Origin of the sequence: Micromonospora sp. NPDC047187 (assembly GCF_040643355.1) — a bacterium.
Lineage (GTDB): Bacteria > Actinomycetota > Actinomycetes > Mycobacteriales > Micromonosporaceae > Micromonospora > Micromonospora salmantinae.
On sequence record NZ_JBEYUF010000014.1, the window covers coordinates 1 to 56,119 of the forward strand.

Genomic DNA, 56,119 nt, shown 5'->3' on the forward strand with positions numbered 1-56,119 from the left:
CACCACCGGCGAACGCGAGACCAGCAACAGACAGCATGCTCTTACGGAAGATCGTGTTCATGGGGGTAGCTCCTTCGGGGGTAGAACACCCACACACACCGATCGGGGGAACGGCGGTGATGGGTGTGAGCACCTCGTCCGGCGCTGCACTAACAAGAGGAAAAGTCTTGGGGGGTGACACCCGGTCGGGCGTCTAGGTCGGCGACCTGGCGAGCGGGGCTCGTGGCGCCGGGTCCATCTGTAACGACCGGGTGGAGGCTGGCATTCCGGCCTGCGCGACCAGCCCTCAGGGGTCCGGCGGCGGGTCGGTGGTACTGCGATCGTCAGGTTGTGTAACGACCCCGGCCCGACCATGATTCCGGCCCACGAGTGCGCCCGGTCACACCCCACAACCACCCAGCAAAGGGCAAACCACCCCAGACGACACCCGGCATTCAGGACGCCCGGACCGGCCGACTTCACGAAACCCGAGTCGATCACGAATGAAGCGACCGACGCACAACACCCAGTGCCGGCAAAGTTCACACACAGGTCGGGCGACCGCCGGGGAGAAAGGCCGCACGCTAGGGGTGGTTATTGGCCGGTCAGGCGGGAGCGCACCTTTGCGGCGCAGGCGTCCAGAGCCGTCTGCGCGTCCAGCCCGAGGCTTTCGATGGCCACCAACGCGGTGAAGGCGACATCGGCCAACTCCGCCGCGACGTCCTCGCGGGTGTGGGTGACACCCTTGCGCGGGTTCTGCCCGAGCAGACCGATCCAGGCAGCCGAAGCCTCCCCCGCTTCCTCGGTGAGCTTGAGGATGCGGCAGGTCAGTTCGGTCTGCCCGGTGCCGTTCGCCGCGTCCAGCCAGCCGCGTGACGCTCGGGCCGCCTCCCAGATCGACTCGTCCACGACGACAAGTCAACCCGATCGGCCCACCGGCCCGAACGACCGGGTACGGCTGGACCGCCGCGTTGACCGGCTGATCAGCGAACCCATTGACACTGGTCGACGTCGGTTCTAGGTTCAGGATGCTACCGGCCGGTAGGCAACCGTCCCGCTGGTCGCCCCCGGGCGACAACCGTCCGATGGGGAGCATTGATGCTGTCCACACCCGTTCGTACCCTCCGCCGCCTGCTCGCCGCCGCTGCGACGCTGACCCTCGCGGTCGGGCTGGCCGGTGCCGCGCCGGCCAGCGCCACCGGTCGCGACGCGAGGGGTGGCGAGCCGCTGCCCGGCTACACCATCGAGAATCCGCCGTTGGCGCCGTTGGTCGTGGGCGGCAAGCCGACGACGGTACGCCAGAGCATACACCGCCACGCCGGGTACATCATCGAGGTCCCCGCCCGGTGGAACGGCGACCTGGTGTTGTGGGCGCACGGCTACCGCGGCCAGGGCACTGTGCTCTCGCCGGAACCGCCGGCGTTCGGGCTGCGCCAGCGCCTGCTGGAGCAGGGGTACGCCTGGGCGTCGTCCTCGTACGACCGGAACGGCTTCGACATCCGCTCCGGGGTGCTGGGGACGAAGGATCTCGCCGACCACTTCGGGCGGACGGTCCGCCGGCCCCAGCACACCTACGTCGCCGGGGTGTCGATGGGTGGGTACGTCATCGGTCGTTCGCTGGAGCAGTACCCCGGCTTCTACGACGGCGCGTTGCCGATGTGCGGTGTGCTCGGTGATCAGACGCTGCTCGACTTCTACCTCGACTACAACCTGGTCGCGCAGACGCTCGCCGGGGTGCCGGCCCATCCCACGCCGGCTGACTACCTGACCAACGCGGTGCCCCGCATCCAGGTGGCGCTCGGCCTGGCCGGGCTGACCCCCACCGGGCCGGACACCACGACGGACCGGGGCAAGCAGTTGCGGGCGATCACGGTGAACCGTTCCGGTGGGCCACGTCCGGGCGCCGACGCCGCGTTCGCGGTCTGGAAGGACTTCCTCTTCTCGATCAGCGTGCCCACCGGGAGCGGCAACTCCCCCGCGCAGCGGCCCGGCCAGCTCTCCACCAACCTGCTCACCCGCTACGCCCCGAACAGCCCGGTGAACGTCAACGCCACGGTGCAGCGGGTCGCCCCGGAGAACCTGCGGCAGCGGCTCCTGCCGACGCTGACCGAGGTGCCGCGCATCGTCGGCCGCCCGACCGCGCCGGTGCTCAGCCTGCACGGTCTCGGCGACCTGTTCGTACCGTTCAGCATGGAGCAGGCGTACGCCACCGACGTGGCGCGCAACGGTCGCAGCAGGCTGGTGGTTCAGCGGGCCATCCGGGCCACGCAGCACTGCGAGTTCACTCCGGCGGAGGCCGGCGCCGCCTGGGACGACCTGGTGTCCTGGGTACGCACCGGCAAGCGCCCGGCCGGCGACACAGTGACCGACCCGGCGGTGGTGGCCCGACCCGACTACGGCTGCCGGTTCAGCGACCGGGACGCGTACGCGGTCGGGGTCGGTACCCGTCGCCTCTACCCGGCCTGCTGAGGTACCCAGACACGAAGAACCGGCCGGCTCCCGTGGAAGGGAGCCGGCCGGTCTCGTGTGCGGGTGTCACCAGAGCTGCTGGACGATGTCCGCCGCCTGCTCCTCCCACTGCGCGTACGCGTACGGGAAGGCGGAGACCTGCACGGTCTGCGCGGCGGTGGTCAGCGGCAGGTCCTGCCAGCCGCCGACGTTCTTGAGTGCGGTGAAGAACGCCGTGGCGGCGTACTCCGGGTCGGTGATCTGGTCGGGCGTGCCCCAACCGGACGACGGACGCTGCTGGAACAGGCCCTGCGAATCGTGGTCGTTGTACGCGCCGAGGTGGCCGAGGTTGTACAGCTTCGACTCCTGCAGCGAGGTGGCGACGCCGATCACCGCGCCCCGGTCACCGACGCCGGTCTTCTTGGCGGCGTCGACGATGGCCCGGGCGTTGGCCAGCTGCGCGTCGTCGAGCGGTACGCGCGACTGCGCGCCCTCGATGCCGTGCGGGATCAGCTGGGCTCGGCTCGGCTTGCCGGCCGGCGGCTTGCCGGTGGCGGAGCCGGTGGTCAGGCCCGACTCGACGGGCTGGTCGTCCTGGCGGGCCGTGGTGGCGGCCTTTCCGGTAGCGCGGTCGATGGCGGCGACAGCGCCCTGGTGCGGTCCGGAGGTGACCGGTGCGGCGACCGCGGTCGGCGCGAGGGCCAGACCACCGAGAGCAGCCACACCCGCCACGCTCAGCGCGGTCTTGCGGTACGAGTCCTTAGCGATGGCGGGGAGCCATCGAGTGAAGTCGACCTTCACGATGGTTGCCCTTTCGATCGTGCGAAGCGCTCCGGGGTGAACGCTCCTCGGGAGATGACCGCGGAAGAGGGTTTGGGCTCCGGCGGTACGGGGGACACAACCGGGTTCACCTGTCGGGCATTCCGGAAATGGCGGAAGGCTGGCCCGGTGCGGTCCCGGTCACGGCGCAGACCCGGACACGGAGGCTCCGCCGACATCAGGCCAGACAGCCGTGACGGACGGTGTTTTCGGAACCCGGGGGCGCTGTCCGAACGCCAGCCTTTGCTCTGCTTACCTATACGCACCGGTCACATTCCGTGACCAGGGTGCGAGACCTCCGTGGCTGGCGGAAAGGGCATATCCGCAGCTCGCCGAACGTGGCGCTTATAGGTAAGCAGAGCAAAGGGGCCGCGCACGGTGATGGGAGGCAGGCAGCTAGCGGTTTGTCGCTACCGTGAGTGGGCGTCCAAGCCAGCACGGCGGTTGAGGTAGCAGTTGCCGGACCTAGTTGTCGCCGGCACCTTCGGACTCCGCATCCCGCGTCCCGACACCCTCGTCCGGCGGGAGCAGTTCCTGGAAGATGGTGATCTGGAGCCCGGCGGGGGCGTCGAGGCGCGAGTTGAGCGACTGCCACGGCGTACGCGTCGGCGGCGCGACCTCGCTCGCACCGGCGGCCACCAGTCGGGCGGTCGTCGCCTCGGCATCGTCCACCTCGAAGGCCACCCGGATCCGCGGCGCGACCTGCCGACCCACCTCGATCTCGTCGATCAGGCGTTTCTGGGCGGGGTTGGCGATCTCCAGGGTGGCGCGGCCGGCGTCCAGGATCACCACCCGGGCACCCCCCTCGCCGCTGAACGCCGCCTCCTCCGGCAGGCCCAGCGCGTCCCGGAAGAACGCCACGGCGGCCTCGTGGTCGGCAGCCTCCACCACGAGGCGCAACTGACGGACGGCGGGAGCAGGCAAGTCGGCGGGAGCGCGCGAGTCGGCGGCCATGAGCGGGATCCTAGTGTCGCGCCGGTGGCCGACGGACGCTGAGCCCGTCGACCAACGCGCCAATACCAAGTCGTCAGCCAAACGGCAGGGCGTCAGTGGCCGCGGTCCAGCCACTCCTGCAGGTGCGGCGCCTCCGCGCCGATCGTCGTGTCGTCGCCGTGGCCGGTGTGCACAACCGTGTCCGCGGGAAGGGTCAGCAGGCGGGTGCGGATCGACCGGACGATGGTGTCGAAGTCGCTGTACGAGCGGCCCGTCGCGCCGGGCCCACCAGCGAAGAGCGTGTCGCCCGTGAACACCGCGCCCAGCTCCGGCGCGTGGAAGCTGCACGCCCCGGGGCTGTGCCCGGGGGTGTGCAGAACCCGCAGCGACGTGCCGCCCACCTCGATGCTCTGCCCGTCGTGCAGCTCACCGTTGGGTGGCAGGTGCGGGTGGACCATGTCCCAGAGGACCCGGTCGGCGGCGTGCAGCAGCACCGGCGCACCGGTGGCCTCGGCCACCTCGGGCGCCACCCGGACGTGATCGTCGTGGGCGTGGGTGGCCAGGATCGCCCGGACCTGCCGGTCGCCCACCAGGGCGAGGATCGCCGCCACGTCGTGCGGCGCGTCCAGCACGACGCACTCGCGGTCGTCACCGATCACCCAGACGTTGTTGTCCACGTCGAAGGTCTGCCCGTCCAGGGAGAACGTGCCCGAGGTGACCGCATGGTCGACGCGGGCGGTCACGGGAACACCACCACCGAGCGGAGCACGTCGCCGTGGTGCATCCGATCGAAGGCGTTCTCGACCTGGTCGAGCGCGATCTCCTCGGTGACGAACGCGTCGAGGTCGAGCCGGCCCTGCAGGTACAGCTCGGTGAGCATCGGGAAGTCCCGGCTGGGCAGGCAGTCGCCGTACCAACTGGACTTGAGGGCGCCGCCGCGCCCGAAGACGTCCAGCAGCGGCAACTCGATCTGCATCTGCGGGGTCGGTACGCCGACCAGCACCACGGTGCCGGCCAGGTCGCGAGCGTAGAACGCCTGCTTCCACGTCTCCGGCCGGCCCACCGCGTCGATCACCACGTCGGCGCCGAAGCCGCCGGTGGCCGCACGGATCGCCTCGACCGGGTCGGTCTCGGACGCGTTCACTGTGTGCGTGGCGCCGAACGTGCGGGCCCAGTCGAGCTTGCGGCTGTCGGTGTCCACCGCGACGATCGTGGTGGCGCCGGCGAGGACCGCACCGGCGACCGCCGCGTCCCCGACGCCGCCGCAGCCGATCACCGCGACCGAGTCGCCCCGGGTGACGTTTCCGGTGTTCATCGCCGCACCCAACCCGGCCATCACCCCGCAGCCCAGCAGACCCACGGCGGCGGGCCGGGCCGCCGGGTCGACCTTGGTGCACTGCCCGGCGTGCACCAGGGTCTTCTCGGCGAACGCCCCGATGCCCAGCGCCGGGGCGAGTTCGGTGCCGTCGGTGAGGGTCATCCGCTGGGTGGCGTTGTGGGTGTTGAAGCAGTACCAGGGCCGCCCCCGACGGCAGGCGCGGCACACTCCGCAGACCGCCCGCCAGTTGAGCACCACGAAGTCGCCCGGGGCGACGTCGGTGACGCCGTCGCCGACCTGTTCCACGATGCCCGCCGCCTCGTGACCGAGCAGGAACGGGTAGTCGTCGTTGATGCCACCCTCGCGGTAGTGCAGGTCGGTGTGGCAGACCCCGCACGACTGAATCCGGACGATCGCCTCACCGGGCCCGGGATCGGGCACCACGATGGTGGTGACCTCGACCGGCGCGCCCTTGCTGCGGGAGATGACTCCCCGGACTTCCTGGCTCACTTCGCCTCCTGCTGGTGGTCTGCGGCGGGGCCGGGTGCCGGGGTGGGCGGGTGTGCCACGGGCTCGGCGGTGGGCCCCCGGCGAACCTACCGCGACCACCACTGCCAGCCCAGTCGGCCGGCGGGTTATCGCGGGCGGTGCGGGGTACGCGGGCCGCATTCGACCACGGCCAACGGGAGTGACAATGAAATTCGCGCACCTGCCGCTACGGGTCACCATCGGCGCGTACTTCCTCAACTCGGGTCTGGGCAAGCGCACTCTGGAGGGGACCGCCGCGGAGGGCCTGCACGGAATGGCCGTCGCCGCCATGCCCCAGCTCGGTCAGCTGGAGCCGGCGCGCTTCGCCAAGCTGCTGTCGTACTCGGAGATCGCCCTGGGGGCCGCGTTGATCGCGCCGTTCGTCCCGGCGCCCCTGGTCGGGCTCGGCCTGACCGCGTTCGGCGCGGGCCTCGTGCAGCTGTACCTGAAGACGCCGGGGATGCGCGAACCCGGCAGCATCCGCCCGACCCAGCAGGGCGCGGGGCTGGCCAAGGACGTCTGGCTAATCGGCGCGGGGCTGACCCTGGTGCTGGAGGGGCTGACCCACGGCCGTCGGCGCGGCTGACCCGGCGGGTGGCCTGAGGAGCTGCGGTGACCCAACCTCGGTCCGTGCGGCCGTTCTATCGGCCGATGCGGCCACGCCGTCGCGACGAGCCGCACCGTACGGCCACGCCGCTGGAGCTCTTCTTCGACCTGTGTTTCGTGGTGGCGGTGTCGCAGGCCGCCGCCAACCTGCACCACGCCGTCTCCGAGGATCAGCTCGGCCACGCGCTGACCAGGTACCTGATGGTCTTCTTCGCGATCTGGTGGTCGTGGATGAACTTCACCTGGTTCGCCTCGGCCTACGACACGGACGACGACCTCTACCGGATCGCGACGCTGGTACAGATCGCCGGGGCGTTGATCATCGCCGCCGGCGTGCCTCGGGCGTTCAACGACGGCGATTTCAGCGTCATCACCTACGGCTACGTGGTGATGCGGATCGCGCTCGTCGTGCAGTGGTGCCGGGCCGCCGCCGGTGACCCGGCGCACCGCCCGGCGGCCCGCCGGTACGCGATCGGCGTCACCGTCGTCCAGCTCGGCTGGCTGCTCCGACTGGCCCTGCCGCACAGTTGGGGGACCGCGGCGTTGCTGCTGCTGGTCGTGGCCGACCTGCTGGTGCCGGCGGTGGCCGAACGCCCGGGCATGACCCCCTGGCATCCGCGACACATCACCGAACGGTACGGGCTGTTCACCCTGATCGTGCTCGGTGACGTGGTGCTGGCCACGTCGGTGGCCATCCAGACCGGAGTGGACGCCGGCGACCGCCGCCTCTGGTCGCTGGCGGCGGCGGCCACCGTGATCGTGTTCGCCCTGTGGTGGCTCTACTTCGACCGGCCCATCGATGCGCCCGACCGGATGCCGTACACGCTGGTCTGGGGCTATGGCCACTACCTGATCTTCGCGGCGGTCGCCGCGGTCGGCGCGGGTCTGAGCGTTGCGGTGGACCACGAACGGCACCTCGCGCACATCTCGGGAAGGATCGCCGGGTACGCGGTGGCCGTCCCGATCGCCGTCTTCCTGCTCACGGTCTGGGTGCTGCACGTACGCCGGCAGCAGCACGGCGCGGTGGTCGTCGCCTTCCCGGTCGTCGCGCTGCTGGCACTGCTCGCACCGCTCGGTCCGGCCCCGGTGTACGTACTCGCGGCCCTGTTGGTCGCTCTGGTGGCGCTGACCGTGGTGTTGCGCCGCAGCGACGTCGGCCCGCACCGCCGACTCGAACGCCCCGTCGGCCCAGATCGTTGACGTGGATCCCGGTCAGGTGCAACCGGAAGACGAAGGTCAACCACACCCCCATCACAAGGAACAGTCCTCCGATGCTCGGGTGAAGATCATGATCCAGTTGGTCTCCCAGGTCTGCTCGCCGTCGACCGAGAACGCCTGCTCCCAGCGGGCGGTGGTCGCGCTGATGCCGGACCAGATGAACCGGCACCGGACCGGGCGCCCCTCGTGCTGGTCGTCGGCGTAGAAGTGGCCGACCCCGTCGACGAAGCGGCCCACCATCGGCGGCAGCCCCAGCACCCCGGTGTCGCTGCTCATCCAGTAGATCGACCACTCCTGCCGGGCCGGATCGAAGATCCGGATCGTGGCGCCGGCGGAGCCCTTGGTCGGGAACGTGATCTCGTCGAAGTGACCGCCGCCGGCGAAGAAGCCGTGCGCCACCGACACCCCGGGGAACTCCTCCCACTCGTCGGAGCCGACCAGCCGCTTGCGCAGCCGCCGGTTGACGACGTTCCAGGTGCCCACAAAGAAGTCGAAGTCGCCCATCAGCGGCCCACCGGCCCTTCCGCTCGCGTGTCACGCAGATAATCGGTCAGACTCGGACTCTCCGGCAGCAGCATGTGCCGGACCCAGGCGGCCCGCTCGTGTTCCAGAACCGCCAACTCCCAGACGCAGCCCACCGCCGGGCGTCGCAGGTGGACGAAGTGTGCCGGGTCGTCGTCGGGACAGTCCAGCGCCGGCTGCCCGGCCGCGGCGACACGGACCTCCACCGCGTTGTCCCACACCCACGTGTACGCCAGCAGGTAGGCGCCGGTGTCCGCGCCCCGGTGCAGCACCACCCACCCGGCGGCCGGGGTGCCGTCGTCGACGACGTCGGCCAGCAGGTCGGGCAGCAGGTCGTACGCGGCCTTCTCCACCTCGGGTTCGACAGGTCGCTCCGGCTGGTCTATGTGGTAGCGCTTGAGTTGCCGGCCGCCGATCAGCACTGGTCCGGGCGTTCGTAGATCCTTGTCGCGAAATGCCATGCCGGGACGGTAGGACGGGTCCCCTGACAACTAGTGTCAGTGAAGTGCGGGCTTCTCGACTTCTCTCCGTCCTGCTGCTGCTCCAGTCGCACGGGCGGTTGACCGCCGCGCAGCTCGCCGAGCGGTTGGCCGTCTCCCCCCGCACCATCTACCGGGACGTCGAGTCGCTGCACGCCGCCGGCATACCGCTCTACGGCGAGGCCGGGCACGCCGGCGGCTACCAACTGGTCGACGGCTGGCGGACCCGACTGACCGGGCTGACCGCCGAGGAGGCCGACCGGCTGTTCCTGGCCGGGCTGCCCGGCCCCGCCGACGAGTTGGGCTACGGCGACGTGGTGGCGGCGCTGCAACTCAAACTGCACGCCGCGCTCCCCGCGCCGCTGCGCGACCGGGCAACCCGACTGCAACAACGCTTCCACCTGGACACTCCCGGTTGGTACGCGGACGGCGACGCCTCCCCCGAGCTGGCCCGCACGGCCGAGGCGGTCTGGCGGCAGCACCGCGTCGAGGTGCGCTACCGCAGCTGGAACGGCGAGGTGACCCGGGTCCTGGAGCCGTACGGCCTGGTGCTCAAGGGCGGCCGTTGGTATGTGGTGGCCGACCAGCCCGGCCGGGGCGCGCCGGCGACCTACCGGGTCAACCAGATCCTCGCGTTGACCCCACTGGCGCAGGAGTTCGACCGACCCGCCGACTTCGACCTGCCGTCCTGGTGGCGGGCGCACGTGGTGCAGTTCCGGGCCCGGCTGCACCGCGACGAGGCCCACGTCCGGCTCTCCCCCGCCGGGCGGGAGCGGTTGCGCGAGGTCGGCAGCGATCCGGTGGTGACAGCGATGGACAGCAGCGCCGGGCCACCGGACGCGCGGGGTTGGGTGACAGCGGTGCTGCCGATCGAGTCGCTCACCCACGCCCACGGTGAGCTGCTGCGCCTCGGTGCCGACATCGAGGTGCTGGCCCCGGTGGCGCTGCGCGAACGGCTGGCCGCCACGGCGGCCGGGCTCGCCGCGCTCTACTCCCCCGCCTGAACAGCCCCGACCTTCTCCACAGTGGAAGGGTCGGACGCGTCGATTGTCGTCACGGTGTGCCACCCTGGGACGGTCATCAATGGTCACCGGAGGTGAGGGCCACGTTACGGCTACGCGCACTGGTCGCCGTCCCCGGCACCGGGCCGGTGACCCTCGACGTTCCCGCCGGCACGCTCGCCGCCCTGGTGGCGCCGCCCCGGTTCGGCACGGCGGTCGCCCGGGTGCTGGCCGGGCTGGCCCCGCCGGTGACCGGTCGCGTCCTCGTCGGCGACCGGGACGTCACCAGCCTGCCGCCGCCCCGCCGGCAGATCGGCTACGTGCCCGCCGGTGGCGCGCTGCTGCCGCAGCTCACGGTGCGGCGCAACATCGAGTACGGCCAGCGCAAACGCGAACGGGTGCACGAGGTGGCCAACGACTGGACGGCCACCGTTGTCGACCGGCTCGAGTTGGCGCTCTCCCTCGCCCTGCTGCCGCACCAGATCTCCGACGCCCAGCGGTTCCGGGTGGCGCTCGCCCGAGCGGCGGCCTGCCTGCCCGAGGTGCTGGTGGTCGACCTGCCGGCCGGTTCGGCCGGCGACAGCCGCCTCGGTGACCTGATGCCTCGCCTCTCGCCGCCGGACGCCCCCGGGGTGGCGGTGCTGGTCTGCACCTCCGACCCGGCCACCCTGGCCGAGATACCGGTGCGACACGAGTTGGTCACCGAGCCGAGCGAGGCGGCCCGATGACGCCGGCCGCCCGGGTGAGTCGCCGTACGCTGCTGCGCGCCGCCGCCACGGGCGCCACCGCCCTGGCCGCCGGCTGCTCCGGCGGAACCCGGTCGGTGCAGGTAGCTGTGGTCTGGAGCACCAGCGAGCTGGACCGGTTCCGCGAGGTCGTCGCCGGCTACCCCGCCCCGGTGCAGGTGATCAGCGCCGGCAACGACATCGACGCGTTCCTGCGCGCCCGACACCTGGCCGGCACCAGCCCGGACGTGGCGATCCTGCCGCGCCCCGGCCTGGTCACCGAGTACGCCCAGCGCGGCTGGCTGAGCCCGGTGCGCGCGTCCACCGAGTACGCCGTACCCGCCGGGTTGGGCGAGCTGCTGACGGCCCAGGGTCAGCGCTACGGCGTCTGGGTCAAGGCGGCGCACAAGTCGCTGGTCTGGCATCTGCCCTCGATGCTGCCCGTGCAGCCGGCCAACTGGGACGCGCTGGTCCGGCGGACCCGGGAGCTCGGCGCGCTCGCCCGGCGCGACGGCGGGCCGGCGCCCCTGGCCATCGGCGCCGCGGACGGCTGGGTGCTCACCGACTGGTTCGAGAACGTGCTGGCCGACGTGGCACCCGAGAGTTACAACGCCCTGGCCCGGCCGGACGCCGACTGGCAGGGCAGACCGGTGCGCGAGGCACTGGACCGGCTCGCCGGGCTGTGGAGCATCAACGGGGCGTTCGTCGGCGGCGGTCGCCGTGCCCTGCTCACCCAGTACGAGGAGTCGGTGATCCAGGTGGTGCACACGAAGCGGGCGGTGATGCTCGTCGGAGCCGACTTCACCGCCGACGTCGCCGACCCGTTCCAGCGCGGCCCGGAGGCACCTGTCACGTTCCGGTTCCCGGGCGCCCAGCCGGGCGGCGGCCCGCTGATCGTCGGCGGGGACGCGGCCGTGGCGTTCGCCGACGCCCGGGGTGGAGTCGAGCTGGTCGAGTGGCTCACCAGGGCCGACTCGTTCCAGCCGTGGCTGCGCGACGGCGGCTACCTCTCGCCCAACACCAACGTCGCGATCGGCAGCTACCGGGACCGCGTCGGCCAGGGTCTCGCCGAGGAGATGCGCACGCCCGGCACCCTGCGTTTCGACCTCTCCGACCAGTTGCCCGGCGCGTTCACCGGCTCCGACGGGGTCGGCATCTGGCGGATCATGCAGGGCTTCTTCGCCGACGTCACCGACGGGGTCCGCGCCAGCGAGGCGATCCGCCGGGCCGCCGGCCTGCTCGCCGCGGCGGCCCGCAACGCGGGGGGCGGCCGATGAGCCAGGTACGGGTCCTCGGCGAACTGGCGGTCCTCGACGACGTCGGTCCAGCCCGGCGGGGTCGGGCCTATCCGGCGGCGGGGGCCACGTCGGCCCTGCTGCTGCCGGCCGCGGTGCTGCTCGGCGGGATGGTGCTGTGGCCGGTGCTGCGGACCATGCACGCCAGCGTCACCACCGACGGTCGCTGGGTCGGCCCGGCGCACTTCCAGACCGCGCTGGCCGCCCCGGGCACCGGCGCGGTGGTCGGCCGGACGGTCCTCTGGGCCCTGCTGGTGCCGGCGGTGGTGACGGCACTGGGCTACCTGCTCGCCGCCGCGTCCCGCCGTTCCCAGGAGGGCGGCCTGGTCCGGTTGATCCTCCTGGTGCCGGTGGCGTTGCCGCTGGTCGTCACCGGGGTCACCTTCCGGCTGATGTACGACCCGGACCCGAGCCGGGGGCTGGCCACACTGGTCGCGACCCGACTGGCCGGCCGCTCGGTCGAGGACGCGCCGCAGTTGCTCGGGCCGGGAATGGTGACCGTCGCGTTGATGTCGGCGTTCGTCTGGGCCTGGGTCGGGTTGGCGGTGCTGGTCTTCCGCTCGGCGCTGGACGCGGTGCCGCCGAGCCTCGCCGACGCGGTGCGCGCCTACGGCGGTACGCGTCGCCACGTGCTGTGGGACGCGCAGTGGCGGCCACTGCTGCTGCGCACGACCGCTGTGGTCTTCGCGTTGGTGGCGGTCGGCACCAGCCGCACGTTCGACCTGATCCTGGTGATGACCCCCGGCTCGGTCCGCGACGAGGCCTCGGTGCTGGCGCTGCGGATCTGGCAGACGTCCGGGGGCACCACCACCGGCGAGGGCGCCGCGCTCGGCGTGGTGTGGCTGGTGGCGGTGATCGGCGGGATCATGGTGGCCGCGCTCTTCGTCCGGCAGGCCTGGCCCCCGCCGCGCGTCGAGGCGGCACCGGAGCCCGCCCCGGTCGCCCCGCCCCGACGGGTGTTCCGGCTGCTCGCGGCGGGTGCCGCGATCGCCTGGCTGGTGCCGCTGGCGGTGCTGGTCGCCACGTCGGCGCACGGCCGGGTGGACGCCGCGGCGCGCGGCTGGTGGTCGGCGCCGCCGAACGGCGAGTCCTACCGCGACCTGGTCACCGGCACCGAGCTGTGGCGCACGCTGGGCTTCACCCTGCTGCTGGCCACTGCGGTGACCGCCACTGTGCTGGTGGTCGCGCTGCTGGCCGCGTACCCGTTGGCGTGGTTGACCGGGCCGGCCGCGCAGGCCACCGGGCTGCTGCTGCTGGCGGCCAGCGTCGTGCCGATCCAGGTCATCGCCGGGCCGGTCAACGAGGTGCTGGGCCTGGTGCTCTCCTCCGGCACGGCCCAGGGCCTGGCCCTGGTGCACATCGCGCTGGGCGTGCCGTTCGCGGTGCTGGTGCTGCGCAACGCGTTCGCCGACCTGCCGGTGGAGCAGGTCCGCGACGCCCGGTTGGGCGGGCGTCGGTGGTGGCACACCCTGCGCCGGTTGGCGCGGCACAACCTGTCCGCGGTGGTGGCGGTCTCCGTGCTGGAGTTCGTCCAGGTCTGGAACGACCTGGTGGTGGGGCGACTGTTCGGTGGGCCGGGGTCGTCGCCGCTCGGGCCGTTCCTGGCCGAGCAGACCCGCAGCTTCGTGAGCAACAGTGGGGCGCTGGCCGCCAGCTCGGTGCTCGCCTCGGTGCTGCCCGTGGTGCTGGTGGTCCTCTCGCGGCGGCACCTGGTCGCCGGGCTCGTCTCCGGGGGTGTGCGGTGACCGGGCCGGGTGGTTCGCGTGGCGGCTCGCGGTGGCCGGCGCTGATCGCGATCGGCGGCGTGGTCGGCAGCGTCCTCGCCAACGTGGCCAGCAACCTGGCCGGCAATGTCCTCTCCGAGCTGGCGGCCAGCGTGCTCGGGCCGGTGACCATCGTGCTGGCCTCCGGCGGCGTCGTCGGTTACGTGGTGTACGAGGTGCGCCGCCGCCGGGCTGGCCGGGAGGTCGACCCCGAGCCGACGGAGGTGCTCACCACCCCCGCCGCCGGGGCGCCCAATCTGCCCTACACGGCCGAGTTCACAGGTCGTGAGGAGCACGTCGACGCGCTGCTCGGTCTGCTCACCCGGGAGCACGCGGTGGCGGTTCTGGGCCGACGCGCGGTGGGCACCTCCGCGTGCGCGGTGCAGGCCGCGAACGAGTGCCGGGAGGATTTCCCCGACGGTCAGTACTACCTGGACCTGCGGCGGCGCGGTCGACCCCGCTCGGCCCGGCAGGTGCTCACCGCGCTGGCCCGGATCCTGGGCACCGCCCCGCCGACCTCCGGCCGGCCGGACGCGCTCGCCGCCGCCGCCGACGCGCTGCGCGGTCAGCTCGACGGTCGCAAGATCGTGCTGGTGCTGGACAACGTCGACCGTCCCGACCAGGTCCGGGCACTGTTGCCGCCCACCGCGCGCACCTGCCGCCTGTTGCTCGCCGGTGGTCCGGCGCTGGTCGGTCTGGAGGGTGTGGTCGCGCACTGGATCGCCGAACCGGGCACGTCCGAGGCGGTGGAGCTGTTCGCGACCGCGGGCGGGGCCGCGCCCGCCGCCCGGGTCCGTCGCGCCGACCCGCGCACCGACCCGGCGGTACGCGAGATCGTCGACCTGTGCGGGCGGCAACCGCGTACCGTCCGCGCGCTCGGTTACCGCACCGCTCAGCACGGCTGGCGGCACTCCGACGTGCTGGACGCGCTGCGCCGCGCGGTGCAAACGCCACCGCACCAGCGGCTCGCCGTCTCACCGGCGGCCCGCCTGGTCACCGAACGGGACATCGCCTACCGGGTGTTGCCCCGCCAGGCCCGACGGTTGTACCGGCTGATGTCGCTGGTCCCCGCCCCGGTGGACCGGCCCACCATCGCCGCGTTGGCCGGGCGGCACCCCGAGCTGGTGACCGCACTGCTCGACCGGTTGGCCGCTGCGGCGTTCGTGGTCGGCGCGCCCGGCGACCGGTACGAGATCCGCCCCCTGCTGGCCGGCAGCGCCCGACTGCACCTGCGGGACGCGGATCCGGTCCGGGCCCGGGTCGCCGCGCAGGCCCGGCTGACCCGGCACCTGGCCCGCCGGGCCGAACGGCACGCGGCCAACCTGGCGGTGCTCGGCTCCCCCGGTGACCGGGAGTGGTCGCTGCCGCTGGACGACGACCCGTACGGCTGGTTCGACCTGCACCAGGAGTTGCTGCTGGCGGTGGTGCGGGTGCCGGCCGGCGCGAAGGAGACACTGCCCCGCCGGGTCCGTCGGTGGTGGTTCCGGTTGGCCGTGGCGCTGTGTGGGTGGCTGGCGTACGCCGAGCGGCTCGACGAGTGGGAGCAGGTCTGCCGTACCGTGCTGGCCACCCCGACCGCCGACGACCGTCCGGAGATCGCCGGATGGGCGCACAACGAGCTGGGGGTGCTGCGTCGACGCCGGCACGACCCGCAGGGGGCGGCGGCCGCGCTCACCCTCGCGGTCAACGAGCGGGGGCGACGCGGCAACGCCCAGGCGCGGATGAACCTCGGGCTGGCCCTGCTCGACCTGGGGCAGCTCGACGACGCGGTGGAGCACCTGGAGATGTCCCGCCGACACCGCTCCGGCGCCGACCGGGCCGGGCACGCCCTCACCGAGCTGGGCCTGGGCGCGGCCCAACTGGCCCGGGGCGAACCGGACACCGCGCACCACCACCTGGTGCGGGCGGCCAACACGTTCCGGTCGATTGGCGACGCGCGCGGGTACGCGGCGGCGCTGACGAACCTGGTGCTGGTGCACGCGGCGCTCGGCGAGCACCTGGACGCCGCCCAGGCGTGGCGGGCCGCACTGCGCGAGTACGAGTCGGTAAACGACCCGACCAGCCGGGCGACGGCTCTGCTCAACGCCGGGGCGACGCTGCTGAGCAGCACCCCGGGGCAGGCGCGGACGGCGTACGAGCTGCTGACCGAGAGCCGCCGGCTGCGCGAGGAGACCCGACCGACCGCCGGGCTGGCGCGTACCCTGCTCTACCTGGGTGACGCCTGCGCCGCGCTGGGCGACCGGACCGACGCGCGGCGGCACTGGGCGGACGCGGCGGCGGTGGCCGAGGAGGTCGCCGACGCCCAGGGGTTGGCCGCCGCCGACGCCCGACTGGAGGACGACGCCGACACCCGGGTGACGTAGGTCGCTCGGGTTGGTCGGTGGCATGGCTCTGGGAGACTCTGTGATCGTGGACGCGCTCTCGGTACGGGGACTCAGTCGCAACTTCGGCAACCTGGTCGTGCTCGACGAGGTGAGCTTCACGCTTCCGGCGGGCCGGATCGCGGTGGTGCTGGGCCCGAACGGCAGCGGCAAGACGACCCTGCTGCGCTGTGTCGTCGGCGCTGACCGGCCGGACGCGGGTGAGGTGCTGGTGCAGGGCCGCCGGGCCGACGAGACCGATCCTCAGGTGCGGGCGCTGGTGGCGGCCGCCCTGGACGACATCGACTTCTTCCCCGACCTGTCGGTGGTCGAGCACCTGGAGTTGGTCGCGTACGCCCACGGGGGTGACGCCGAGCCGGTCGAGGAGGTCCTCGCCGAGTTGGGTCTGGAGCCGGCCCGCGACCAGTTGCCGGTGACGCTGTCCAGCGGGCAGCGCCGCCGGCTGGCGTTGGCGTCCTGTTTCGTCCGGCCCCGCCGGGTGCTGATCCTGGACGAGCCCGAGCAGCGGCTGGACGTCCGCGGGCGACAGTGGCTCGCCGACCGACTCCTGCGGGAACGGGCGGCGGGCACGGCCGTGCTGTTGGCCTCGCACGACCCGGAGCTGATCGACGCGGTGGTCGACGAGCGCATCGAGATCGGCACGTGACCGCCGCGCCGGCCACGATCGCCGACACGCCGGTCGGGGTGCCGAGCGCCCGACAGGTGCGGACGCACCTGCGCAAGGCCCGCAGCCGGCACCACGACCATTCCCTCGGTGACGTGCTCGGCGACGCGTACGTCATGGTCCTGTTCGTCGGCATGTACGGCTGGTTCGCGATCAGCGCCAGCCGCGACCTGCTGGACTCCCCCACTGTGGGGCAGGCCGAGCCGGGCGTGCGGTGGTGGCTGGCGGTCGCCGCGCTGCTGGCCGGCGCGGGGCTGGCCTGGCGTGGTCTGCGCGCGCTCGGCCCGCTGCTGGTGACCCCGGCGACGCAGAGCTGGGCGACCAGCGCGCCCATCGACCGGCGGGCCTGGCTGGCGCCGCGTCTCGTCCTGTTGCTGCTGGGTGCGGCGGCCGGCACCGCGGCGCTCGGAGTGGCGGTGGCGGCGCTCGGTGGGGTCAGCGAACCGTCCGCCCTGGGCTGGGCGGCGGCGGCCGGCGCCGGGTGGGGCGCGGCGGCGCTGGCGCTCAGCGTCGTCGCCCAGAGCAGCCGGTCGGGGCGACGCTGGCCGACAGTGGTCGGGGCGGTGCCGATGGTGGCGGCGGCCGTGATCACCGCCCTGGTGGTGCTCGTCGGTCGCCTCGGCGACGGGCTGTCCCGGCCGGCGACGACGCCGATCGTCGCGTTGTTCGCCGCCGCGGTGCCCCTCGCGGGCGTGGGCATGATCCTCGCGGTACGCGCGCTGCCCCGGGTCGACCGGGCCACCCTGACCACCGGCGCGCAGTTCGCCAACGCCGCCGCCACGGCCACGATCCTGCTGGATCCGAGCCTGCTCGCCGGCCTGGTGGAGAGCCGCCGCTGGCGCCGGATCGGCCGGGTTCGCAGCCGCCGGTTCCGGCCCGGCCCCGGCTGGTGGGCGCTGCTCCAGGCCGACGTACGCCGGTTGCGCCGCCACCCGAGCGCCGTGCTGATCTGGGCGGCGCTGATCGGGGTGCAGTACGCTGCCGCGCTCGCCCTGCCCGGGTTGGCCGGGGCCGCGCAGGTGGTGTTCGCGTACCTCGCCGCCAACCGGCTGACCGGCGGTCTGCGGTCGGTCAGCCGCTCACCCGGGCTGCGCCGGGCGCTCGGTGGCAGCGACAACCTGCTGCGCGGGATCCACGTGGTGGTGCCGGCTGTCGGCGCGGGCCTGTGGTGGTTGCTGACCCTGCCGACCGTCGACCCGGGGCCGGCCTGGCTGGCGCCGACGCTGGCGCTGGGGGTGGTGGCCGCCGCGTTCCGGGCCGGCACCCGCCCGCCGATCGACTACGGCGGCGCGACGGTCAACACACCGTTCGGGATGATCCCGGTCGACCTGATGCGTCAAGGGTCACGGGGGCCGGCGCTGCTCGCCGTGCTGGTCCTCGTCCAGCTGTTCCTGGGCTGACCGGTCCGTCCGGCCAGCCCGGGGGCACTCAGCCGTCCAGCCGGCGGACCATGTTCATGATGGTCTCGAGCTGCGCGCCGCCCTTGATCGGGAAGTTGGTCGCTCCGAGGTAGCCCCACCAGTCCCAGCAGCGCCACCCGGGCGTGCGCCCGGGCGACCTTGACGACGGCCGTCTTACGCCTGTTCGAGTCCTTCTGCTTGCGCGAGAGGTCCTGCTGCAACCGCTTGAGCTTGCGGGCTGCGCGGCGCAGGAACTTCGGCGCGGCCACCTTCGTGCCGTCCGACAGCACCGCGAAATGCGTCAGGCCCAGGTCGATGCCGACCTCGGCATCGACCGGCGGCAACGTCTCGTGCGCGTCGACCGTGACGACGAACGAGGCGAAGTACCGCCCGGCCGCGTCCCGGATGATCGCCACGGACGAAGGGTCCGACGGCAGTGTCCGGGACCAGCGGACCGCGAGGTCGCCGACCTTCGGCAGTCGCAGCCGGCCGTTGTCGAGGACCTTGAACCGGCTGTTCTTGGTGAACCGGATGCTCTGCCGGTTGTCCTTGCGGGACCGGAACCTGGGCGGGGCGACCTTGCGGCCCTTGCGCTTGCCCGTGACCGAGGCGAAGAAGTTGCGGTACGCGGTATTCAGGTCCGCCAGGGCTTGTTGAAGAACGACCGCCGACACCTCGCCCAGCCAGGCGCGGGCCACGGTCTTCTTCGCCTCCGTGATGACCCGTTTGGACAACTCGCCGTCGGAGACGTACGGCAGTCCGGCCTCGCGGGCTTCCTGCCGTGCGCGCAGCCCGTCGTTGAACACCACCCGCGCACACCCGAACGTCCGAACCAGCTCCATCTGCTGGCCCGGCGTTGGATAGACGCGGAACTGGTAACGGAGCTGCACGGGAAGCACCGTACCATATTGGTTTATGGCAGAACTTGAAGGCATCCGCACTGGTAGACACTGTATTTTTGCGATGCATGTTCATTTGGTCTTCGTGACGAAGTTCCGGCACAAGGTGTTCGGCGACCGGCACCTGTCCCGGATGGAACAGATCATGCGAGACGTGTGCCGCGACTTCGAGGCCGAGCTGGTCGAGTTCAACGGCGAGAACAACCACGTGCATCTGCTGGTCAACTACCCGCCCAAAGTGGCCGTGGCCCGGCTGGTCAACAGCCTCAAGGGCGTGTCGTCGCGCCGCCTGCGGCAGGAGTTCCCCGACCTCGTACGCCACTACTACCGGGCCAACAAACTCTGGTCGGGCTCGTACTTCGCGGGCTCCGTGGGAGGGGCCCCGCTGAATGTCGTGAAGCAGTACATCGAGCAGCAGAACCGTCCGGCTTAAGGCACTGCTCGGGCCTGACGGCCCTCCCAGCGCGGGCCTCCACCCCCGCCCTGAAGGGCGGAGCACTGGCCCGCATACCGGTAGCGGACCAGGTCGTCGGTGACGGACTTCTTGACCGTGGTGTCGTTGCCGCCGTGGAACACGTACACCGGGTCGCCGGAGAGGTTGCCGACCGGGTCGACCCAGCCGTACGACGCCCAGGTCCGGGTGTACACCTGCAGGGCGGACACGCTGGTCGGGTACCGGTTGTCGCCGCAGCCGTAGAGCGCCTGGGCGACGGTGTCCTGGGAGCAGTAGTACGGCCCGGCGGCGAAGACTGCCGCTCCCCGGATCCGGGACGAGTAGGCGACGTGCAGTTGGGTGGCCATGTAGCCACCGGAGGAGACCCCGGCGACGTAGACGCCGGAGACGTTGTAGGTGCCCAGCAATCCGGAGACCGGGGGCTTGGTGGCTGGGTTGGCGGCCTGGGCGGGTGCCGCAACGGTCAGGATCAACAGGAGCACGGCCGCGAGGGTGGTGGCGGCTTTCAACGGTGTGGGCATGAGCGCTCTCCTCGGCAGCGCCAACGGGGGCGTCGGCGTGCGCCGAAGCTACCGTGACATAGACCACACCAGATATGACGGCGACCGACACGTCCGCCACCGCTGACATGTCCCCTGCACCCACCCCCCTGCTCAGGGCCGTTGGACGTGGCGGAGGGCGGCGGCGACCGCGGCGACGCCGTCGGAGATCTCGGTGGGCGTACGGGCCGCGTAGCCGAGCACGAGGCCGGGTCGGTACGGCCGTTGGCAGTGCCAGGACAGCGGTTGCACCTTCACCCCGCGCGCCAGCGTCGCCGCCGCCAGCTCGGTGTCGACCACTGTGTCGTCCAGGGTGATCATCAGGTGCAGGCCGGCGGCGGCGCCGTGCACCGTCGCCGACGGCAACGCCCGGGCCAGCGCGGTGATCATCGCGTCCCGCCGGCGGATGTGTCGCCGGCGCAGCAGCCGCAGATGCCGCTCGAAGGCGCCGGAGGTCATCAACTCCGCCAGCACCAGTTGCGGTAGCACGGCGTTGCCCAGGTCGGCGTTGCGCTTGGCGGCCACCACCGCCTCGCGCAGTCGCGGCGGCACGAGCAGCCAGCCGACCCGCAGGGCGGGGGCGAGCAGTTTGGAGACGCTGCCGGCGTAGCAGACCTGCTCGGGCAGCAGACCACGCAGGGCCGGCACCGGAGGACGGTCATAGCGGTGCTCGGCGTCGTAATCGTCCTCGATGATCAGACCGCCGGCCCGCGCCCAGGCGACGAGTTGGCGGCGGCGGTCACCGTCGAGCACCACGCCGGTCGGGAACTGGTGCGCGGGGGTGAGCATCACGGCCGGCACGCCGCTGGCGGTCAACTCGTCGACCCGCAGCCCGGCGTCGTCGACGCTGATCGGCGGGGTGTCCATCCGCCAGTTGTTCAGGTGCTGGCGCACCCCGAGCGAGCCCGGGTCCTCGACGGCGATCCGGTCGACGCCGGCGGCGGTGAGTGCCTGGGCGAGCAGCCCGAGCGCCTGGGAGACGCCGGCCACGATGATCACCTCGGTGGGGTCGACGCTGATGCCGCGGTTGCGGGCCAGCCAGGCGGCGACGGCCTGTCGCAGCGCGGGCGTGCCACAGGGGTCGCCGTAGCCGAGGTCGGCCGCGGCGAGGTGGCGCAGCACGCTCCGTTCGGCGCGCAGCCAGTCCGCGCGGGGAAAGGCAGCCAGATCGGGTACGCCGGGCGTCAGGTCGATTGTCGCGTGCGCCGCGCGTACCGCGTCGAAGATGTCGGTGCCCGGTGCCGGCGGGAAGGTCGTGACCGGTGCCGGCGCGACGGTCGGGGTGGGTGTGGGCGCGGCCGGCGCGGCGACGACGACTGTGCCGGCCCGGCCCCGACCGGCGATGTGCCCCTCCTCGGTCAGGCGCTGGTACGCCTCGGTGACCACGCCCCGGGAGACACCGAGGTCGGCGGCGAGCACCCGGGTCGGGGGCAGCCGGTCACCGACCGGCACCCGGCCCTCGGCGATGGCCTGCCGCAGCCGGTCGGTCAGCCAGTCGGCGCGCCCGCCCGGCGTCGCGTCGGTGATGGTCAGGTGCAGGAAGTCGGATCCGGCCGATATGGACCTCTCGGACGCCGTCGCTTTGGCTCTGCCCATCGGACCATTGTGGCAGCAGAGTGAACAGAAGCCACACCTGCCAACTCCGCCGGAGGACGATCGTGACCATCCCATTCCTGATCACCACGCTGATCGTGGTGGTCACCCCCGGCACCGGGGTGATCTTCACGCTCTCCGCCGGCCTGTCGAGGGGTGCGCGGGCCGGGGTGCTGGCCGCGTTCGCCTGCACGCTGGGGACGTTGCCGCATCTGCTCGCCGCGATGACGGGGCTGGCCGCGCTGATGCAGACCAGCGCCGTGGCGTTCGAGACCGTCCGCTACCTCGGCGTCGGCTACCTGCTCTACCTGGCCTGGTCGATGGCACGGGACCGCGACGCCTTCGCGGTGACCACCGACGCCCCGCCCCGCTCGGCGATCCGGGTGATCGTCTCCGGGGTGCTGGTCAACCTGCTCAACCCGAAGCCGACGATGTTCTTCGTCGCGTTCCTGCCGCAGTTCGTGGACACCACGGCGCCGGGCTCGACCCGGGCGATGCTCGGCTGCGGCGCGGTGTTCATGCTGCTCACCTTCGTGGTGTTCAGCGGGTACGGCATCTTCGCGGCCCGGGTACGCGACCGGGTGCTGACCCGACCCCGGGTCACCGACTGGCTGCGCCGATCCGCCGCCGGCACGTTCGTCGCGCTCGGCGTGACCCTCGCCCTCACCGAACGATAGGACCACCGTGTACTTCGAACACTCCCCGCGGCTTCGCGACGCGTACCCCGACCTGGTCGCCGGTGTGGTGCAGGCCGCCGGGATCACCGCCACCGCCGACGTGGCGGCACGCACGGCCGCCCATCTCACCGAGGCGCGGCGGCGGTTGGCCGGTGGGGCCGAGAGCGGGTTCCCGGAGATCCAGGCGTGGCGGCGGGCGTACGCGGCGATGGGGCTGCGGCCCACCAGGTACCGGTGCGCCGCCGAGGCGCTGCTGCGCCGGCTACGCCTGGACGGCGAGCTGCCCCGGGTGCACCCGCTCGTCGATCTCTGCAACGCCATCTCGGCCGCGTACGCCATCCCGGTCGCGGCGCTCGACCTGGACCGGGTCGACGGCGACCTGATGGTCCGGCCGGCGCACGGCGACGAGGCGTACCTGAGTTTCGCCGGCGACACCGAGCATCCCGAGCCGGGCGAGGTGACCTTCGTCGACTCCGCCGGGCGGGCACACGCCCGACGGTGGACGAACCGGCAGAGCGGCTGGTCGGCGGTGCGGGCGGGCACCTCGTCGGTGCTGATCGTCGCCGAGGCGCTGCACCCGGGTGGCGGGCCGGCCGTGACCCGACTGGTCACCGACCTGGTGACGGAGCTGACCGACGGGTGGGCCGCCCCGACAGCGACCGCGGTGCTCACCGCCGCCGCGCCGCGTTTCCGCACCCCGGCGGCGGGCGACGACAGGGGTCAGGCGGTGTCGCCGGGCAGCAGGTGACGGTAGCCGGGGATCGTCTCGGCGAACCAACCCGCGACACCGGCCAGACCGCGCTCGTTGAGCTGCGCGTCGTGGATCGGGTACGCCGCCGCCGCGCCCACGGCGCCGGCGAACCGGATCGCCTCGTCGAGGCGCAGCCAGGACCCCTGGGCCGGGACGAGCAGGGTGCGTACCGGCTCGTCCGGCACGTGCAGGGCGTCGCCCGGGTGGTAGAGCTCGCCGCCGATCAGGTAGCCGAGGTTCGCGCAGTCGGGCTGCCCCTCGTGGATCGCGGCGTGCCGGCCGCCGTGCGCGCTGACCGGAATGCCGGCCGCCGTGAACCGCTCGCCCGCACGGACCCGGGTCACCGGCAGCGGGGCGAGATCCGGCAGGCGGGCGCCCTCCGGCGCGTACACGGGGACACCGAGACCGGCGAGCCGCAACACGTCTATGTGGTCGGTGTGCTCGTGGGTGACGAGGACGGCGTCCGCGCCGACCAGGGCCCGCGGCTCGCTCCACGTCCCCGGGTCGACGACCAGCACCCCGCCGTCGTGCTCGACGCGGACACAGGCGTGCGTGAATCGGGTGATCCGCATCAGGCGACGGTACGCCGCCGGCAGATGAGCAGTGGTCCTCGTGGCGGTTGGGCCGGCCCTGCCGGGGTAGTGCGGCAGCATGCCACAGCGATACGAGAACTACCCGAGGATCGCCGTCGTCACCGGTGCGGACTCCGGCATCGGCAAGGCCTGCGCGGTGGCGCTGGCAAAGGCCGGCTTCGAGATCGGCATCACCTGGTACGGCGACCCCGACGGCGCGGAGCGGACGGCCACCGAGGTCCGCGCGACAGGACGACGTTGCGAGGTCGCCGAGGTGGACCTGACCCGACTGCCGGACGCGGCGGCGGTGGTGGACGAGTTGGCCGACCGGCTGGGCGGCATCGGGGTTCTGGTCAACAACGCCGGCACCGGGGCCTCGACGCCGTTCGTCGACACCGGGTGGGAGCAGTGGCGCGAGGTGCTCGCCGTCGACCTGGACGCGCCATTTCTGTGCGCCCAGCGGGCCGCGCGACGGATGCGGGCCACCGGCGCCGGCGGGCGGATCATCAACATCACCAGCGTGCACGAGCACGCGCCCCGGGTGGGCTCCGCCGCGTACTGCGCCGCGAAGGGCGGGCTCGGGCTGCTGACCCGGGTGATGGCCCAGGAGCTGGCCGCCGACGGAATCACCGTCAACGCCGTCGCCCCGGGCGAGATCGCCACGCCGATGACCGGTCAGGAGGATGTCGACCCGTTCACCCAGGAACGGCCCGGCGTGCCGCTGGGCCGGCCCGGCGACGCCCGGGAGGTGGCCGCCGTGGTCGCGTTGCTCGCCTCCCCCGCCGCCAGCTACGTCACCGGCGCGTCCTGGCCGGTCGACGGGGGCATGCTGCTGATGGGTCCCCAGGCCGCGGCGTTGACGAACGACGACTGGCGATCCGTCTGACCAACAGTGTTCAGTGGTCAGGCCAGTGTGGAGCGCCTGCTCGCGTTCGCTCTTGTCTACCCCGCCACCCTCCGTGGTCGCACGACTCCGTTACCGTCACCCTATGAGCGGTGGAGCGGTCCGAGCGGCGAACCAGCCGCTCGGAGAACGGGACAGCGCCCAGCAAAGCGGGCACATATCCTCCGAACTCCGGTGACCAGCAAGCGGCAGTGGGGCCGACCGACAGCGGAAGGGGACCGGATGCCCGGGTGGGCTGGTCGGGGCGGGCGGCAACGACGGGCCTTCGTCGTCGGTGGGGCACTCTTCGCGATCGCCGTCGTCATGCTGCTGGCCGCCTGGCGCAGCACCGGCTTCCTCAGCGACCTGCTGCTCAACCTCGGGGCCAGCGTGGTCCTCGCGGCCATCTCGTACGTCATCTTCGACCCGTTGTTCGAAGAGGCCCGCAAGGCGCGGGTGCAGGAGCACCTCAGCTTCGACCAACAGGCGTTCGTGACGCGGCTGCACCGCTCCGGCCGTCGGGTGCGCATCCTCGACACCTGGACGATCCTGCTGGAGCAACGGCACCGTGAGGAGACGCTGAGCGCGGTGCGAGCGGCGCTCGCCAACGGTGCCCAGGTGCAGTTGCTCCTGCTCGACCCCGACTGCACCGCCGCCCAGCAGCGCTCCGAGGAGCTGGAACGGCAACGGGTGGACGTGCCCCGACAGATCCGCACCAACCTGCGCCACCTGGCCGCGTTCGCCGACGCGCTCGACTCGCGGCTGCGCCACCGCCTCCAGGTCCGGCTCTACGACGCGTCCCCGTCGATCCAGCTCTACCAGTGGGACGGGCGGGCGCTGATCTCGTTCTTCCCGATCGGGAAGTTGTCGTTCAACGTGCCGCAGCTCGAGGTGGACATGGACAGCCCGTGGGGCGGGTTCGTGCACGCCCGGTTCGAGGAGCTGTGGGAGCACGAGCAGGCCACCCTCGACCTGGAACGGTACTGGTCGGTCATGGTCACGCTGCGCCACGACGAGTCGGACGTGGTCGAGGTACGCGTGCCGTTCGTGACGGTGGACGGGCAGCACTACGTCGACTGCCGGGGGTTCCGGGTGACCGGGCCGCTGTCGGTGCGAGCCGTGCTGCCGCCCCGCGCGCCCGGGGCGGCGCCCGGGGTGTTCGCGCTGGCCGAGCCCGCCGACGGGGACCGTACGCCGGTCGCCGTGGTGAAACGGCACTTCGACCAGAAGTACGGGCACGACGACGGCGAGCGGGACGTCCGCCGACTGGTGGCGCCACCGGGCGATGCCCGCACCCCGGCGCCGCGCCCCGCGACGGCCGGTGACACGCACGCACGGTGACCCCCGACCGACCCGTGGGTGCGGCACAGGAAACAATGGTGGCCCAACCCTGATCGTCAGGAGGATCGTCGGCGTGTCGCACCGCACCGCACCGCCGTCCGGGGCGGCGCAGCTACGCGCCGACTGCGGACGCTGCTTCGGGCTGTGCTGCGTGGTGCCCGCCTTCGCCGCGTCGGCGGACTTCGCCATCGACAAGCCGGCCGGCTCGCCCTGCCCCAACCTGCGCCCCGACCACCGCTGCGGCATCCACACCGAGCTGCGGCAGCGTGGTTTCCCCGGCTGCACGGTGTTCGACTGCTTCGGGGCCGGGCAGCAGGTCGCCCAGGTGACCTTCGGCGGGCGGGACTGGCGGGACGCGCCGGACACGTTGCCGGCGATGGCGGAGGCGTTCGCGGTGCTGCGACCGCTGCACGAACTGCTCTGGTACCTCACCGAGGCGGTGGCGCTGCGCCCGCCGGCCGAGCTGCGTGCCGAGCTGGAACGCGCCCGCGCCGAGACGCTGACGCTCACCGGGGGCGACCCGGCGCAGCTTCGCGCGGTGGACGTCGCCGACCACCGGAGCCGGGTCAACCCGCTGCTGTCCCAAGCCAGCGACGCGGCCCGCGCCCCCGGCGGCGCCGACCGGCGGGGAGCGCACCTGCTCGGGGTGGACCTGCGCCGCGTAGACCTCCGCCGGGCCAACCTGCGCGGGGCGCTGCTCATCGGCGCCGACCTGCGCGGAGCGGACCTCAGCCTGGCCGACGTCACCGGCGCGGACCTGCGCGGCGCCGACCTGCGGGGCGCGGACCTGCGGCGCACGCTCTTCCTGCACCAGACCCAGCTGGACGCCGCCCGGGGCGACACCCACACGGGGCTGTCGCAGACGCTCACCCGGCCGGCGCACTGGACGGCGCTGCCGCTCACCCCGGTCCGTCAGCCGGCCCGCTCCCCCGCCCGTCGGGGCCGTCGCCGGTAGGAACGGCCTGATCTGATCCCCCGCACGCTGCCGTCAACTCCTGGAAGCCGGCATGGACCGGGCACTGTGGGCAGCGGGCGCGGTCGCAGAGCCGGCAGAGGTGGGCCAGGCTGGCGGCGTCGGCCACCTCGTCGTGCAGCAGGGCGCGGGCGATGTCGGCGAGCTGGGCGCGCTGCTCGACGGTCAGCGGGGCGAGCAGCGCGGTCAGCACCTCCTGCCGGGCGCGCAGGGTCCGGGCGGCCGCCGCCGTGCCCTCGGTGGTGAGGTGCAGGGCGCGGCTGCGCGCGTCGGCGCCGGGACGCCGCTCCACCCAGCCCTGCTCCCGGAGCCGCCGGACCAGGTGCGCGACGCCGGGCTGGGTCAGCCCCAGCACCTGGCCCAACCACTCGGCGGTCACCCCCGGCTGGTCCTTGAGGACGACGAGCGCCTCGGCGAGCGCGCCACCGGCACCGGCGGACGCGCTGACCGAGGCCCGCATCCGCGAGCCGACGAGCAGGGCGAGTGCGCCGAGCAGGTTGGGCGAGGCGTCCTCGGGTAGATTCATAAGTTGTGGATTTACCCCGACGGGCGGTGCTGCTCATCGTGTTGATGACAGTGGCGCAGCTACCTGTCGCACTGCGGCAGCTGCTCGTCGTACTGCTCGGCCACGAGAACACCGGCAGCTTCGCCACCGCCGGCGTGGCCAGCGCCGGCTGCGGGATCGGGTTGGCGGTCACCGCGCCGCTGGTCGGCCGACTCCTGGGCCGGCTCGGTGCCCGGCCGGTGCTGCTCGCCACCGGCCTCGCCCACCTGCTCGCCCTGCTCGGCCTGGCCGTCACCACCGAACCGGCGGCGTTCGTGGCGCTGGCCACAGTGGCCGGCGTCAGCACCCCACCGGCGGTCGGCAGCGGACGCGCCCACCTGGCCCGGCTCGTCGCCCCCGCCGCGCTGGCCCGCGCGTACGCGGTCAACGCCGTCGGGCAGGAGGTGCTCTACGTGGGTGGCCCCCTGGCGGTGACACTGAGCCTGCTGATCAGCGGACCCATTGCCGCGCTGCTCGCCTTCGCGGTGATCGGCAGCATCGGGCTGCTCGGCATGGTCGCCGTGCTGCCAGCGCGCGAGGCCGACCGGCAGCCTCGCGAGAAGGGCTCCGCGCTGCCCGGCCAGGCCACCCGCCGCACCGTCGTCGGCACCCACGTCGGCTACATGATGGGCATCGGGGCGATGTGGGTGCTGGTGCCCGCGTTCGCCACCACCGTCGGGCACCCGGACCAGGCCGGGCTGCTGGTGACCATCTGGTCGGTGGGCAGCCTGGCCGGTGGCGTGCTGCTGGCGAGCCGGGGGCGGCCCGGCAGCCCGGCGGCGGCGTACCTGACGATGCTCGGCACGCTGGCCGCCACCTCGGTGGCGCTGCTGCTGCCGCGCAGCGTGCCGCAGATGGCCGTCGCGCTGGCGGTCTTCGGTCTCGCGCTGGCACCGTTCCTCGCCGTCACCGACGAGATCCTCGCCCGGTCCACCCCGGCGGTCCGGCTACCCGAGACGTACGGGTGGTTGCAGACGGCCGGGCAACTCGGCATCGCCGCCGGCTCCGCGACCAGTGGCGTGGTCAACGACCACCTCGGTAACACGTGGGCGTTCCTGGTGGTCGTCGGCGCGCTCGCGCTGGCGCTGGTCGTCGCGCTCAGCCGCCGCCGGACGCTGCGGCTGCCGTCCGCTGCGCCGCAGGCCGAGACGGTCGGGTCGGCGGTCCCCGCCGGCAGGTCAGGTTTCGGCCGGGACGACGCCGGGTAGCCAGCGCCGACGCGGACCGGCATCGACGGGGGGCACGGCGTGGGCTACCGAAATCGTCAAGGTGAGCAGCCGGGCGACCCGCAGCACAGCGAGGACGAGGCCGGCCAAACGCCACTGGTGCAGGTCGAGGCGGACACCGAGGTCCCCGCACCGGCGGACACCGACGTCCGGCCGGACATCGTGACCGAGCCCGACAACTCGGGTGTCGCCGGTGGTTCGTCCGGCAGCAGCGGCGGAGGTTCCAGCATGCCGGGGCACCCGGACGCGACTCGCTGACCCGGGATCAGCGGCTGGTCAGCGCGCCCCGGGCCTCGGTCATACCCTTGTTGGCGAGCCCGTCGGCCCGCTCGTTCTCCGGATGGCCGTTGTGCCCCTTGACCCACAGCCAGGTGACCTCGTGCCGTTCGCAGGCCGCCTCCAGCCGCTGCCACAGGTCGGCGTTCTTCACCGGCTGCTTCGCGGCGGTCCGCCAACCGTTGCGCTTCCACGACGCCAGCCAACTGGTGATGCCGTTGCGCACGTACGTGCTGTCAGTGTGCAGCTCCACGGTGACCGGCCGGTTCAGGCTCTCCAACGCCTGGATGGCCGCCATCAGCTCCATCCGGTTGTTGGTGGTGGGCGTGGCCTCACCGCCGCACAGCTCCCGCTCGTGATCGCCGTAGCGCAGCAGCGCACCCCAACCACCCGGACCGGGGTTGCCGCTGCACGCCCCGTCGGTCCAGATCTGCACGCCCCTGCCGGCCGCCGCGTCCACCATGCCCGGCAACCTACCGGGCGCGGACGTCGTCCTCCCCGCTCGGGGGGCCGGCGCGCCGAGCCGTCGGCGCCGGACCCACCACCGCGGGTGGGATGGCCGGCGCGGGCCGGATGGGGCGCAGCCGGTCGCGGACCCGGTGTGCGGCGTCACCGGCGGTCGCGGCGATCATCGGCCACAGCCGGGTCGAATTCATGATCGCGACCTCCTCGGCCGGAGTGGTGCCGCCGTCGAGGAAGCGCAGCACCCGCTCGGCCGGATTGCGGTCGAAGAGCCGGTCGAAGAACTCGGGACCGCCCACCCCGCCCCGGTCCAGCGCCCGCAGCGCCACCGCGTCCATCCAGCGGTGCCGGCGCGGGTACGCCGGCTCGGGCACCGGCGCGCGGCCGGCAGCGACGGCGCGGGCCACCTGGTCGGCCTGGCGGTACATGGCGGAGAAGGTGAAGCCGGTGGAGGGGCGGGTCGCGCCACCGGCCGTGCCGAGGCGGACCACGCGGGGGGTGGGCCGGGCCGGGAACGGCGCGTCGGTCATCGGGATCACCCCGTTCTCCACCTCGCGCACCCGCAGCCCGGTCGGATCCAGCCCGAGCAGATCCCGGTAGCCGGCCAGCGCCGCGTCGTACCCGGCGTCGGTCAGCAGGTCCGGCGAGAACTCGGTGTACTCGACAAGGGCGTAGCGGTCGCTCACCGGCAGCACGTAGCCGAAGGAGACGCCCCGGGGCGGCTGCGGGGTACGGAAGTCCATCAGCACCGCGCGCGTCGGGTCGAACGCCGGCCGGTCAGCCTCCAGCCACCACCCCCGGAAGTGCTGCAACCAGGTGGTTCGCCCCGCTCGCGCCGGCGGTCGGGGACGGGAGTCGAGCACCCAGCCGGCCCGTACGCCGCGCCCGTCGCCGGTGCCCACCAGCACCCGGTCACCGTCGTCGCGCACCGTCTCGGCGGGCGCGACGATCCGGATGGTGTCGAGGCGACGCTCGGCGTCGGCAGCCCGGTCGTAGACCGGGCCGGAGCGGAGCATGGCGTACCGCAGCGGGGTGAGGTCCAGGACGCGGCGTCGCGCCGCCGTCGCCACCTCGACCTGCTGCCAGCTCGCGCTCAGAAGCGGGTCCAGGTCGCTGTCGGGGTGACCCCAGAACGCCCAGGTGCGGTCCTGACCGCGGCGGCGCACCGGGTCGACGATGGCGATCCGCAGATCCCGGACGCCGTGCCGGTCCAGTGCGGCGAGCAGCAACGACGCGGCGCCGCCGCCACCGAGCAGCGCGAGGTCGACGTCGAGCGGCGCGGAGTCGGTCACCCGCACCACGCTGCCACACGGTCCGGTTCGCACGCGTGCCGCCACCCGACGGCCAGGTTGACAGGCAACCCATTGGTTGCCTAAGTTGACAAGCAACCAAATGGTTGCCTGTTGCGGGGAGGGTCGATGGACGACGCGTTTCGGGCGCTGGCCGACCCCAGCCGGCGCCGACTGCTGGACCGACTCAACGAGCGCAACGGCCAGACCCTGCGGGAGCTGTGCGACGGGCTGGCCGGCACCCGACAGTCCGTCAGCAAGCACCTGTCGGTGCTGGAGGCGGCCAATCTCGTCACGACCGTGCGGCGCGGCCGGGAGAAGCTGCACTACCTCAACGCCGCCCCGATCAACGCCATCGCCGACCGGTGGCTCAGCCGCTACGACCGCGAGCGCGCTGCCACCCTGGCCGACCTGACCACCGCATTGGAGCGACAACCCATGGAGAGCCCGACCTTCGTCTACACCACCTACGTCACGAGCACCGCGCAGCGACTGTGGTCCGCGCTCACCGGACCGGCGTTCACCCGTCGCTACTGGGGTGGAGTCGCGCTGGTTTCGGACTGGCAGGTCGGGTCACCAGTGCTGTGGCAGGACGCACCGGACGGCGAGCCGCGCGACCTCGGCCAACGGGTGCTCGTCGCCGAGCCCTACCGACGTCTCTCCTACAGCTGGCACGGCTTCCAACCCGAGCACGCCGAGCACTTCGGCTGGTCCGCCGAGGAGCTGGCCGCCCGCCTCGGTGAGCGCCGGTCGACGGTGACCTTCGAGATCGAGCCGCACAGCGCGTCGACCGTCCGGCTGACCGTCATCCACGACGACTTCTCCCCCGACAGTGAGATGCACCGGGCGATCAGCGGCCAGCTCGACGGCAGCGGCGGCTGGCCGGAGCTGCTGGCCAGCCTCAAGACCCTGCTGGAGACCGGCGAGCCGATGCCCGACCCGACCCCGGCCCAGGCCCACTGACCCGAGCGCGCACCCGACGCGCCCGGTCGTCGATCGCGGGCGGCCAGGCGGTGCATTTCCGCCGTCTCCGGCAATACCTCGCCATCGACACAGCGACGACAGCCCGACCGGATGGCCATCGATCGGAGCACCGGTGCCGGTCGGGCCGTCCGGGCCTTTCCGCAGCTCCCCCCGCCTTCGGGTGGACACGTGACGGCAACGAGGATTTCTCATTTTCACCTGATCGAGGACCCAACCCACCTAGTGTTGGGCACACCGGTGCTAGTCACGGAGTTGGCCACCCGAACGACGTCCCACGCAGTCAGCGGACGAAAAGTGAGGGAAGACGCGTATGAAGGTCTCAACAGCACTCTGCTCGGCGGCGCTCGGCGTGGGCCTCGGCACGCTCCTGCTGCCAGGCGCCGCACTGGCCGACACCACTGTGTCACCGGCCACCACCCCGGTCGGTGGGACCGTCGTGCTCACCGCGACGACCTGCAACCCGAAGTCGGGTGACGCCCTCTTCCGGGTCACCGGCCCCAACCGCGACCAGAACGTCCGATCCACCACGGCCGCCGCCGGCGGCGGGCTGAGCGCCGAGCTCTTCACCGCCGGGTTCACCCTGGGCACGTACACGGTGGCGGCGACCTGCGGCGACGGCAGCTCGGCCGGCACCACCACCTTCGCCGTCACCCCGATCGGCGGCGCGCCGGCCGGCTCCGGCGGCGACAACCGTGACACCGGCGCTCTCGCCGCCGGCGGCACGCTGCTCGGCACCGCCCTCGCCGGCGCGGTGATCCTGATCCGCCGGCGCCGTCCGGTGTCCACTGTCGCCTGATCGGCGGCCGTTCCATCCCTGAGACGGGTGCCCGCGCCGGTGACACCGGTGCGGGCACCCCGACGATCCGGTACGGAGGTGCACACGTGCGGTCGCGGCGGGCCCTGGCGGCAGTGGTGGCCCTGCTCGGCGTGACCGGGCTCGGGCTGATCACCGTCGGCCTCACCGCCGACCCGGCGCGGCCACCACGACCGTCGGCCGACGCGCCGACCCGCACCCACCCCGCACCGGACCTGGCTCCGCTGCCACCCGCCGCGCCGGTCCGGGTGCAGATCCCCGCCATCGGCGTAGGCGCCGACATCGTTCCCGTCGGCGCCGACGCCGCCGGGGTGCTGGAGGTGCCGCCACTGGACAGGCCCACCCTCGCCGGCTGGTACCGGCACGGAGTCACCCCCGGCGAGACCGGCAACGCCGTCCTGGTGGGACACGTCGACGCGCCGTCCGGCCCGGCGGTCTTCTTCGACCTCGGGCGGCTCCGCGCCGGGCAGCAGGTACAGGTCACCCGCGCCGACGCACGGGTCGCCACGTTCACAGTGGACGACGTCCGGGCATACCCCAAGGAGCACTTCCCCACCACCCTGGTCTACGGCCCGGCGGACGCCGCCGGGCTGCGCCTGATCACCTGCGGCGGCCGGTTCAACGCCGCCACCGGCAACTACGTCGACAACGTCGTCGTCTTCGCCACCCGCACCGCCTGAACCGAGCCGCCTCCCCGCTGTCGGGAGCCGGACCCTGGTCGGCAGAATGCGGTGGCACCATCCCCTGATCGGGACGGTGCGCCGGCGACGGGGAGGCACGCGGTGGATCAACGACCGGTACGGGACCGGACCGGTCGGGGCGTACGCGCCCTGGCCCGGAGACTGCTCGGACGGGTCGAGGACGGCTCCCCCACCCCCCGTCGGTCCAACCCGGACGCCGTGGTCGACTGCGCCGTCTACGTCAACGGCCGCCGGGAGCCCGGCCAACCGCACTACGCCGACGCGTACGCCCGGGCACGACACAGCCGCGACGCCTTCGTGTGGCTGGGACTGCACGACCCCGGCCCGGCGGTGCTCGCCGCAGTCGGCCAGACCTTCGGCCTCGACGAGCTGACAGTCGAACAGGCGCTCGCCGACGGGCACCGGCCCACAGTGCAGCGCCACGGGCCGGTCACGCTGCTGGTCCTGCGCACCGCCGGGTACGTGGAGCACGACGAGCTGACCGACACCTCCGAGGTGATCGACACCGGGGACGTCATGGTGCTGCTCGGCGACCGCTTCGCCATCACTGTGCGGCACGGCGCCGCCGGGGCACTGCGCAGCGTCCGCGCCGACATCGAACGCCGCCCCGCGCTGCTGGCCGCCGGACCGTGGGCGGTGGCGTACGCGGTCTGCGCCCGCATGGTCGACTCCTACCTGGAGGTGGCCGGGCACGTGGAACGGGACCTGGAGCGGGTCGAGGAGGCGGTGTTCGCCCGCGACCGCACGACCGACATCCAGCACATCTACCAGCTCAAACGGGAGGTGGTGGAGTTCAAGCGGGCGGTCCTGCCGTTGCAGGCGCCGATGCGTACGCTGCTCGAACCCGACGGCCCGCCGCGTGCCCTGCACCGCTGGTTCGTCGACGTCGACGGCCGGCTGAGCCGGGCGGTGGACCGGGTGGCCGCGTACGACGACCTGCTCACCTCGATCGTCCAGTCGCGACTGGCGCAGCTCGCCGTCGAGCAGAACAACGACATGCGCAAGATCGCCGCCTGGGCGGCCATCGCGGCCACCCAGACCGGCATCGCCGGCATCTACGGCATGAACTTCAACCACATGCCCGAGCTGGCCTGGCGCTACGGCTACGCCGGGGCCCTCACCCTGATGGCGGCGGCGGCCCTGTTCCTGTACCGGCTGTTCCGCCGCTCCGGCTGGCTCTAACCTCCGCCCGGCCCGGCCCCGGCGAGCCCCGGCCCGGCCCGGCCCGGCGATCTTGCACTTTGTGTCGTCAATATGCACTATTTGTAAATTATGTCGCGACAGAAAGTGCAAGATCGCGGTGACCGGACGCGGGGGCGGGGCAGGGGCGAGGGTCGGGGGTGCGTGGGGCAGGATGACGGATGTGGGTAAGGGTGCAAAACGTCGGCGGGGGAACGCGACGACGGGACGGGCGTGCCCGTGCGGCTCCGGCCGGGCGTACGCGGACTGCTGCGCCCCGGTGCACGGCGGCGACGCCCCGGCGACGGCCGAGGCGTTGATGCGCTCCCGGTTCAGCGCCTTCGCCCTCGGCGACTCCGGTTACCTGCTGCGCAGCTGGCACTCCTCGACCCGACCCGCCTCCCTTGAGCTCGACCCGGGGCAGCGGTGGACCCGACTGGAGATCGTGGAGACCGAGCGGGGCGGCCTGCTCGACACCGCCGGCACTGTGACCTTCCACGCCCACTACCGGGACGCGGGCCGGCCCGGCACGATGACCGAACACAGCCGGTTCGTCCGCGAGGACGGCAGGTGGGTCTACGTCGACGGTGACCAGGTCTGACGGCTGCGCCGACGGCCGGGCGGGGCGTACGATGACGTCGGCGTAGTCCTGCGCCGCATCTCCCTCCCGACGCTCACGCCGTCGGCAACGCGGAGGCAAAGGGGGCCTGGAGCCCGGGACGTGGTGCCACATGCCGTTGCCTCTCAGTGTGCTCTAGTGAGCACGCGGTTGGCAGTCCCGCCTTGCGGTGAGACGGTCCCGGTCTGACCCGCTGGCGCGGTGCCGGGTTGACGCTTCAATGCCACCAGCCCCGCGAGTGGGGTCTTGCGGTCGGCTCCACGTCCAGCCGCCGGGCCACTCCCGGCGGTTGTTGCGTCAGCCGCGAGCGCGGTCAAGTTGTAGGCGGCGTTGAGGTCCCGGTCGAGGACCAGGCCACACGATTCGCACTGGTATTCACGCTCGGACAGGGCGAGTTTGGTTTTCACCGCGCCGCAGCCCGAGCACGTCTTGGAGGAGGGATACCAGCGGTCGGCCAGGATCAGCCGGCCGCCGTTCCACCTGGTCTTGTAGGTCAGTTGCCGGCGGATCTCGGCGAACCCGGCGTCGGCGATGTGCCGGGCCAGCTTGCGGTTGCGCAGCATCCCGGTGACGTTGAGGTCTTCGATGACGACCGTGGCGTATTCGCGGGTCAGCCGGGTGGTGAGCTTGTGCAGTCCGTCGCGGCGCAGGTTCGCCACCCGGGCATGCGCCCGGCCGAGCCGGGCTGCCGCTCGCTCCCACCGCTTCGAGGCGCGTCGGCCGGTGCGCCGGTCCGGGCCGGTCTTGCGCGCCAGTGCCCGACCGAGCGCCCGCATCCGCTGGCGCGCTGTCGTCAGGTATCGCGGGTTGTCGATCAGCTCGCCGGTCGACAGCACCGCCAGGTGCCTGATGCCGACGTCGACGCCGAGCACCGCGCCCGGCCGGGCGGGTAGCCGCTCGCCGCGCTCGACCTCGACGCAGAAAGCGACGTGCCACCGGCCGCCGTCACGTCGCACGGAGGCGGACATGATCCGGGCGGTGCCGTTGTCGATCCGGCGGGCGAGCTTGCGGGCGGACTCATGCAGCTTCAGCCGGCCCAGCCGGGGCAGCACCACATGCTTGCGGTCGGACTCGATCCGGATCGTCCCGGTGGTGAACCGCACGGACGCGATGCTGCGGCGGCGGGACTTGAACCCCGGGAACCCGACCGGCCGGCCGGCGCGCTTACCTGAGCGCGAGTCGGCCCAGTTCTTCAACGCGCGAGCGAGGGCGTCGAGGCCGGTGTTGAACGCCTCCTTCGAGCACTCCCGCCACCACGGCGCGACGTCGGGCTTGGCGACGTTCCACGCCTTACGCAGGCCGGGCAGCGTCCACGAAAGGTCGGGGTCAGCATCTCCTCCGGCACGCCGTAGGTGCGTTCGGCGGCCCGCTGATCCATGACCGCCTTGACCCTGGCCAGCGCCCAGTTGTGGGCCACCCGGGCCGCCCCGGCGTGCGCCAGCACGCCACGTTCCTGACCAGGGGTGAGGTCCAGGGCGAACCGGTACGCCTGGATCGTCTTCACGCCCGGCCCTCAGCGGCGGCCTCGACCGCGCGACCGGCACGGTTCGCGGCGGCGCGGCGGCTATACAGGCGGGCGCACAGCAACGTCAGGATCTCGGTGACATCACGCACGAGATCGTCGTCCACCTCGGCCGGGTCGCGCAGCAACGCGAGGAACTCCTTGCGGTGCCCGTTGAACGCCGAACCGACCTCGGTCACCACCCGGTCCACCGCCAGGCGCTGCCCGGTCGCCCACACGGCGACCCGCGCGACCTGCCGGTCCAGGTCCGGCTTCTGCTCGGCCGACGACACGCACGCGTACACAACGGTCTACCCGGCCTCAGTGGTCGCACCCGTCAACGGTTCACCGACCATGATCAGCCGACCGAGTCGATACACGGGAACAGGCAGCGTCCCGGACTCGTAACGCCGCCGTGCGGTCGCGTACGAGATGCCGGTAGCCGCCGCCCACTCCTTCAAGTTCACGCTGCCCACCATAGACAACTAGTAAGCACTAATGACCAAGATGTGTTAGCAGCAGTCAACCCCACTCCGGCGGGGTCGACGGGAGCGTGAGTCCCGGTGACCGTGCCGTTGACCGGGAGCATGTGATGACCACCCAGAGATCGTTCAAGGCCCGGGTCCGGGCCCGGATGGAGAAGACCGGCGAGAGTTACACCACCGCCCGCCGGCACCTGATCAATCGGACCGTCGAGTCGGCTCAGGAATCCACCGCCGCGTCCCCGTCACCTCGCCACCGAACACGAGGTGTCGGGATGGTGGGCGCAGACCATCACCGTCGGGTACGAGCAGGCACGCGGCCTGCGCGCACCGGGTCAACGACGCGGCGGTGGCTTCGAGGCCAGCGCGAGCCGGACGGTGGCCGCGCCGGCGCTGCGACTGTTCGAGGCGTTCGCCGACGAGACGGCACGCGCCCGTTGGCTGCCCGACGTCGAGGTGCGCGTCCGCACCGCCACCGCGCCGCGTAGCTTCCGTGCCGACTGGGCCGGGGGCCCCACCAGGATCGTCGTCGGCATCGACGCTGTCGGCGAGTCAAAGGCCCGGGTCAACGTCGTGCACGAGAAGCTGACCGGAGCCGAGCAGGCCGCGGAGCTGAAGGCGTACTGGCGGGATCGGCTCGCCGCGCTGAAGGTGTTGCTCGAGACGGACGGAGACGACCGATGACCATGACATTCATCAACCTGCCGGTGCGTGACCTGACCACCGCGACCGAGTTCTACCGGGCGATCGGCTTCACCAGCGACCAGGCCGAGCCGGACGGCGACAGCATGGTGCTCACCATCTCCGACACCACCCGGCTGGTGCTGCACCTGCGCCCGGGCTTCGAGGCGTACACCGGGGTCGCGACGCCGGACACGGCGACCAGCCGTGAGGTCGTCGTCGGGCTGTCGGCGCCGAGCCGGGGGCAGGTCGACGAACTCGTCGACCAGGCGGCGGTCGCCGGTGGGGAGTCGCTCGGGCCGGGGATGGCCAACGGGCCGATGTACATGCGCGGCTTCCGCGACCTCGACGGCCACCAGTGGTCGTTCCTGCACATGGCCGGCTGACCGCGCGGCCCAGCGACGGCCCGAGGAGGCCGCCGCCGGGCTCCGGTCAATCCGGGCCGCCCGGCACGGCCGCGGCCACACCGGTGGGCACTGCCGTCCGGCGCCGGCGGCGGGTCAGCAGCACCAGCGCCACCACGAGGTACGCCCCGGCGGTCAGCGCGAACGCCACAGCATTGCCGGCCGTCGTGGCGAGCAGACCGTAACCGGCGTACGTCACGATGATCAGCACGTCGGTGGCCATCCCGGCCAGGGAGGTGACGGTGGCGCGGCTGGTGCCGGTGATCCGGGCCTGGAGTCGCGCGTCGGCCAGCACTGTGGCCAACTGCGCGGCGCCGAAGGCTACCGCGAGCAACACGAACCCGGCCGGGTGCCGCAGCAGGGCACCTCCGGCCAGCGCGACGCCGACCAGCCCCAACAGTGCGGCGTACCCTCGGCCGCCCAGCCGCTCCCCCGCCGGGGCGAGCAGCCCGCCGACTGTCACTCCGGCCCAGAGCAGCAGGAGCAGCAGGGGTACGGCCTGCGCGCCGACGCCGGTGTCCAGGGCGAGCAGCGGGGTGTACTCATCCAGGGCGCCCCAGTCGGCGGCGACCACGGCCACCAGCAGCACGGCGGCGCGTACCGGCGGACGGGTGCGGACCTGCGACACCCCGGCCCGCAGCGTGTCCCACCACCCCAGGTCACCATCGTCGTCCGGGCTCCCGGGCGGGACGGTGTCCGGCTCGTCTAGCCGGGGTGGCGCGGCAGCCACCGAGCGAGCGGCCGTCGCCGGTTCGGCCACCGGAACGCGTACGGCCCTCGGCGCGCGGTGTTCCGGGAAGCGGGTGGCGACGATCGTGGCGAGCAGGCAGGCGAGCACGCTGGCCGCGCCGACCACGGGGTACCCGCCGACGGCGAGCACCGGGCCGGCGAGCACTCCGGAGACCACCACGCCCAGCACACCCGCCGTCCGCGCCCGCCCGAGCACCCGGGCGTACCGGCCGACAGCGCCGAGCCGGTCCAACTCGGTCCAGACCAACGCCTCCAGCGCACCGGAGACCAGTGCGCCACCGGCGCCCCAGAGCAGGAAACCGACAGCGAACGCCGGGTACGACGGCAGCAGCACCCAGAGCGCGAAACCGGCGGCGGCCACCAGCGGGGCGAGGCACAGCAGCAGCCGGCGGGACAGCACGTCGGCCCAGGCGCCGGAGGGCACCTCGAACAGGATGCCGGCGGCGGACCAGATGACGAAGAGCGACGCGATCTGCCCCACCGACAGCCCGGTGTCGGCGAAGAACACCACGTACAGCGGGTAGAGCAGGACGAGGTCACTGAGGAACGCGTACCCGTAGAGAGTCGCCGTCAGCCGACGGACCGCCGGCTCGGGGACGCGCGAAGCGATGAGGGTCATGGGGCCTTCCCGTGGGAGTGGAGACGGACACCGGACGTGCGGTGCCCGTGGTGGCCCACGGGATCGGCCGACGCTGCTGGATCAATGTCGCCAGGTCATGCCCGCGATGCTAGACAACCCGCGCGGCCGCGGCCAGCGCTTTCGGCGTGCCGAGCAGCGCGAACCGTGCCAGGTGAGCGAGGCGGGGGGCGGACAACGAGAGGCGGGGCGGGGTGGGGTGGTTCCCCCCCCCCCGCCCGGCCGCGGGGGGGCGGGCCGGGGGCGCCGCGGGAAGACCAGGGGGGTGGACCCCGGGTCGCGGGGGGGGGGGGGCCCCCCCTCCGGGGGGGGGGGCGTCCCCCCCCCCCCCCCCCCCCGCCGCCGTACCGCTGGTGTCAGTGCCGGTCGACCGGCGGAATGACAGTGGTGGTCTCACCGTCGTCGCTGGTGCGCTGCCCGGGCACCGCGCGATCGGTGCCGCCCGTGACCACCTGGGTGGCGTCGGAGTCGGCCGGGAAGTGCACGACCTGGGTGGCCTCCGGGTCGGTGGGCCGGGTCACCACCTGGGTGGCGTCGGCGTCGGCCGGCCTGGTCACCACCTGGGTGGCCTCCGCGCCGCTGGTGGTGGCCGATCGGCGGGCGGCCTCGGCCTCGGCGTCGCGGCGACCGGCCCGGTACGCCTGGGCGTGCTCGGCGATCAGCTGCGACTCCTGCTCGGCGCGGGTCAGCCACGACTCCCAACGACTCTGCATCGGACGGATCAGACCGCCGCCGACACCGACGACGAGGATGCCACCGATAGTGGCCAGCACGGCGATCAGCACGGGAGTGGTGACCGCGGTGGCCACGCCGATCTGGTTCAGCGCCGCGATGACGCCGAGGCCGAGGATGAACACCGAGGCGATGGTGGCCAGCACCCGGCCGTACGACAGGCCGCCGAGCGCGCCGCTGATGATGTCCTTGACCGCGTTGGCGATGGCGGCGGCGACCACGACGATGACGATCGCGACGAAGGCGCGGGGCAGCCACGCGATCACCGCGCCGAGCAGGTCGGAGATCGGGTTCGGGCCCCAGATGCCGAAGGCGAGCTGAAGGGTGAACAGCAGCACCGCGTAGTAGACGAGCTTCGCGACGATGTCACTGGCGTCGTACCGGGAGCGGCTCAACGCGCGGCGGATGCCGCCGCGTTCGACGGCGCGGTCGAAGCCCACCCGTTCGAGGACCTTCTCCACGATCTTCAGTACGGCCTTGGCGATCAGCCATCCGGCCACCAGGATCGCCAGGAAGGCGACGGCCTTGGGCAGGAAGAGCATCACCGAGCGGAGAGCGTCGCCCACCGCGTCGCTGACGTTGTCACTCATCTGGTCATTCCTTAAGTGGGGCAGCCGGAACGGTCAGCACCGGACCTACCCGCGACCCGACGCGCGGAAACGCCGACCAGGCGGGGTCGCCCTCCAGACCGGGTGCTGGTGAGCGACCAGCACGCGGCCGCGCGGATGTGGAGTGCCCCGAACCCGCCCTCGCCGTCGAGGATCTGTACGTGGTGATGAGGTGTGCGTGTTGCGGTGTTACCTGTCCTCGGTGCTGGGCTGCATTGTGCTTGGGGAGTTGAACCCCGCGCTGCCCACCGCGCGCCAAGAAGGGTGCCGGGGTTGCAGCCCGGACCTGTGTGTACACGCCTCCACGACGGCTACCTGCTCCACATGCTTCTGGGGTAGGTCAGTCCAGCAGGTCAGCCTCCCAGTTGGTGCGCTGAATCCGCACCTCGAGCTCGCGGAGCTGTCCGGCGAGCCCGTCGGCGCGTTCCCGAAGCTCGGCGACCGGCAACGCGGCGAGCATCTTCAGCTCGGAGCGGAGCTGCCGGGCCAGGTGACCACGGCCGCTACCGGCGGCGGCGTCGGCGGCCGCCGTGATGGCCGCGTGCCGCAGTCGCAGGACGTCCCGCCGGGCCAACGCGTCGGTGAGCGTTCCGAGGTCGTCGACCGGCACCGTGGCGTTGGTCCGGTTGATGCGCCGGATCAGCGTCTCCAGGTTGTCGAGGACCTGGTCCAGCTCGGTCATGAGCACAGTGGCGTCCTCCGGAGGCAGCTCACCCTCCTGGTACCGGGCGCTGCCGTTGATCCGGGTCCGCAGCTGCTCGACCCGTCGTGCCGCCTCGGCGCGTTCGGTCAGCGCCTCACCAAGTTTCATCTCCCACCCCCGAGTCAGCGGCCAGGTTAGCGGAACGTTGATCTTTTGGCCGACCGGTTTTCCGGCTGCCCGTTGGGGGTGGGCGCCCTCTAGCGCGCGGACGAGTCTTGGCAATATTCTCCGAAGTACGTGCGGCCACTGGAGCTACTTTTCATCCCCCCGCCGTCGGCCGCAGGAGGAGATGCAATGCACGTCGACCATTCCGAAGTGGATCGCCGGACGCTGCTGCGGGCCGGTCTCGGCGCCGCCACGGTCGCCGTCGTCGGGAGCGAACTCGCCCTCCCGGGCGCGGCGCAGGCCGCGCCGGGCACCGACCTGGACTGGATCATCAGCTGTGACGAGTGGGCCGCCCGCCCGCCGAAGGACCCGCTGTCGGTGAGCGCCATCGCCACCAACAAGATCATCGTGCATCACATGGCGTTCCCGAACGTCACCGACTACTCCCGCGAGCAGGCGGTCAAGCTGGCCCACGACTGCCAGGACCTGCACATGGACGGCAACGGCTGGTCCGACACCGGCCAGCACTTCACTGTCAGCCGTGGCGGGTACGTGCTGGAGGGCCGCCGGGGCAGCCTGGAGCGCCTCGAAGCCGGCGACCGGCAGATGATCTCGGCGCACTGCCCGGGTGAGAACGGCCGGGCCATCGGCATCGAGAACGAGGGCACCTACGTCACCGAGACGCCACCCAAGGCGTTGACCGACTCGCTGGTCAAGCTCTGCGTCGCGATTTGCCGGCAGTACGGGCTGCAGGCGCACGACATCTTCGGCCACTGGGACTTCCGCACCACCGAGTGCCCGGGCGCTGCCTTCTACCGGCAGTTCCCGGAGCTGCGGCGGCGGGTGCACGCCGCCCTGGGCACCAAGCTCGGTGACGTGCCAGCGCGCCGCTGGCCGGACCTGTGGCGTTTCGTCAACTCCCCCTCCGTCCGGGTGGTGCAGCACCTGCTCGCCTACCGGGGCTACCCGGTGACCGTCAGCGGCACGTTCGACGCCGCGACCGTCGCGGCGGTGCAGGACTGGCAGGCCCGCAACGGCATCGCTGTGGACGTGGACGCCACACTCACCACGCCGACCTGGGAGACCCTGGCGCCGGAGCTGGACCAGCACGCCGCCGGAGCGCCGGTCACGGCCGTGCAGGAAATCCTCTTCACCAAGGGGTACGCGGTCACCGTCACCGGGGCGTACGACCACGCCACCCGGAGGGCGGTGCAGGACCTTCAGGCGCTGCACGGGCTGCCCCGCAACGGCAAGCTCAGCACGAGCACGTGGTGCACTGTCGTCGGCGGGTCGGTCCGCGAATCGTTCCGGCACCGCTGAGCGCGTGGTGGCGGTGCGGGGCGCACCCGCACCGCCACCAGCCGGCTCACCGGTTTGATCCGTCGCCCCGGCGGAAAGAGTCCCGAGCATGACCTGGGCCCGTCGAGCCGTACCCGCTGTTGCCGCCGCCCTCGCGGCCCTCGCCGCGCGGGACCTGATCCAGCGCGACCACGCGCTGCTGCGCAACTTTCCGGTCCTCGGCCGGGCCCGCTACCTGTTGGAGACGATCGGGCCGGAGCTACGGCAGTACATCGTGGCCGGCAACAACGAGGAGCGGCCGTTCACCCGCGACCAGCGCCGCTGGGTGTACGCGTCGGCCAAGCAGGAGAACAACTACTTCGGTTTCGGCACCGACAACGACATCGAGTACACCCCCGGGTATCCGATCATCAAGCACCGCACCTTCGGTCGTGCCGTGCCGCCGTCGTCACCGACCGCCGGGCACGACGTGCGGTTGCCCAGCGCGAAGGTGCTCGGCGCGGCACGGGGTCGCGCCCGAGCGTTCCGACCGGAGTCGGTCGTCAACATCTCCGGGATGAGCTTCGGCTCGCTCTCCGGCAACGCCGTCACCGCGCTCAACAAGGGGGCGGCGCTCGCCGGCTGCCTGCAGAACACCGGCGAGGGTGGCCTGTCGCCGTACCACCGCAACGGCGGTGAGCTGGTCTTCCAACTCGGCACCGCCTACTTCGGCTGCCGCGACGAGCACGGCCGGTTCAGCCTCGACCGGTTGAAGGACCTGGTCGCCGGCGCACCGGTGCGAGCGCTGGAGATCAAGCTGAGCCAGGGCGCCAAGCCGAGCCTCGGTGGGCTGCTGCCCGGGGCGAAGGTGTCCGACGAGATCGCCGCCACCCGGGGCATCCCGGCCGGTCAGGACTGCGTCAGCCCGTCCCGGCACGCCGAGTTCTCCGACTGCGACAGCCTGCTCGACTGGGTGGAGTTGCTGGCCGCCGAGACGGGTCTGCCGGTCGGCATCAAGTCGGCGATCGGTGACCTGGGCTTTTGGCAGGAGTTGGCCACCCTGATGCGGGACACCGGCCGGGGTGTGGACTTCGTGACGATCGACGGCGGCGAGGGCGGCACCGGGGCCGCACCACTGATTTTCACCGACTCCGTGTCGCTCCCGTTCCAGCAGGGCTTCTCCCGGGTGTACAAGATCTTCGCCGAGCACGACCTGCACGAACAGGTGGTCTTCGTCGGCGGCGGCAAGCTCGGCCTGCCGGACAACGCGATCGTGGCGTTCGCGCTCGGCTGTGACCTGGTCAACGTCGGTCGGGAGGCGATGCTGGCGATCGGCTGCATCCAGGCGCAGAAGTGCCACACCGACACCTGTCCCACCGGCGTCGCCACCCAGAACGCGTGGCTCGCCCGGGGCCTGGACCCGACGTTGAAGTCGGTCCGGGCGGCCAACTACCTGCGGACGCTGCGCCGGGACCTGACGAAGGTCGCCGAGGCCTGCGGCGTCGAACACCCCGGCCTGATCGGCACCGACGCCGTGGAGATCCTGGACGGCCGCACCAGCTCCACCCCACTGCACCAGGTATACGGCTACCGACCCGAATGGGGACTGCCCTCGCCCGCCGACCAGGCGGAGATCATCCGGCTGATGGTCCCGGAGGCACCCCAGGGCGGCAGCGCCCCGCCCTCCGCCACCGCCGTCGGCTGAAATAACGCCCGAACCTGGCCGGCCTGGGCTCGGGCCTGACCTCGGCTCGGGCCTGGTCGCTAAGCCGCGCAGCCTCCGACCGGGCCCGGGCGCTGACCCGCTGCTCTCCGACCGGGCCCGGGCGCTGACCCGCTGCTCTCCGACCGGGCCTGGGCTCTGACCCGCTGGTCTCCGACCGGGGAGCCACATTCGCCGTTGAGCGATATACCTCTGAGTCATATTTATGACTCAGAGGTATAGCCGGTTTCCGCGACATGCCCTCCAGCCCTCGCCGATGCGGCAACAACCCCGGCTCAGCGACCGACCGGCCCGCGCGATCCGGCATTGCTCGGCGGTGCGGTGCTGGACGCGTGGCCTGCCGCGACACCCCGCGGACATCCTGACGATCCCCGCCAGCGCCTCGGGTGGGGCGGGCCGAGGACGCCATGCGACGGAATAACGCGTGGAGCCGCTGCCGAGGGCACCCGTATGGTGGCGCGGTGCTGATCAGACGCGAGACACCCGCCGACGTCGACGCCATTCGGGCGGTGCACTCCGCAGCCTTCGCCAAGGCCGACGGCGGTGACGGCGCACCGGTCGAAGCGACCCTTGTCGACGCGCTGCGCGCCGACGAGGGCTGGCTGCCCCCGTACTCCCTGGTGGCGACCGATTCGGACGGCCAGGTGATGGGGCACGTGGTGGCCACCCGCGGCCGGGTGGGCGGTGCGCCGGTGGCGTTGGGCCTGGGGCCGCTGGGCGTATTGCCCGACTGGCAGCGGCGCGGGGTCGGCAGCGCGTTGATGCACGCGGTGCTCGGCGCGGCCGACGCGCGGGACGAACCGCTGGTGGTGCTGCTCGGGCATCCCGACTACTACCCGCGCTTCGGGTTCCGGCCGGCCGTCGAGCTGGGTGTCATCCCGCCGCAGCCGTGGGGGCCGCAGTACTTCATGGCGCGGCCGTCGCACGCGTGGCGCGAGTCGATCCGGGGCGAGTTCCGCTACGCCGGCCCGTTCGACGACCTGTGAACCGACCCGCTGTCCGTCGGCGGCGCGCCACCGACCTGGACGGCTGCGTCGCGGCGCTCGCCGAGGTTCACCGGGTCGACGGGTACCCGCTGAACTGGCCCGCCGACCCGCACCGCTGGCTGCGCGAGCCGCACCCGGCGTGAGCCTGGGTCGCCGTCGACGCCGACGCGGCCGTCGTCGGACACGTCGCGGTGCATCGGATCCCCGATCAGGTGGACGGGCCGCCCGGCCGGCCGACGGCCGAGGTGGCTCGTCTCTTCGTGGTGCCGAGAGCCCGTGGATTGGCGCTGGGCAGCACGCTGCTGGACCGGGCCCGCCGGTGGGCGGACAAACGCGCAACGGACCTGGTGCTGGAGTTGGCCGCCGGTGGCACCGCGGCCGCCGCGCTGTACGAGCGCACAGGATGGCGGTGTGTCGGCACCAGCACGGCACCCTGGACCGCTCCCGACGGCAGCCCGGTGTCGCTGCGCCACTACACGCTGCGTCACCGCGCGCCGGGCTCCGACGTCGCACCGGCCAGCACCGCGAGGCGACGGGCGAGCCGGCCTGCGGCCTCGCGCAGCTCGGGAGGCTCCAACACCTCCATCTCGTGATCCAGCCGGGCGAGGTGCGCGGCGAGCCAGTCCAGGTTGTCGCCGCCGACGACCAGCACGGACCATCCGTCGCGGTCGTCCTCGACCCGCCCCACCTGTGGCGGGACCACCTCCCGCAACCGCTCCGGTTGGGCGTGCACCCGTACCCGGGCGAGGTAGCGGTACGGCGCACCGGTCACGGCCCGCTGCACGAAGGCGACCGGATCCGGGTGCTCGCGCGCCGGGAAACGCCAGGTCGTCGCGACCGCCGCCCGCATCCGGTCCAGCCGGAACGTCCGCCAGTCGGCGCGGTCTGCGTCCCAGGCCATCAGATACCAGCGGCGGCCGGTCGTGACCATCCGGATCGGCTCGACCGTCCGTTCCCGCTCAGCAGCGTCCCGGCCGGGATAGTGGAATCGAACACGTACCCCGTCCCGACAGGCGCGGGCGAGTGTCACCAGCAGCTCGGCGTCGATCTCGGCGACCGGGCCGATGAGGGTGTCGGTGGAGCCGTGCACCGCCCGTACCTCGGCGCGCAGCCGCGACGGCATCACCTGGTCGAGCTTCGCGAGGGCCCGCAGCGCCGCCTCGCTCGCCCCGGCGACGGTGCCCCCGGAGGCGAGCCGCAGAGACACCGCTGTGGCGATCGCCTCCTCGTCGTCGAGGAGCAACGGCGGCAGCCGGGTGCCCGCACCGAGTTGGTAGCCGCCGCCGACGCCCGACACCGCGTGCACCGGGTAGCCGAGCGTCCGCAGACGCTGCACGTCGCGGCGCACGCACCGGCCGGTGACCCCCAACTCGGTGGCGAGTTCGGTGGCCGTCCAGGACAGGCGTCGTTGCAGCAGCGCCAGCAGGCGCAGCACCCGCTCGGTCGTCGCCTCGACGGTCACCCGTCGATCGTTTCACGGATAGCGGAACAACCCTGTCCGCTATCAGCGAGAGGCTGGGATCATGACCGACCAGAAGAGGAAGCAGGGATCCGCAGTGACCCGCGACGTCCAAATCACGTTCGACTGCGCCGACCCGGCCAGGTTGGCCACGTTCTGGGCCGAGGCGCTCGGCTACCAGGTGCAGGCCCCACCCGGAGACTTCGAGTCCTGGGACCAGGCACTGGAGGCGATGGGTGTGCCGCCGGAGAACCGCAACGACGCGTCGGCGGTGGTCGACCCCGAAGGCTCGCGACCACGGCTGTTCTTCCAGCGGGTGCCGGAGCACAAGCAGGTGAAGAACCGCGTCCACCTCGACGTACGCGCGGCCCCCGGGCTGGAGGGTGACGAGCGGATGGCGGCCCTGGAGGCCGAAGCCGAACGGCTCGTCTCGCACGGCGCCAGGCGGCTCAGTCGGCACGAGCCCACTCCCCCGTTGGGCGCCGGTCATCTCATCATGGCCGACCCCGAGGGCAACGAGTTCTGCCTCGACTGACCGGGCGTTCGCCCAGCTCACTGCCGCACTCGCCGGGCGTCATGCGAACATGTGTACGTGTCGCCCGGCGCCAGCATCCTGCACGCCGACCTGGACGCGTTCTACGCGTCGGTCGAGCAGCGCGACGACCCGCGCCTGCGCGGGCGGCCGGTGATCGTCGGTGGCGGCGTGGTGCTCGCGGCCAGCTACGAGGCGAAGGCGCGCGGCGTCCGCAGCGCGATGGGCGGCCACCAGGCGCGAAGGCTCTGCCCGGACGCGATCGTCGTGCCGCCGCGAATGTCGGCGTACACGGCGGCGAGCCGCGCGGTCTTCGAGATCTTCCGGCAGACCACACCGCTGGTCGAGGGACTCTCCATCGACGAGGCGTTCCTCGACGTGGGTGGGCTGCGGCGGCTGGTCGGGCCACCTGCCGAGATCGCCGAACGACTGCGCCGGGAGGTCCGCGACCGGGTCCATCTGCCGATCACGGTGGGGGTGGCCCGCACGAAGTTCCTGGCCAAGGTCGCCAGCGGGGTGGCGAAACCGGACGGCCTGCTGGTGGTCGCGCCGGACGCCGAGCTGGCGTTCCTGCACCCGCTGCCGGTGGAGCGGCTCTGGGGCGTCGGCCCGGTCACGGCCGCCAAGCTGCGGGAACGCCGGATCCGTACCGTCGGGGAGGTGGCCCGCCTCGGTGAGGCGGCGCTGGTGTCGCTGCTCGGTGCGGGGGCCGGGCGGCACCTGCACGCGCTGGCGCACAATCGCGACCCCCGGGCGGTGCAGGTGGGGCGGCGGCGCGGTTCGATGGGCGCGCAGCACGCGCTGAGTCGTACCCCGCATGCCTCGACGGAGCTGGACGCCATCCTCGCCGGCCTGGTCGACCGGGTCAGCCGGCGGATGCGGACGGCCGGGCGGGCCGGCCGCACCGTGATGTTGCGGCTGCGCTTCGGCGACTACACGCGGGCGACCCGCTCGCACACGGTGGGCAAGGCGACGGCGGACACGACGCCGCTGCTCGCCGCCGCGCATGCGCTGCTCCGCGCGGCGCTGCCCGAGATCGATCGCCGTGGCGTCACACTGATCGGTGTCTCCGTGGGCAATCTCGACGACAACCCGGTCCAACCTGAGCTGCCGTTCCAGCCGGATCCCGGGTCCGATTTGGACGCTGCGGTCGACGCGGTCCGCGACCGGTTCGGATCAGCGGCGCTCACGCGGGCGGTGTTGCTCGGCCGGGAGCCTGGCGTGGAGATGCCGCTTCTGCCCGACTGACCGATAAGCGTGCGGCGTCCGCGGTCGAGCTGCGATCAGAGACACATCACAGCAGGTCGGCGGTTTAGCCGGCGGCTGACGGGTGACCCTTGTGGGGTACAGCCTGACGAGGGGGGCCCACCATGTCCGACGACACCAGCAACCGACCGAGTCGCACCGCCGAGCGCCCGCACGACGTGACCGACCCGCTGCTGTGGCAGTTGGCGATCGACGTGCTGAGCGCACACGAGCCGGACGACGAGGGCCAGTGCCGCAATCTCCAGTGCGCCGGACAGTCCTGGCCGTGCGCGGCACGGACCGGCGCCGAGCACTCACTGCGACTGGCGCGCAGCACTCCCGCCTCGGTCGAGCTGACCATCGACGGGACCGACAGCGACGACGCCGACACGGATGGGCGTCGCGACCCGGCGGTACCGGCCCCCCGCTGGGGTTGGAACGCCGGCCCGTTGGCGTCGCACCGAGGGTCGAAGGCCGCCTCCGCGGCGTGACGGGTCACCAGACCCTGAACTGATCCGCACCACGCAGGCGAACGCTCGGCCGGTTGTCCGGCCGAGCGTTCAGCTGTCGTGGCGGAGCCAGGCCCGGTCCGTCTACAGGGTGCGCGCCAGCCGGTCGGCGAGCGTCCGGGTGAAACGGGCCGGGTCGGTCAGCTCACCGCCCTCGGCGAGCACCGCCAGGCCGTAGAGCAGCTCGGCGGTCTCGGTCAGGGCGGCGCTGTCGCTGCCCTGCTCGTGGGCCTTGCGCAGCCCCGAAACCAGCGGGTGACCGGGGTTGATCTCCAGGATCCGCTTGGTCGTGGGGATCTCGTGCCCCATCGCCCGGTACATCTTCTCCAGGGTTGGAGTGAGGTCGTGGGCGTCGCCGACGACGCAGGCCGGTGAGGTGGTCAGCCGCGACGACAGGCGGACCTCCCGGACGCTGTCCGTGAGGGTGGTCCCCAGCCAGTCGAGCAGCCCGGCGAACTCCTGTCGCTGCTGCTCGCGCTCGGCCTCGGCCTGCTGCTTCTCCTCGTCGGTGTCCAGGTCGATCTCGCCCTTGGCGATCGAGCGCAGTGGCCGACCGTCGTACGTGCCGACCCGCTCGACCCACACCTCGTCGACCTGGTCGGTGAGCAGCAGCACCTCGTGCCCCTTGGCCCGGAACGCCTCCAGGTGCGGAGAGTTCTCGATGGCGGCCCGGGACTCGCCGGTGGCGTACCAGATGTCGCTCTGGCCGTCCTTCATCCGCGACACGTAGCCGGCCAGGTCGGTGGGCTCGGCCGGGTCGTTGGTGGAGGCCACCGACAGGACGTCCAGCAGGGTGTCCCGGTTGTCGGTGTCGTCGATCAGCCCTTCCTTGACCACCGCGCCGAACTCGGTCCAGAAGGTGCGGTAGCGCTCGGCGTGGTTGGCCTTGAGGTCCTTGACAGTGGCGAGGACCTTCTTGACCAGGCGGCGGCGGACGATCTGGATCTGCCGGTCCTGCTGGAGGATCTCCCGGGAGATGTTCAGCGACAGGTCGTGCGCGTCGACCACGCCCTTGACGAAGCGCAGGTAGGTCGGGACCAGCGCCTCGCAGTCGTCCATGATGAAGACGCGCTTGACGTAGAGCTGGACGCCTCGGCGGCCCTGCGGGGAGAACAGGTCCAGTGGGGCGTGGCTGGGCAGGAAGAGCAGCGCCTCGTACTCGAAGGTGCCCTCGCCCTTCATGTGTACGACCTCGAGCGGGTCGGCCCAGTCGTGGCTGACGTGCTTGTAGAACTCGTTGTACTCGGCGGCGTCGACCTCGTCGCGGGGCCGCGCCCAGAGTGCCTTCATCGAGTTGAGGGTCTGCACCTCGCGGGTGGTGGGCTCACCGTCGGCGCCGGGGCGTTCGACGCTCATCCGGATCGGCCAGGCGATGAAGTCGGAGTAGCGCTTGACGATCTCGCGGACGGTCCACTCGGCGGTGTAGTCGTGCAGGTTGTCCTCGGTGTCGGCCGGCTTGAGGTGCAGCGTCACAGTGGTGCCCTGCGGCGCCTCGTCGACCGCCTCGATCGAGTAGGTGCCCTCGCCGGTGGACTCCCAGCGGGTGCCGCCGGTCTCCCCGGCCTTGCGGGTCAGCAGGGTGACCCGGTCGGCGACCATGAACGCGGCGTAGAAGCCGACGCCGAACTGGCCGATGAGGTCCTGCTTGGCGTGGGCGTCGGCGGACTCGCGTAGTTGGCGCAGCAGCTCGGCGGTGCCCGACTTGGCGATCGTGCCGATCAGCTGGACGACCTCGTCGCGGGTCATTCCGATGCCGTTGTCGCGCACGGTGAGGGTGCGGGCGTTGCGGTCGATCTCCAGGGCGACGTGCAGGTCGTCGGTGTCGGCGACGAGGTCCTTGTCGACGAGGGTGGCCAGCCGGAGCTTGTCCAGTGCGTCGGACGCGTTCGAGATGAGTTCCCGCAGGAAGACGTCCTTGTTCGAATAGATCGAGTGGACCACCAACTGGAGGAGCTGACGCGCCTCGGCCTGGAATTCCAACGTTTCGGCCTGGTTGCTCACACCGTCTCCCATCTCGGCTCGTACGAAGGTTCGCGGAAAGGATACGAGTCGTCACCGGTCGGGGTGTGGGCGCGTCCGGGTCGTATTCCCGATCCGGTCGTCCACCCCCGTGACGTAGCTGACTTTGCTTAACAGAAGTCAGGTCGGATAGCGTGACGGCCATGAAGATCGCTGGAAGCACCGCCCTCGTCACCGGCGCCAACCGTGGCCTCGGCCGGCACCTCGCCGCCGAACTCCTCGCCCGGGGCGCCACCGTCTACGCCGGCGCCCGCAACCCCGACAGCGTCGACCTCCCCGGCGTGACACCGGTCCGCCTCGACATCACCGATCCCGCCTCGGTGGCCGCCGCCGCCGAGCTGGCCGGCGGCGTGAACCTGCTGATCAACAACGCGGGCATCGACACCCGGACCGACCTTCTCGACGGCGACCTGGCCCTCGTCCGGCTGGAGTTGGAGACCCACTACATCGGCACCCTCTCGACGATCCGGGCGTTCGCGCCGGTCATCACCGGCAACGGCGGCGGAACGATCCTCAACGTGCTCTCCGTCCTGTCCTGGTTCGGCTCCCCGACCCACGCGGCCTACAGCGCCGCCAAGTCCGCCGAGTGGGCGATGACCAACGTGCTGCGCGTCCAACTGGCCGACCGGGGCGTCCGGGTCGCCGGCCTGCACGTCGGATACCTGGACACCGACATGGCCGCGGACATCACCGGCCCGAAGTCCGACCCGGCGGCGATCGCCCGCATCGGTGTGGACGGCGTCGAGGCCGACGCGTACGAGATCCTCGCCGACGACCTCAGCCGACAGGTGCAGGCCGGACTGGCCGGCGGCGTCGCCGCGCTCTACCCACAGCTCCCCTGACCCACGACGCGACGGGCCGCCACCGGAGAGAACCGGTGGCGGCCCTTTGTCGGGTACGCGGTCAGCTCGCCTGCAACGTCACGTCGTCGATCACGAAGGTGGTCTGCAACGACGAGTCCTCGGTGCCGGTGAACCGCAGCGTCACCGTCTGCCCGGCGAACGCGGCCACGTTGAGGCTGCGCTGCACGTAACCGGTCGCGGCGTTGAGATTCGAGTACGTCGCGAGGGTGGTCGAGCCCGCCTGCACGGTGAGCCGGTCGTACGCCGTGGAGCTGGTGGTCTCGGCGGTGTCGATGTGCAGCCAGAACGACAGCGTGTACGTGGCGCAGCCGGCCGGCACTGTCACCGACTGCGACAGGCTCTCGCTGCGGGTGCTGCCGAACCCGTTGAGCCACGCCTTGTACGACCCGGTCCGGGCCGGCTGGCCGCTGGCGTTGGTGATCACGCCGGAGGACGCGGTCCACGGCGTGCTGCCGCTCTCGAAGCCACCGTTTGCGACCACCTGGCCGCCGGTGCAGGTCGGGGTGCCGCCGCCCACGGCGAGCTGCCACAGCGCGTAGGCGACACCGTCGGCCGCCCGGTTGAGCACTGTGGCGCTGACGTTGGCGGTGGTGTCGCAGGACCGGTGGTAGCAGGGGTCGTACGCGGAGTTGGCGGTGCCGCCCCACTTGGCCGCCTGGGCGCTGGTCTTGCGGGCGCTGGCGCCGGCGGCGTAGCCCGAGGTGGGGATGCCGGCCTGCTGGAAGTAGTAGTCGTCGGAGCGACCCTGGCCCTCGACGTTCTCCTCCGGTTGCAGGCCCAACGAGTCCCAGTACGCCTTCAGCGGCGCCGCCGTGGTCGAGCTGACCCGGTTGATGAAGTAGCCGCCGTTGGTCGAGCCGACCATGTCGAAGTTGTAGTAACCCTTGATGTAGCCGCGCTGGGTGGCGCTGAGCGAGTTGACGTAGAACCGGGAGCCGTTGAGCCCCTGCTCCTCGTCGGTCCACCAGGCGAACCGCACCCGTTTGGTCATTGTCGGGCTCTGCGCGGCCAGGACCAGCGCGTTCTCCAGCAGGGTCGACGAGCCGGTGGCGTTGTCGTTGATGCCCGGACCGGCCGCGACGCCGTCCAGGTGCGCGCCGAACATGACCACCTGGTCGGCCGGTCCGCCGGGCCACTCGGCGATGAGGTTGTTCGAGGGGTACCGGCAGCTGGAGCAGTACTGCTCGCTGACTGTGTAGCCGGCCGACTGGAGCCTGGTCTTGACGTAGTTGAGCGAGGCGGTGTAGCCGGCCGAGCCGGCCCGTCGGTTGCCACCGTTGCTGGTGGCGATGGCGTTGAACTGGGTCAGGTGCGCCTGGACATTGGTGATGGAGATGTCCGGCGCGGCCAACGCGGCGGCGGACGCGGCGATCGGCCGGGTCACCGTCGTGGCGGTCGGAGGTGACGCGGTCGCCGGTTGGGCGGCCAGCGGCACCGTCATCCCGGCGAACACGGCGAGCGCGATTCCCGCGCTCAGCGTTCTGCCTCTCATGGGGGCTCCTCGGGGTTGGAGAGATACCCGAGACACTTACAGATATCTATTTCCTGAGCATCGGTCGTTCGTCCCGAACCGCCGCCGGTTCGACGGTGGGTACCGGCGTCGGCACAGGTGAGTAGAGGTGTCAGGATGGGTAGGTAACGCGGCAGGGGTCGACGGGCCCGGAACGGGGGGCTTGCGATGGGGTCGGATCGAGCGTGACACGACCCAGCACTGACCTGTTCCTCGGCGGCGACACCGGGCGGTTGATGGCACAGCTGGACTGGGCCGGCACCCCGCTGGGCCCGGTCGACGGATGGCCGCAGAGCCTGCGCGCCGCCGTCCGGATGGTGCTCTCCTCCCGGTATCCCATGCTGCTGCTCTGGGGCGAGAGCTACTCGCAGCTCTACAACGACGCGTACTCGGCGCTGATCGGCGACAAGCACCCCGCCGCGCTCGGCGACGACGTACGGGTGACGCTGGCCGAGGGCTGGCACGTGCTCGCCCCGCTGATCGAGGAGGCCATGGCGACCGGGGTGGCCAGCTGGGTCCCCGCGCTGCAACTGCTGCTGGAGCGGGCCGGCTACCGCGAGGAGGCGTACTTCACCGTCTCGCACGCCCCGGCGCGCGACGACGACGGCCGCACCGTCGGCGTACTGACCGTGTGCAGTGAGGTCACCCAGCAGGTGGTCGGCGAACGCCGGCTGCGCCTCCTGCGCGACCTGTCCGTGCTCGGCGACGGGCGCACCGTCGACGTGGACGCCACCGGTGCTCGGCTGATCGACGTGATCGACGGCCACCCTCTGGACGTGCCGTTCGCCGCCATCTACCTGCGCGACGGCACGGCGCTGCGCCGGGTCGCCTGCACCGGCGGTGACCAGGGGCACGCCGGGGCCCTGCCGGACGCCGTCGAGCTGGCCGACCCGGGCCCGCCCGCGTACGCCTGGGGGTTGGCGGACGCCGCCGAGGGCCGGGCGACCCAGGTGACCGACGTCGCCGACCGGCTGCCGCTGCCCGCCGGCCCGTGGAACGACCCGGTCCGCACCGCGCTGGCGCTGCCGCTGCCCTCCGCCGACGAGGACCAGCCGCTCGGCGTCCTGCTCGCCGGGGTCAGCCCCAGCCGAGGGCTCGACGAGGCGTACCGCTCCTTCCACCAGTTGCTCGCCCAGCAGATCTCCGTGGCGTTGCGCAACGCCCAGGAGTACGAGGAGGAGCGGCGCCGGGTCGAGGCGATGGCGGAACTGGACCGGGTCAAGACCGACTTCTTCGCCAACGTCAGCCACGAGTTCCGTACCCCGTTGACCCTCATCCTCGGCCCGCTGACGGACGCCCTCACCGACGCCACCGCGCCGTTGGCGGCGGTCCAGCGGGAGCGGGTGGAGACCGGCTGGCGTAACGCCACCCGACTGTTGACGCTGGTCAACAGCCTGCTCACCTTCTCCAGCCTGGAGGCCGGGCGGGCGCGCAGCGACGCCCGGGTGGTGGATCTGGCCGCGCTGACCGCCGAGCTGGCCGGGGTGTTCCGGGCCGCCGTCGAGCGGGCCGGGCTGACCCTCGAGGTGAGCTGCCCACCGCTGCCCCGGCCGGTCGCGGTCGACCCGGTCAACTGGGAACGCATCGTCACGAACCTGCTCTCCAACGCGCTGAAGTACACGTTCATCGGCCGCATCCGGGTCACCCTCGACGCCGACGACGAGGAGGTGCGCCTCACCGTCGCGGACACTGGCATCGGCATCGCGGAACGCGACCTGCCGAAACTCTTCGAACGCTTCCACCGGGTGCGGGGCACCCGCTCGCGCAGTCACGAGGGCACCGGCATCGGCCTGGCCCTGGTGCACGAGTTGGCCCGGCTGGAGGGCGGCGACGTGCGCGTGACCAGCCAGGTGGGCGTCGGCAGCAGGTTCACCGTGACGCTGCCCTGGTCGGCGGCGCACCGCACCGCGGTCACCGGGCCGGCGGTGGACGGGCGGGGTGACGCGGCCCGCGCCGCCGTCGAGGAGGCGATGGGTTGGCTCACCGAACCGGACGACGCGCTGACCGAGCCCGATCCCGCGTCCGGGGCGGCCACGGACGAGCTGACCGGAGCCCGGATCCTGCTCGCCGACGACAACGCCGACATGCGGGCGTACCTCACCCGGCTGCTCGCCGGGCAGGGCTGGCGGGTGCGGGCCGTCACCGACGGCCGGCAGGCCCTCGACGAGATCCACAGTGATCTGCCCGACCTGGTCCTGACCGACGTGATGATGCCGGTGCTGGACGGCTTCGACCTGGTACGCCGACTACGCGCCGACCCGACGACCCGGACGCTGCCGGTGCTGGTGCTCTCCGCCCGTGCCGGCGGGGAGGCCAGCGTGGAGGGCCTGAGCCTGGGCGCCGACGACTACCTGGTCAAACCGTTCGCCGCGGCCGAGTTGATCGCCCGGATCCGGGCCAGCATCCGCCGAGCCCGCGACCGCACCCCTGCCGCGGCCGTCGTCGGCGACCCGGCGACTGCCACGGCCGCAGCTCCCTCGGCTCGGCCCACCCCGGTCGGGCCCGTTCCGCCGACCCCGGCTGTCGAAACCGTCCGC

The 56,119-nt window shown here is 72.4% G+C and carries 56 protein-coding genes and 2 pseudogenes (1 of these 58 cut by a window edge); 35 read left to right on the plus strand and 23 right to left on the minus strand.

What is annotated here, in order from left to right:
• Nucleotides 1-573: 573 nt before the first annotated feature.
• Nucleotides 574-888, minus strand: a complete 315-nt coding sequence (locus ABZ794_RS21505) for a MazG-like family protein (protein WP_210785127.1) — start codon at nt 886-888, stop codon at nt 574-576.
• Nucleotides 889-1,077: 189 nt separating this feature from the next.
• Between ABZ794_RS21505 and ABZ794_RS21510 the strand changes: the two genes are divergently transcribed.
• Entirely contained in the window at nt 1,078-2,448 is a 1,371-nt protein-coding gene (locus ABZ794_RS21510; protein ID WP_357517160.1) for a hypothetical protein, read from the plus strand.
• Nucleotides 2,449-2,514: 66 nt separating this feature from the next.
• On the opposite strand, the gene ABZ794_RS21515 is transcribed toward ABZ794_RS21510, so the two are convergent.
• The 4 genes from ABZ794_RS21515 to ABZ794_RS21530 all read right to left on the minus strand — a co-directional run bounded on the left by ABZ794_RS21515 (nt 2,515) and on the right by ABZ794_RS21530 (nt 6,007).
• Nucleotides 2,515-3,228 (minus strand): hypothetical protein, encoded by a 714-nt coding sequence (locus ABZ794_RS21515; RefSeq protein ID WP_210785125.1) that lies wholly within the window; start codon nt 3,226-3,228, stop codon nt 2,515-2,517.
• A gap of 483 nt (nt 3,229-3,711) precedes the next feature.
• The gene (locus tag ABZ794_RS21520) at nt 3,712-4,200 is read right to left on the minus strand and encodes a VOC family protein (protein WP_357517163.1); all 489 of its coding nucleotides are present in this window, start codon (nt 4,198-4,200) and stop codon (nt 3,712-3,714) included.
• 92 nt (nt 4,201-4,292) lie between these two features.
• The gene (locus tag ABZ794_RS21525; protein WP_357517165.1) at nt 4,293-4,922 is read right to left on the minus strand and encodes an MBL fold metallo-hydrolase; all 630 of its coding nucleotides are present in this window, start codon (nt 4,920-4,922) and stop codon (nt 4,293-4,295) included.
• On the minus strand, nt 4,919-6,007 hold the full coding sequence (locus tag ABZ794_RS21530) for an S-(hydroxymethyl)mycothiol dehydrogenase (RefSeq protein ID WP_210785123.1): 1,089 nt from the start codon (nt 6,005-6,007) through the stop codon (nt 4,919-4,921). The genes ABZ794_RS21525 and ABZ794_RS21530 overlap by 4 nt, the downstream gene beginning before the upstream one ends.
• A gap of 184 nt (nt 6,008-6,191) precedes the next feature.
• Between ABZ794_RS21530 and ABZ794_RS21535 the strand changes: the two genes are divergently transcribed.
• Both ABZ794_RS21535 and ABZ794_RS21540 read left to right on the plus strand, forming a co-directional pair.
• Nucleotides 6,192-6,611, plus strand: a complete 420-nt coding sequence (locus ABZ794_RS21535; RefSeq protein WP_210785122.1) for a hypothetical protein — start codon at nt 6,192-6,194, stop codon at nt 6,609-6,611.
• Nucleotides 6,612-6,676: 65 nt separating this feature from the next.
• A complete protein-coding gene (locus tag ABZ794_RS21540; protein ID WP_247669771.1) occupies nt 6,677-7,831 on the plus strand; it encodes a low temperature requirement protein A in 1,155 nt (384 codons plus the stop codon).
• A gap of 51 nt (nt 7,832-7,882) precedes the next feature.
• Here the strand turns inward: ABZ794_RS21540 and ABZ794_RS21545 are convergent, their stop codons facing one another.
• Both ABZ794_RS21545 and ABZ794_RS21550 read right to left on the minus strand, forming a co-directional pair.
• A complete protein-coding gene (locus tag ABZ794_RS21545) occupies nt 7,883-8,353 on the minus strand; it encodes a hypothetical protein (RefSeq protein ID WP_210785120.1) in 471 nt (156 codons plus the stop codon).
• Nucleotides 8,353-8,832, minus strand: a complete 480-nt coding sequence (locus tag ABZ794_RS21550; RefSeq protein WP_210785119.1) for a hypothetical protein — start codon at nt 8,830-8,832, stop codon at nt 8,353-8,355. The genes ABZ794_RS21545 and ABZ794_RS21550 overlap by 1 nt, the downstream gene beginning before the upstream one ends.
• A gap of 44 nt (nt 8,833-8,876) precedes the next feature.
• Here ABZ794_RS21550 and ABZ794_RS21555 point away from each other — a divergent pair, with 44 nt between their 5' ends.
• The 7 genes from ABZ794_RS21555 (at nt 8,877) to ABZ794_RS21585 (ending at nt 18,079) form a co-directional block, all read left to right on the plus strand.
• The gene (locus tag ABZ794_RS21555) at nt 8,877-9,854 is read left to right on the plus strand and encodes a WYL domain-containing protein (RefSeq protein ID WP_210785118.1); all 978 of its coding nucleotides are present in this window, start codon (nt 8,877-8,879) and stop codon (nt 9,852-9,854) included.
• 92 nt (nt 9,855-9,946) lie between these two features.
• Nucleotides 9,947-10,579, plus strand: coding sequence for an ATP-binding cassette domain-containing protein (locus ABZ794_RS21560; RefSeq protein WP_210785117.1), 633 nt, complete (start codon nt 9,947-9,949; stop codon nt 10,577-10,579).
• Complete coding sequence (locus tag ABZ794_RS21565; protein WP_357517170.1) at nt 10,576-11,853, plus strand: extracellular solute-binding protein; 1,278 nt, start codon at nt 10,576-10,578, stop codon at nt 11,851-11,853. Before ABZ794_RS21560 ends, ABZ794_RS21565 begins: the two co-directional genes overlap by 4 nt.
• Nucleotides 11,850-13,616: an ABC transporter permease subunit gene (locus ABZ794_RS21570; protein WP_357517172.1), complete on the plus strand. Its 1,767-nt coding sequence runs from the start codon at nt 11,850-11,852 to the stop codon at nt 13,614-13,616. The genes ABZ794_RS21565 and ABZ794_RS21570 overlap by 4 nt, the downstream gene beginning before the upstream one ends.
• Nucleotides 13,613-15,997, plus strand: a complete 2,385-nt coding sequence (locus ABZ794_RS21575) for a tetratricopeptide repeat protein (RefSeq protein WP_357517174.1) — start codon at nt 13,613-13,615, stop codon at nt 15,995-15,997. The genes ABZ794_RS21570 and ABZ794_RS21575 overlap by 4 nt, the downstream gene beginning before the upstream one ends.
• Before the next feature lie 40 nt (nt 15,998-16,037).
• Nucleotides 16,038-16,661 (plus strand): ABC transporter ATP-binding protein, encoded by a 624-nt coding sequence (locus ABZ794_RS21580; RefSeq protein WP_307850599.1) that lies wholly within the window; start codon nt 16,038-16,040, stop codon nt 16,659-16,661.
• On the plus strand, nt 16,658-18,079 hold the full coding sequence (locus tag ABZ794_RS21585) for a DUF6297 family protein (protein WP_357517177.1): 1,422 nt from the start codon (nt 16,658-16,660) through the stop codon (nt 18,077-18,079). The genes ABZ794_RS21580 and ABZ794_RS21585 overlap by 4 nt, the downstream gene beginning before the upstream one ends.
• Here the strand turns inward: ABZ794_RS21585 and ABZ794_RS21590 are convergent.
• Entirely contained in the window at nt 18,016-18,969 is a 954-nt protein-coding gene (locus ABZ794_RS21590) for a transposase (RefSeq protein WP_357517179.1), read from the minus strand. The genes ABZ794_RS21585 and ABZ794_RS21590 overlap by 64 nt on opposite strands.
• A 25-nt stretch (nt 18,970-18,994) precedes the next feature.
• Between ABZ794_RS21590 and tnpA the strand changes: the two genes are divergently transcribed.
• The gene (gene tnpA / locus ABZ794_RS21595) at nt 18,995-19,411 is read left to right on the plus strand and encodes an IS200/IS605 family transposase (protein ID WP_210785110.1); all 417 of its coding nucleotides are present in this window, start codon (nt 18,995-18,997) and stop codon (nt 19,409-19,411) included.
• On the opposite strand, the gene ABZ794_RS21600 is transcribed toward tnpA, so the two are convergent.
• On the minus strand, nt 19,408-19,953 hold the full coding sequence (locus ABZ794_RS21600) for a hypothetical protein (RefSeq protein ID WP_357517181.1): 546 nt from the start codon (nt 19,951-19,953) through the stop codon (nt 19,408-19,410). The genes tnpA and ABZ794_RS21600 overlap by 4 nt on opposite strands.
• 132 nt (nt 19,954-20,085) lie before the next feature.
• A complete protein-coding gene (locus tag ABZ794_RS21605; RefSeq protein WP_357517183.1) occupies nt 20,086-21,567 on the minus strand; it encodes a PLP-dependent aminotransferase family protein in 1,482 nt (493 codons plus the stop codon).
• Nucleotides 21,568-21,629: 62 nt separating this feature from the next.
• On the opposite strand from ABZ794_RS21605, the gene ABZ794_RS21610 reads away from it, so the two are divergent.
• Nucleotides 21,630-22,241, plus strand: a complete 612-nt coding sequence (locus tag ABZ794_RS21610) for a LysE family translocator (protein ID WP_091406584.1) — start codon at nt 21,630-21,632, stop codon at nt 22,239-22,241.
• Nucleotides 22,242-22,248: 7 nt separating this feature from the next.
• Complete coding sequence (locus ABZ794_RS21615; RefSeq protein ID WP_357517185.1) at nt 22,249-22,989, plus strand: phenylalanine--tRNA ligase beta subunit-related protein; 741 nt, start codon at nt 22,249-22,251, stop codon at nt 22,987-22,989.
• Here ABZ794_RS21615 and ABZ794_RS21620 read toward each other — a convergent pair.
• Nucleotides 22,962-23,564 carry an MBL fold metallo-hydrolase gene (locus tag ABZ794_RS21620; protein ID WP_238689631.1) on the minus strand — a complete coding sequence of 201 codons (603 nt, stop codon included), beginning with the start codon at nt 23,562-23,564 and terminating at the stop codon, nt 22,962-22,964. The two genes, ABZ794_RS21615 and ABZ794_RS21620, sit on opposite strands and share 28 nt — an antisense overlap.
• 79 nt (nt 23,565-23,643) lie before the next feature.
• On the opposite strand from ABZ794_RS21620, the gene ABZ794_RS21625 reads away from it, so the two are divergent.
• From ABZ794_RS21625 to ABZ794_RS21635, 3 genes are all read left to right on the plus strand, one after another.
• Nucleotides 23,644-24,450, plus strand: coding sequence for an SDR family oxidoreductase (locus tag ABZ794_RS21625; protein WP_210785105.1), 807 nt, complete (start codon nt 23,644-23,646; stop codon nt 24,448-24,450).
• A 192-nt stretch (nt 24,451-24,642) separates the two neighbouring features.
• Nucleotides 24,643-25,788 carry a DUF5919 domain-containing protein gene (locus tag ABZ794_RS21630; RefSeq protein WP_357517187.1) on the plus strand — a complete coding sequence of 382 codons (1,146 nt, stop codon included), beginning with the start codon at nt 24,643-24,645 and terminating at the stop codon, nt 25,786-25,788.
• Between the two features lie 73 nt (nt 25,789-25,861).
• Entirely contained in the window at nt 25,862-26,743 is an 882-nt protein-coding gene (locus tag ABZ794_RS21635) for a pentapeptide repeat-containing protein (RefSeq protein ID WP_357517189.1), read from the plus strand.
• Here ABZ794_RS21635 and ABZ794_RS21640 read toward each other — a convergent pair.
• Entirely contained in the window at nt 26,688-27,287 is a 600-nt protein-coding gene (locus ABZ794_RS21640; RefSeq protein ID WP_357517191.1) for a MarR family winged helix-turn-helix transcriptional regulator, read from the minus strand. The genes ABZ794_RS21635 and ABZ794_RS21640 overlap by 56 nt on opposite strands.
• A 5-nt stretch (nt 27,288-27,292) precedes the next feature.
• Here ABZ794_RS21640 and ABZ794_RS21645 point away from each other — a divergent pair, with 5 nt between their 5' ends.
• Both ABZ794_RS21645 and ABZ794_RS21650 read left to right on the plus strand, forming a co-directional pair.
• The gene (locus ABZ794_RS21645; RefSeq protein ID WP_357517193.1) at nt 27,293-28,513 is read left to right on the plus strand and encodes an MFS transporter; all 1,221 of its coding nucleotides are present in this window, start codon (nt 27,293-27,295) and stop codon (nt 28,511-28,513) included.
• Between the two features lie 39 nt (nt 28,514-28,552).
• Nucleotides 28,553-28,789 (plus strand): preprotein translocase YidC, encoded by a 237-nt coding sequence (locus ABZ794_RS21650; protein WP_357517195.1) that lies wholly within the window; start codon nt 28,553-28,555, stop codon nt 28,787-28,789.
• A 7-nt stretch (nt 28,790-28,796) separates the two neighbouring features.
• On the opposite strand, the gene rnhA is transcribed toward ABZ794_RS21650, so the two are convergent.
• On the minus strand, nt 28,797-29,270 hold the full coding sequence (rnhA, locus tag ABZ794_RS21655) for a ribonuclease HI (RefSeq protein WP_091406604.1): 474 nt from the start codon (nt 29,268-29,270) through the stop codon (nt 28,797-28,799).
• 10 nt (nt 29,271-29,280) lie between these two features.
• The gene (locus ABZ794_RS21660) at nt 29,281-30,561 is read right to left on the minus strand and encodes a lycopene cyclase family protein (RefSeq protein WP_357517197.1); all 1,281 of its coding nucleotides are present in this window, start codon (nt 30,559-30,561) and stop codon (nt 29,281-29,283) included.
• Between the two features lie 126 nt (nt 30,562-30,687).
• On the opposite strand from ABZ794_RS21660, the gene ABZ794_RS21665 reads away from it, so the two are divergent.
• From ABZ794_RS21665 to ABZ794_RS21685, 5 genes are all read left to right on the plus strand, one after another.
• Nucleotides 30,688-31,521 carry a metalloregulator ArsR/SmtB family transcription factor gene (locus tag ABZ794_RS21665; protein WP_357517199.1) on the plus strand — a complete coding sequence of 278 codons (834 nt, stop codon included), beginning with the start codon at nt 30,688-30,690 and terminating at the stop codon, nt 31,519-31,521.
• Between the two features lie 331 nt (nt 31,522-31,852).
• Nucleotides 31,853-32,338: a hypothetical protein gene (locus tag ABZ794_RS21670; protein ID WP_357517201.1), complete on the plus strand. Its 486-nt coding sequence runs from the start codon at nt 31,853-31,855 to the stop codon at nt 32,336-32,338.
• 86 nt (nt 32,339-32,424) lie between these two features.
• Nucleotides 32,425-33,036 carry a class F sortase gene (locus tag ABZ794_RS21675; protein WP_357517203.1) on the plus strand — a complete coding sequence of 204 codons (612 nt, stop codon included), beginning with the start codon at nt 32,425-32,427 and terminating at the stop codon, nt 33,034-33,036.
• A 102-nt stretch (nt 33,037-33,138) separates the two neighbouring features.
• The gene (locus ABZ794_RS21680) at nt 33,139-34,239 is read left to right on the plus strand and encodes a magnesium and cobalt transport protein CorA (RefSeq protein ID WP_210787373.1); all 1,101 of its coding nucleotides are present in this window, start codon (nt 33,139-33,141) and stop codon (nt 34,237-34,239) included.
• Nucleotides 34,240-34,420: 181 nt separating this feature from the next.
• Entirely contained in the window at nt 34,421-34,837 is a 417-nt protein-coding gene (locus ABZ794_RS21685) for a YchJ family protein (protein WP_238689624.1), read from the plus strand.
• 143 nt (nt 34,838-34,980) lie between these two features.
• Here ABZ794_RS21685 and tnpB read toward each other — a convergent pair whose 3' ends face one another.
• The 3 genes and pseudogenes from tnpB to ABZ794_RS21700 form a co-directional block, all read right to left on the minus strand.
• Nucleotides 34,981-36,162, minus strand: a complete 1,182-nt coding sequence (gene tnpB, locus ABZ794_RS21690; protein WP_357517331.1) for an IS607 family element RNA-guided endonuclease TnpB — start codon at nt 36,160-36,162, stop codon at nt 34,981-34,983.
• The gene (locus tag ABZ794_RS21695) at nt 36,048-36,359 is read right to left on the minus strand and encodes a helix-turn-helix domain-containing protein (protein ID WP_357517334.1); all 312 of its coding nucleotides are present in this window, start codon (nt 36,357-36,359) and stop codon (nt 36,048-36,050) included. The genes tnpB and ABZ794_RS21695 overlap by 115 nt, the downstream gene beginning before the upstream one ends.
• A pseudogene (locus ABZ794_RS21700) lies at nt 36,356-36,823 on the minus strand (recombinase family protein). Before ABZ794_RS21700 ends, ABZ794_RS21695 begins: the two are co-directional and overlap by 4 nt.
• Before the next feature lie 282 nt (nt 36,824-37,105).
• Between ABZ794_RS21700 and ABZ794_RS21705 the strand changes: the two are divergent.
• Nucleotides 37,106-37,522, plus strand: a complete 417-nt coding sequence (locus ABZ794_RS21705) for a hypothetical protein (RefSeq protein WP_357517206.1) — start codon at nt 37,106-37,108, stop codon at nt 37,520-37,522.
• Nucleotides 37,519-37,905 carry a VOC family protein gene (locus ABZ794_RS21710; protein WP_357517208.1) on the plus strand — a complete coding sequence of 129 codons (387 nt, stop codon included), beginning with the start codon at nt 37,519-37,521 and terminating at the stop codon, nt 37,903-37,905. The genes ABZ794_RS21705 and ABZ794_RS21710 overlap by 4 nt, the downstream gene beginning before the upstream one ends.
• A 46-nt stretch (nt 37,906-37,951) precedes the next feature.
• Here the strand turns inward: ABZ794_RS21710 and ABZ794_RS21715 are convergent, their stop codons facing one another.
• The 3 genes from ABZ794_RS21715 to ABZ794_RS21725 all read right to left on the minus strand — a co-directional run bounded on the left by ABZ794_RS21715 (nt 37,952) and on the right by ABZ794_RS21725 (nt 41,461).
• Entirely contained in the window at nt 37,952-39,292 is a 1,341-nt protein-coding gene (locus ABZ794_RS21715) for an MFS transporter (RefSeq protein ID WP_238689621.1), read from the minus strand.
• A gap of 374 nt (nt 39,293-39,666) precedes the next feature.
• Nucleotides 39,667-40,632, minus strand: coding sequence for a hypothetical protein (locus ABZ794_RS21720; protein WP_210787102.1), 966 nt, complete (start codon nt 40,630-40,632; stop codon nt 39,667-39,669).
• Between the two features lie 358 nt (nt 40,633-40,990).
• Complete coding sequence (locus ABZ794_RS21725) at nt 40,991-41,461, minus strand: DIP1984 family protein (protein ID WP_238689619.1); 471 nt, start codon at nt 41,459-41,461, stop codon at nt 40,991-40,993.
• 207 nt (nt 41,462-41,668) lie between these two features.
• On the opposite strand from ABZ794_RS21725, the gene ABZ794_RS21730 reads away from it, so the two are divergent.
• The 5 genes and pseudogenes from ABZ794_RS21730 to ABZ794_RS21750 all read left to right on the plus strand — a co-directional run.
• Nucleotides 41,669-42,778, plus strand: coding sequence for an N-acetylmuramoyl-L-alanine amidase (locus tag ABZ794_RS21730; protein WP_357517211.1), 1,110 nt, complete (start codon nt 41,669-41,671; stop codon nt 42,776-42,778).
• A gap of 88 nt (nt 42,779-42,866) precedes the next feature.
• Nucleotides 42,867-44,441, plus strand: a complete 1,575-nt coding sequence (locus tag ABZ794_RS21735; RefSeq protein ID WP_357517213.1) for an FMN-binding glutamate synthase family protein — start codon at nt 42,867-42,869, stop codon at nt 44,439-44,441.
• A 479-nt stretch (nt 44,442-44,920) separates the two neighbouring features.
• On the plus strand, nt 44,921-45,445 hold the full coding sequence (locus ABZ794_RS21740) for an N-acetyltransferase (protein ID WP_357517214.1): 525 nt from the start codon (nt 44,921-44,923) through the stop codon (nt 45,443-45,445).
• Nucleotides 45,442-45,588, plus strand: a complete 147-nt coding sequence (locus ABZ794_RS21745) for a hypothetical protein (RefSeq protein WP_357517216.1) — start codon at nt 45,442-45,444, stop codon at nt 45,586-45,588. Before ABZ794_RS21740 ends, ABZ794_RS21745 begins: the two co-directional genes overlap by 4 nt.
• Before the next feature lie 15 nt (nt 45,589-45,603).
• Nucleotides 45,604-46,038: pseudogene (locus tag ABZ794_RS21750) on the plus strand (GNAT family N-acetyltransferase); the annotation flags it as partial.
• Here the strand turns inward: ABZ794_RS21750 and ABZ794_RS21755 are convergent.
• Entirely contained in the window at nt 45,930-46,907 is a 978-nt protein-coding gene (locus ABZ794_RS21755) for a YafY family protein (RefSeq protein ID WP_210787116.1), read from the minus strand. The pseudogene ABZ794_RS21750 and the gene ABZ794_RS21755 overlap by 109 nt on opposite strands.
• A 61-nt stretch (nt 46,908-46,968) precedes the next feature.
• On the opposite strand from ABZ794_RS21755, the gene ABZ794_RS21760 reads away from it, so the two are divergent.
• The 3 genes from ABZ794_RS21760 to ABZ794_RS21770 all read left to right on the plus strand — a co-directional run bounded on the left by ABZ794_RS21760 (nt 46,969) and on the right by ABZ794_RS21770 (nt 49,172).
• Complete coding sequence (locus ABZ794_RS21760) at nt 46,969-47,439, plus strand: VOC family protein (RefSeq protein ID WP_210787118.1); 471 nt, start codon at nt 46,969-46,971, stop codon at nt 47,437-47,439.
• Between the two features lie 57 nt (nt 47,440-47,496).
• Nucleotides 47,497-48,684, plus strand: a complete 1,188-nt coding sequence (dinB, locus tag ABZ794_RS21765) for a DNA polymerase IV (protein ID WP_357517218.1) — start codon at nt 47,497-47,499, stop codon at nt 48,682-48,684.
• 122 nt (nt 48,685-48,806) lie between these two features.
• Complete coding sequence (locus ABZ794_RS21770; RefSeq protein ID WP_238689614.1) at nt 48,807-49,172, plus strand: hypothetical protein; 366 nt, start codon at nt 48,807-48,809, stop codon at nt 49,170-49,172.
• 102 nt (nt 49,173-49,274) lie between these two features.
• Here the strand turns inward: ABZ794_RS21770 and htpG are convergent, their stop codons facing one another.
• A complete protein-coding gene (gene htpG, locus ABZ794_RS21775) occupies nt 49,275-51,203 on the minus strand; it encodes a molecular chaperone HtpG (RefSeq protein ID WP_357517220.1) in 1,929 nt (642 codons plus the stop codon).
• A 149-nt stretch (nt 51,204-51,352) separates the two neighbouring features.
• Between htpG and ABZ794_RS21780 the strand changes: the two genes are divergently transcribed.
• The gene (locus tag ABZ794_RS21780; protein WP_210787131.1) at nt 51,353-52,051 is read left to right on the plus strand and encodes an SDR family oxidoreductase; all 699 of its coding nucleotides are present in this window, start codon (nt 51,353-51,355) and stop codon (nt 52,049-52,051) included.
• A 61-nt stretch (nt 52,052-52,112) separates the two neighbouring features.
• Here ABZ794_RS21780 and ABZ794_RS21785 read toward each other — a convergent pair whose 3' ends face one another.
• The gene (locus tag ABZ794_RS21785) at nt 52,113-53,564 is read right to left on the minus strand and encodes a M28 family peptidase (RefSeq protein ID WP_210787133.1); all 1,452 of its coding nucleotides are present in this window, start codon (nt 53,562-53,564) and stop codon (nt 52,113-52,115) included.
• Nucleotides 53,565-53,767: 203 nt separating this feature from the next.
• Between ABZ794_RS21785 and ABZ794_RS21790 the strand changes: the two genes are divergently transcribed.
• Nucleotides 53,768-56,119: the 5' portion of an ATP-binding protein gene (locus ABZ794_RS21790; protein ID WP_357517222.1), read on the plus strand. The gene runs 423 nt beyond the window's last position; 2,352 of the gene's 2,775 nt are visible here — the first part of the coding sequence; the start codon lies at nt 53,768-53,770; its stop codon lies off the right edge, out of view.

Coding starts and splice junctions, on each gene's coding strand:
- ABZ794_RS21510 (WP_357517160.1), top strand. CDS start 1,078: ATGCTGTCCACACCCGTTCGTACCCTCCGCCGCCTGCTCGCCGCCGCT.
- ABZ794_RS21520 (WP_357517163.1), bottom strand. CDS start 4,200: ATGGCCGCCGACTCGCGCGCTCCCGCCGACTTGCCTGCTCCCGCCGTC.
- ABZ794_RS21535 (WP_210785122.1), top strand. CDS start 6,192: ATGAAATTCGCGCACCTGCCGCTACGGGTCACCATCGGCGCGTACTTC.
- ABZ794_RS21540 (WP_247669771.1), top strand. CDS start 6,677: ATGCGGCCACGCCGTCGCGACGAGCCGCACCGTACGGCCACGCCGCTG.
- ABZ794_RS21545 (WP_210785120.1), bottom strand. CDS start 8,353: ATGGGCGACTTCGACTTCTTTGTGGGCACCTGGAACGTCGTCAACCGG.
- ABZ794_RS21550 (WP_210785119.1), bottom strand. CDS start 8,832: ATGGCATTTCGCGACAAGGATCTACGAACGCCCGGACCAGTGCTGATC.
- ABZ794_RS21565 (WP_357517170.1), top strand. CDS start 10,576: ATGACGCCGGCCGCCCGGGTGAGTCGCCGTACGCTGCTGCGCGCCGCC.
- ABZ794_RS21570 (WP_357517172.1), top strand. CDS start 11,850: ATGAGCCAGGTACGGGTCCTCGGCGAACTGGCGGTCCTCGACGACGTC.
- tnpA (WP_210785110.1), top strand. CDS start 18,995: ATGGCAGAACTTGAAGGCATCCGCACTGGTAGACACTGTATTTTTGCG.
- ABZ794_RS21600 (WP_357517181.1), bottom strand. CDS start 19,953: ATGCCCACACCGTTGAAAGCCGCCACCACCCTCGCGGCCGTGCTCCTG.
- ABZ794_RS21605 (WP_357517183.1), bottom strand. CDS start 21,567: ATGGGCAGAGCCAAAGCGACGGCGTCCGAGAGGTCCATATCGGCCGGA.
- ABZ794_RS21620 (WP_238689631.1), bottom strand. CDS start 23,564: ATGCGGATCACCCGATTCACGCACGCCTGTGTCCGCGTCGAGCACGAC.
- ABZ794_RS21625 (WP_210785105.1), top strand. CDS start 23,644: ATGCCACAGCGATACGAGAACTACCCGAGGATCGCCGTCGTCACCGGT.
- ABZ794_RS21640 (WP_357517191.1), bottom strand. CDS start 27,287: ATGAATCTACCCGAGGACGCCTCGCCCAACCTGCTCGGCGCACTCGCC.
- rnhA (WP_091406604.1), bottom strand. CDS start 29,270: ATGGTGGACGCGGCGGCCGGCAGGGGCGTGCAGATCTGGACCGACGGG.
- ABZ794_RS21665 (WP_357517199.1), top strand. CDS start 30,688: ATGGACGACGCGTTTCGGGCGCTGGCCGACCCCAGCCGGCGCCGACTG.
- ABZ794_RS21670 (WP_357517201.1), top strand. CDS start 31,853: ATGAAGGTCTCAACAGCACTCTGCTCGGCGGCGCTCGGCGTGGGCCTC.
- ABZ794_RS21710 (WP_357517208.1), top strand. CDS start 37,519: ATGACCATGACATTCATCAACCTGCCGGTGCGTGACCTGACCACCGCG.
- ABZ794_RS21715 (WP_238689621.1), bottom strand. CDS start 39,292: ATGACCCTCATCGCTTCGCGCGTCCCCGAGCCGGCGGTCCGTCGGCTG.
- ABZ794_RS21720 (WP_210787102.1), bottom strand. CDS start 40,632: ATGAGTGACAACGTCAGCGACGCGGTGGGCGACGCTCTCCGCTCGGTG.
- ABZ794_RS21725 (WP_238689619.1), bottom strand. CDS start 41,461: ATGAAACTTGGTGAGGCGCTGACCGAACGCGCCGAGGCGGCACGACGG.
- ABZ794_RS21735 (WP_357517213.1), top strand. CDS start 42,867: ATGACCTGGGCCCGTCGAGCCGTACCCGCTGTTGCCGCCGCCCTCGCG.
- ABZ794_RS21760 (WP_210787118.1), top strand. CDS start 46,969: ATGACCGACCAGAAGAGGAAGCAGGGATCCGCAGTGACCCGCGACGTC.
- ABZ794_RS21770 (WP_238689614.1), top strand. CDS start 48,807: ATGTCCGACGACACCAGCAACCGACCGAGTCGCACCGCCGAGCGCCCG.
- htpG (WP_357517220.1), bottom strand. CDS start 51,203: ATGGGAGACGGTGTGAGCAACCAGGCCGAAACGTTGGAATTCCAGGCC.
- ABZ794_RS21780 (WP_210787131.1), top strand. CDS start 51,353: ATGAAGATCGCTGGAAGCACCGCCCTCGTCACCGGCGCCAACCGTGGC.
- ABZ794_RS21785 (WP_210787133.1), bottom strand. CDS start 53,564: ATGAGAGGCAGAACGCTGAGCGCGGGAATCGCGCTCGCCGTGTTCGCC.